The organism is Enterobacter cloacae complex sp. 6730903 (assembly GCF_048283985.1).
GTDB classification, from domain to species: Bacteria; Pseudomonadota; Gammaproteobacteria; order Enterobacterales; family Enterobacteriaceae; genus Enterobacter; species Enterobacter hormaechei_C.
The window spans coordinates 1-57671 of sequence record NZ_JBLVXX010000024.1 but is presented as its reverse complement, the minus strand read 5'-3'; the positions used below and the strand labels follow the sequence as shown (position 1 = coordinate 57671).

44 protein-coding genes and 1 pseudogene (1 of these 45 running past the window's edge) are annotated in these 57671 nt (G+C 55.0%); 35 read left to right on the top strand and 10 right to left on the bottom strand.

Translation table 11 applies throughout. From position 1 onward, the window contains the following. The 8 genes from yegQ to yegD form a co-directional block, all read right to left on the bottom strand. A protein-coding gene (gene yegQ / locus ACNQ0W_RS14170) for a tRNA 5-hydroxyuridine modification protein YegQ (RefSeq protein ID WP_022651495.1) crosses the window boundary here: on the bottom strand, nt 1–709 show its 5' portion. Its footprint begins 653 nt before the window's first position; the window shows 709 of its 1362 coding nt (coding positions 1–709); its start codon is at nt 707–709; its stop codon lies beyond the left edge, outside the window. A 211-nt stretch (nt 710–920) separates the two neighbouring features. Then, nucleotides 921–1643 (bottom strand): two-component system response regulator BaeR, encoded by a 723-nt coding sequence (gene baeR, locus ACNQ0W_RS14165; protein ID WP_015572364.1) that lies wholly within the window; start codon nt 1641–1643, stop codon nt 921–923. Further along, a complete protein-coding gene (gene baeS / locus ACNQ0W_RS14160; protein WP_062932799.1) occupies nt 1640–3043 on the bottom strand; it encodes a two-component system sensor histidine kinase BaeS in 1404 nt (467 codons plus the stop codon). The genes baeR and baeS overlap by 4 nt, the downstream gene beginning before the upstream one ends. Beyond that, entirely contained in the window at nt 3040–4455 is a 1416-nt protein-coding gene (locus ACNQ0W_RS14155; protein WP_062932800.1) for an MFS transporter, read from the bottom strand. Before ACNQ0W_RS14155 ends, baeS begins: the two co-directional genes overlap by 4 nt. Further along, nucleotides 4456–7533, bottom strand: coding sequence for a multidrug efflux RND transporter permease subunit MdtC (gene mdtC, locus ACNQ0W_RS14150; RefSeq protein ID WP_121478780.1), 3078 nt, complete (start codon nt 7531–7533; stop codon nt 4456–4458). It abuts the gene before it with no gap. Further along, complete coding sequence (locus ACNQ0W_RS14145; RefSeq protein ID WP_032619335.1) at nt 7534–10656, bottom strand: MdtB/MuxB family multidrug efflux RND transporter permease subunit; 3123 nt, start codon at nt 10654–10656, stop codon at nt 7534–7536. Next, nucleotides 10656–11855, bottom strand: coding sequence for an MdtA/MuxA family multidrug efflux RND transporter periplasmic adaptor subunit (locus tag ACNQ0W_RS14140; protein ID WP_062932802.1), 1200 nt, complete (start codon nt 11853–11855; stop codon nt 10656–10658). Before ACNQ0W_RS14140 ends, ACNQ0W_RS14145 begins: the two co-directional genes overlap by 1 nt. Nucleotides 11856–12070: 215 nt before the next feature. Continuing rightward, entirely contained in the window at nt 12071–13423 is a 1353-nt protein-coding gene (yegD, locus tag ACNQ0W_RS14135) for a molecular chaperone (RefSeq protein ID WP_062932803.1), read from the bottom strand. A 130-nt stretch (nt 13424–13553) separates the two neighbouring features. Here yegD and alkA point away from each other — a divergent pair, with 130 nt between their 5' ends. Then, nucleotides 13554–14426: a DNA-3-methyladenine glycosylase 2 gene (alkA, locus tag ACNQ0W_RS14130; protein ID WP_062932804.1), complete on the top strand. Its 873-nt coding sequence runs from the start codon at nt 13554–13556 to the stop codon at nt 14424–14426. Here alkA and ACNQ0W_RS14125 read toward each other — a convergent pair. Then, nucleotides 14391–17720 (bottom strand): diguanylate cyclase, encoded by a 3330-nt coding sequence (locus ACNQ0W_RS14125; protein WP_057056934.1) that lies wholly within the window; start codon nt 17718–17720, stop codon nt 14391–14393. The genes alkA and ACNQ0W_RS14125 overlap by 36 nt on opposite strands. Nucleotides 17721–18062: 342 nt before the next feature. Here ACNQ0W_RS14125 and udk point away from each other — a divergent pair, with 342 nt between their 5' ends. The 3 genes from udk (at nt 18063) to asmA (ending at nt 21251) form a co-directional block, all read left to right on the top strand. After that, entirely contained in the window at nt 18063–18704 is a 642-nt protein-coding gene (udk, locus tag ACNQ0W_RS14120; protein ID WP_000130320.1) for a uridine kinase, read from the top strand. A gap of 91 nt (nt 18705–18795) precedes the next feature. Then, nucleotides 18796–19377: a dCTP deaminase gene (gene dcd, locus ACNQ0W_RS14115; protein ID WP_006811250.1), complete on the top strand. Its 582-nt coding sequence runs from the start codon at nt 18796–18798 to the stop codon at nt 19375–19377. Nucleotides 19378–19400: 23 nt separating this feature from the next. Beyond that, a complete protein-coding gene (gene asmA, locus ACNQ0W_RS14110) occupies nt 19401–21251 on the top strand; it encodes an outer membrane assembly protein AsmA (RefSeq protein ID WP_062932805.1) in 1851 nt (616 codons plus the stop codon). Between the two features lie 112 nt (nt 21252–21363). Here the strand turns inward: asmA and ACNQ0W_RS14105 are convergent, their stop codons facing one another. Beyond that, nucleotides 21364–22947, bottom strand: coding sequence for a TerC family protein (locus ACNQ0W_RS14105; protein WP_062932806.1), 1584 nt, complete (start codon nt 22945–22947; stop codon nt 21364–21366). A 693-nt stretch (nt 22948–23640) separates the two neighbouring features. On the opposite strand from ACNQ0W_RS14105, the gene ACNQ0W_RS14100 reads away from it, so the two are divergent. From ACNQ0W_RS14100 to ACNQ0W_RS13950, 31 genes and pseudogenes are all read left to right on the top strand, one after another. Continuing rightward, nucleotides 23641–24777 carry a polysaccharide export protein gene (locus tag ACNQ0W_RS14100; protein WP_003862079.1) on the top strand — a complete coding sequence of 379 codons (1137 nt, stop codon included), beginning with the start codon at nt 23641–23643 and terminating at the stop codon, nt 24775–24777. Nucleotides 24778–24783: 6 nt separating this feature from the next. Beyond that, nucleotides 24784–25227, top strand: a complete 444-nt coding sequence (gene wzb, locus ACNQ0W_RS14095; RefSeq protein ID WP_003862078.1) for a low molecular weight protein-tyrosine-phosphatase Wzb — start codon at nt 24784–24786, stop codon at nt 25225–25227. A 2-nt stretch (nt 25228–25229) separates the two neighbouring features. Further along, nucleotides 25230–27392 carry a tyrosine-protein kinase Wzc gene (gene wzc, locus ACNQ0W_RS14090; protein WP_015572374.1) on the top strand — a complete coding sequence of 721 codons (2163 nt, stop codon included), beginning with the start codon at nt 25230–25232 and terminating at the stop codon, nt 27390–27392. Between the two features lie 110 nt (nt 27393–27502). After that, entirely contained in the window at nt 27503–28345 is an 843-nt protein-coding gene (gene wcaA / locus ACNQ0W_RS14085; protein WP_017693085.1) for a colanic acid biosynthesis glycosyltransferase WcaA, read from the top strand. Next, nucleotides 28345–28836 carry a colanic acid biosynthesis acetyltransferase WcaB gene (gene wcaB, locus ACNQ0W_RS14080; RefSeq protein WP_003863505.1) on the top strand — a complete coding sequence of 164 codons (492 nt, stop codon included), beginning with the start codon at nt 28345–28347 and terminating at the stop codon, nt 28834–28836. The genes wcaA and wcaB overlap by 1 nt, the downstream gene beginning before the upstream one ends. Further along, nucleotides 28833–30050: a colanic acid biosynthesis glycosyltransferase WcaC gene (wcaC, locus tag ACNQ0W_RS14075; RefSeq protein WP_045328792.1), complete on the top strand. Its 1218-nt coding sequence runs from the start codon at nt 28833–28835 to the stop codon at nt 30048–30050. Before wcaB ends, wcaC begins: the two co-directional genes overlap by 4 nt. Next, nucleotides 30025–31245 (top strand): colanic acid polymerase WcaD, encoded by a 1221-nt coding sequence (gene wcaD / locus ACNQ0W_RS14070; protein WP_015572375.1) that lies wholly within the window; start codon nt 30025–30027, stop codon nt 31243–31245. Before wcaC ends, wcaD begins: the two co-directional genes overlap by 26 nt. A 16-nt stretch (nt 31246–31261) precedes the next feature. Beyond that, complete coding sequence (gene wcaE, locus ACNQ0W_RS14065; RefSeq protein WP_003863510.1) at nt 31262–32008, top strand: colanic acid biosynthesis glycosyltransferase WcaE; 747 nt, start codon at nt 31262–31264, stop codon at nt 32006–32008. Nucleotides 32009–32024: 16 nt separating this feature from the next. Beyond that, entirely contained in the window at nt 32025–32579 is a 555-nt protein-coding gene (wcaF, locus tag ACNQ0W_RS14060) for a colanic acid biosynthesis acetyltransferase WcaF (RefSeq protein ID WP_015572376.1), read from the top strand. A gap of 21 nt (nt 32580–32600) precedes the next feature. Continuing rightward, a complete protein-coding gene (gmd, locus tag ACNQ0W_RS14055; RefSeq protein ID WP_116329876.1) occupies nt 32601–33722 on the top strand; it encodes a GDP-mannose 4,6-dehydratase in 1122 nt (373 codons plus the stop codon). 2 nt (nt 33723–33724) lie between these two features. Next, entirely contained in the window at nt 33725–34690 is a 966-nt protein-coding gene (fcl, locus tag ACNQ0W_RS14050) for a GDP-L-fucose synthase (RefSeq protein ID WP_032671736.1), read from the top strand. A gap of 2 nt (nt 34691–34692) precedes the next feature. Next, nucleotides 34693–35172 (top strand): GDP-mannose mannosyl hydrolase, encoded by a 480-nt coding sequence (locus ACNQ0W_RS14045; protein WP_003863519.1) that lies wholly within the window; start codon nt 34693–34695, stop codon nt 35170–35172. Beyond that, nucleotides 35169–36392 (top strand): colanic acid biosynthesis fucosyltransferase WcaI, encoded by a 1224-nt coding sequence (gene wcaI, locus ACNQ0W_RS14040; RefSeq protein ID WP_022651482.1) that lies wholly within the window; start codon nt 35169–35171, stop codon nt 36390–36392. Before ACNQ0W_RS14045 ends, wcaI begins: the two co-directional genes overlap by 4 nt. 3 nt (nt 36393–36395) lie before the next feature. Continuing rightward, entirely contained in the window at nt 36396–37832 is a 1437-nt protein-coding gene (gene cpsB, locus ACNQ0W_RS14035; RefSeq protein WP_017383276.1) for a mannose-1-phosphate guanyltransferase, read from the top strand. Nucleotides 37833–37941: 109 nt separating this feature from the next. After that, nucleotides 37942–39312: a colanic acid biosynthesis phosphomannomutase CpsG gene (cpsG, locus tag ACNQ0W_RS14030; RefSeq protein WP_062932807.1), complete on the top strand. Its 1371-nt coding sequence runs from the start codon at nt 37942–37944 to the stop codon at nt 39310–39312. A 128-nt stretch (nt 39313–39440) separates the two neighbouring features. After that, nucleotides 39441–40835, top strand: coding sequence for an undecaprenyl-phosphate glucose phosphotransferase (wcaJ, locus tag ACNQ0W_RS14025; RefSeq protein WP_062932808.1), 1395 nt, complete (start codon nt 39441–39443; stop codon nt 40833–40835). Between the two features lies 1 nt (nt 40836). Next, nucleotides 40837–42315 carry a colanic acid undecaprenyl disphosphate flippase WzxC gene (gene wzxC / locus ACNQ0W_RS14020; RefSeq protein WP_062932809.1) on the top strand — a complete coding sequence of 493 codons (1479 nt, stop codon included), beginning with the start codon at nt 40837–40839 and terminating at the stop codon, nt 42313–42315. A 15-nt stretch (nt 42316–42330) separates the two neighbouring features. Continuing rightward, complete coding sequence (gene wcaK / locus ACNQ0W_RS14015) at nt 42331–43611, top strand: colanic acid biosynthesis pyruvyl transferase WcaK (RefSeq protein WP_062932810.1); 1281 nt, start codon at nt 42331–42333, stop codon at nt 43609–43611. After that, on the top strand, nt 43608–44828 hold the full coding sequence (gene wcaL, locus ACNQ0W_RS14010) for a colanic acid biosynthesis glycosyltransferase WcaL (RefSeq protein WP_062932811.1): 1221 nt from the start codon (nt 43608–43610) through the stop codon (nt 44826–44828). Before wcaK ends, wcaL begins: the two co-directional genes overlap by 4 nt. Nucleotides 44829–44840: 12 nt before the next feature. Further along, nucleotides 44841–46232, top strand: coding sequence for a colanic acid biosynthesis protein WcaM (gene wcaM, locus ACNQ0W_RS14005; protein ID WP_062932812.1), 1392 nt, complete (start codon nt 44841–44843; stop codon nt 46230–46232). Between the two features lie 174 nt (nt 46233–46406). Continuing rightward, nucleotides 46407–47303 (top strand): GalU regulator GalF, encoded by an 897-nt coding sequence (gene galF / locus ACNQ0W_RS14000; RefSeq protein WP_017383282.1) that lies wholly within the window; start codon nt 46407–46409, stop codon nt 47301–47303. 375 nt (nt 47304–47678) lie between these two features. Continuing rightward, nucleotides 47679–48629, top strand: coding sequence for an NAD-dependent epimerase/dehydratase family protein (locus ACNQ0W_RS13995; protein ID WP_080454677.1), 951 nt, complete (start codon nt 47679–47681; stop codon nt 48627–48629). Continuing rightward, nucleotides 48629–49672, top strand: a complete 1044-nt coding sequence (locus tag ACNQ0W_RS13990) for an MraY family glycosyltransferase (RefSeq protein WP_062932813.1) — start codon at nt 48629–48631, stop codon at nt 49670–49672. Before ACNQ0W_RS13995 ends, ACNQ0W_RS13990 begins: the two co-directional genes overlap by 1 nt. After that, nucleotides 49665–50225 carry a sugar O-acyltransferase gene (locus ACNQ0W_RS13985; RefSeq protein ID WP_116329874.1) on the top strand — a complete coding sequence of 187 codons (561 nt, stop codon included), beginning with the start codon at nt 49665–49667 and terminating at the stop codon, nt 50223–50225. The genes ACNQ0W_RS13990 and ACNQ0W_RS13985 overlap by 8 nt, the downstream gene beginning before the upstream one ends. A gap of 38 nt (nt 50226–50263) precedes the next feature. Next, a complete protein-coding gene (locus ACNQ0W_RS13980) occupies nt 50264–52150 on the top strand; it encodes a polysaccharide biosynthesis protein (RefSeq protein ID WP_417933207.1) in 1887 nt (628 codons plus the stop codon). Between the two features lie 102 nt (nt 52151–52252). Next, nucleotides 52253–53338, top strand: coding sequence for a dTDP-glucose 4,6-dehydratase (gene rfbB / locus ACNQ0W_RS13975; RefSeq protein ID WP_062932816.1), 1086 nt, complete (start codon nt 52253–52255; stop codon nt 53336–53338). Next, nucleotides 53338–54237: a dTDP-4-dehydrorhamnose reductase gene (gene rfbD / locus ACNQ0W_RS13970; RefSeq protein ID WP_062932817.1), complete on the top strand. Its 900-nt coding sequence runs from the start codon at nt 53338–53340 to the stop codon at nt 54235–54237. Before rfbB ends, rfbD begins: the two co-directional genes overlap by 1 nt. Nucleotides 54238–54289: 52 nt before the next feature. Then, on the top strand, nt 54290–55168 hold the full coding sequence (rfbA, locus tag ACNQ0W_RS13965; protein ID WP_062932818.1) for a glucose-1-phosphate thymidylyltransferase RfbA: 879 nt from the start codon (nt 54290–54292) through the stop codon (nt 55166–55168). A gap of 3 nt (nt 55169–55171) precedes the next feature. Beyond that, a complete protein-coding gene (gene rfbC, locus ACNQ0W_RS13960) occupies nt 55172–55726 on the top strand; it encodes a dTDP-4-dehydrorhamnose 3,5-epimerase (protein ID WP_062932819.1) in 555 nt (184 codons plus the stop codon). Then, complete coding sequence (locus ACNQ0W_RS13955; RefSeq protein WP_062932820.1) at nt 55723–56979, top strand: flippase; 1257 nt, start codon at nt 55723–55725, stop codon at nt 56977–56979. Before rfbC ends, ACNQ0W_RS13955 begins: the two co-directional genes overlap by 4 nt. A gap of 1 nt (nt 56980) precedes the next feature. Then, nucleotides 56981–57671: pseudogene (locus ACNQ0W_RS13950) on the top strand (oligosaccharide repeat unit polymerase); the annotation flags it as partial.

The following is a 57671-nucleotide window of genomic DNA, read 5'->3' as shown; positions in this document are numbered from 1 at the left end:
CGGTAGGCGCGCCGATACCCAGCGTTGGCTCAACGTTGGTGACCGGGATCGGCTCGTGTTTATGCACGATGTTACCGATGTCATCCTCTTTGCCTTCCTGAACGTTATATTCCCAGCGGCAGGCGTTGGTGCAGGTGCCCTGGTTCGGGTCACGCTTGTTGATGTAGCCAGAGAGCAGGCAGCGGCCGGAGTAGGCCATGCACAGCGCGCCGTGAACGAAGATTTCGATCTCCATATCCGGCACCTGGGTACGGATCTCTTCGATCTCTTCCAGCGAAAGCTCGCGGGACAGAATGACGCGGGTCAGCCCCATCTGTTTCCAGAATTTCACCGTTGCCCAGTTGACGGCGTTAGCCTGCACCGAGAGGTGAATGTCCATCTCCGGGAAGTTCTCCCGAACCAGCATGATTAAACCCGGGTCCGACATGATCAGCGCGTCCGGCCCCATCTCCACGACCGGCTTCAGGTCGCGAATGAACGTTTTCAGCTTGGCGTTGTGCGGCGCGATGTTCACCACCACGTAGAATTTTTTGCCCAGGGCATGCGCTTCGTTGATACCGAGCTGAAGATTCTCGTGGTTGAATTCGTTGTTACGCACGCGCAGCGAGTAGCGCGGCTGGCCCGCGTAGACGGCGTCGGCACCATAGGCGAAAGCGTAACGCATATTTTGCAGCGTTCCCGCCGGGGAAAGGAGTTCCGGTTTAAACATGTTTGTTCTCGTTCTGATGACAGGTCAGATCCGCATACACCTGGTGCAGCGGTAAGGGGAGATCCCCCACTTTAAGGGCGGGCATTGTAGCGCTGCGGGGAAGAGAGGTAAAGCGTCCTTACCCCTCACCCAGCCCTCTCCCCAAAGGGGAGAGGGTATTTTAGTCCCCTCGCCCCTTTGGGGAGAGGGTTAGGGTGAGGGGAGAATTTTGTCAGGCAATCCTGCACGCATCCGCTTCCCAGCGATACCCCACGCCGTACACCGCGCGAATAAACGACTGGTCGGCGTCCAGCGCCTCCAGCTTGCGGCGCAGGTTTTTGATGTGGCTGTCGATGGTGCGGTCGGTCACTACGCGGTAATCGTCATACAGATGGTTGAGCAGCTGCTCGCGGGAAAACACTTTGCCCGGCTCGTGGGAGAGCGTTTTCAGCAGGCGGAACTCCGCTGGGGTGAGATCCAATAGTTTGCTGCGCCAGCTCGCCTGGAAGCGGCTTTCGTCGACGATCAGCGGGCTTTGCGCATCCAGCACCTGCAATTCACGCTGTGGCTTACAGCGGCGGAGGATGGTTTTCACCCGAGCGACCACCTCCCGCGGGCTGTAAGGCTTGCAGATGTAATCGTCGGCGCCGATTTCGAGCCCCAGCAGACGGTCGATCTCTTCGATTTTGGCCGTCACCATCACGATGGGCACATCGGAGAAACGACGAATTTCCCGGCACAGGGTCAGGCCGTCGGTACCCGGCAGCATCAGATCCAGCAGGATCAGATCCGGCGGCGTCTGGCGCACGTAGGGCAGCACCTGGTCGCCGTGGCTGATAAGCGTTGGCGCGTAGCTCGCAGCGCGTAAATAGTCGATCAGCAGTTGCCCAAGTTTAGGCTCGTCTTCCACGATCAAAATACGCGGTGTGTTGTCGTCAATCGGTAACTCGGTCATGCTTCCCTCGATAAATCCCGTTCCAGAGGTAACTCTACTGTAATGCTAACCCCGCCAAAAGGCGAATGGGCGGCGCGGATGGTGCCGCCGTGGGCCTCCACAATGTTAACGCAAATCGCCAGCCCGAGGCCGGAACCGCCGCTGGCGCGGTTGCGTGAACCTTCGGTGCGATAGAAGCGCTCGAACAGTTTTTCCAGCTGCGCATCCTTCACGCCAGGGGCAGAGTCCGCAAAGGTCAGGGCAAAGCGCCCGTTTTCCTGCCTGCCGGAGATATGCAGCGCGCCGCCGCCGTCGGTGTAGCGGAGGCTGTTCTCCAGCAAATTATTGAACAGCTGCATCAGGCGATCCCTGTCGCCAAATACCACCGCGCTGTCCGGCAGCGAGAGGTTGATTTTCAGGTCACGGCTGGCGAAGCGTTCGCGGAAGGCACCGGTCACGACTTCAAGGATATTTATAACGTCGATCGGGGCTTTCTGGTAGGCCAGGGCGCCTTCGTCGGACATGGAAAGCTGATGCAGATCGTCCACCAGCTTGGTCAGCGTGCCGACTTCCGCCTGTAGCGAGGCCACGGACTCGGGGGTGAACTGCCTTACGCCGTCCTGAATCGCCTCCAGCTCGCCGCGCAGCACCGCCAGCGGGGTGCGCAGCTCGTGCGAAATATCGGCCATAAAATCGCGGCGCATCTGCTGGTTTTTTTCCAGCGTGCTGGCGAGCTGGTTGAAGTCCTGCGCCAGCTTGCCCAGTTCATCCTGGCTGCGGGTGTCCACGCGGGTCGAGAAATCACCCGCCGCCAGCTTATGCGTGCCTTCCACCAGGCGCTTAACCGGCGCCAGCAGGCCGCGCGCCAGTGGGAAGGTGGCGAGCGCCGCAAGCAGGGTTGAGAGCGCGACAATCAGCCAGCTGGTCTGACGCTGCTGGCGGTCAAAGTTAATGTCGGTGTTGCGCGTCAGCCGCTCGACCGGCGAGGCGATAACCCAGCCCACCGTGGCGCCGTTCGAGGTAATGGCGCGCTTTGTACCGTCCGGCGGTACCGGAGCGCGCGGGCCTACGAGCACGCGCATCTCCTGGTCAATCACCCAGAACTGGGTGCGCCAGCCGTGCGGCGGCATGCCCGGCCCCGGACGGTCGTCGTCGTTATCGTGCTCCAGCGAGCGCAGGATTTGAAACACAAAGCGATCGTTATTGCGCAGAAAACGCCAGTTACCGTGCAGGCTATACTGTTCGCCCAGCGCGTCGCTTAAGCCCTGTAATCGCTGTTCGTTACCGTGCTTAATGTAGTCAATAAAGCCGCGCTCAAAGCTGACCCGCACCGCCCAGTGCATGGTAATCAGCAGGACGATACAGGTGGCGAAAATCGCCACAAAAAGCTTGCCGGTGATCCCCGGACGCCAGAATTTCATGGTGCACTCCTTTTGCCGCGTCGGATCACGACGTTTTTGGTCGTGTCATTCGGTACTCTGGCAAAGATAAAAGCGGGCAGGGCGATAATTACCGCCATGCTGAGGTAAGTGTATAAAAAGACCTGATGCGCGACGGGGGTGTCGGCGCTGAGATGGTGCTGACCGTACATGCCGAGCAGCAATCCGGCGACCGTGACTCCCACGCTCATGGAGAGCTGCATGATCATCGACAGCAGGCTGTTGCCGCTGCTCGCCAGCTCGTCCGGCAGATCTTTCAGCGTCAGGGTGTTCATCGACGAGAAGCGCATGGAGTTGATGATCCCCTGGCAGAACAGCACCAGCGGCAGAATGTAGTACCAGCCCAGCAGCGCCACGGCCATAAACAGCAGGCAGACCAGCGCCAGCCCGATCGTGGCGGCCACCAGCACCCGGCGATAGCCAAAGCGGTTCACCACCTGCACCACAATACGCTTCATCCCCATGCTGCCGAGCACCATCGGGATCATCATCAGCCCGGCGTGGAACGGCGAGAAGCCCATCCCAATCTGTAAAAACACCGGCGTCATAAACGGCAACATGCCGCTGCCGATGCGTCCGGCAAAGCTGCCGAAGAGACCAAGACGGTAGGTGGGATTCCTGAACAGATTCAGGCTGAACAGCGCGTTAGCGTTGCCTCTGGCATGCCACAGATACCAGAGAATCGCGGTGATCCCCAGCACCACCAGCAGGGCGAGCGACAGGGAGGAGATCCCCAGCCCTTTTTGCCCGTCGAGAGCCAGGGTGAGCGTCGCCATGCCAGCCGCCAGCAGGATAAAGCCAAAGAAATCAAAGCGCCTGGTCTGCATTTTATAGTTCGGCATCAGCGTCAGGGTGGCAATCGCGCCGATAATACCGACCGGCAGGTTGATCAGGAAGATCCAGTGCCAGGAGGCATACTCCACCAGAATACCGCCCAGCGCCGGGCCAAGCAGCGGGCCGACCTGACCGGGCAGGGTGACGAAGGTCATCGCCGCCATATACTGTGCGCGCGGAACAATTTTCATCACCGTTAACCGCCCGACGGGCACCATCATCGCGCCGCCGACGCCCTGTAGCACGCGCGCCATCACCAGCTGGTCGAGGGTATTGGCCTGGGCGCAAAACAGCGACCCGGTGGTAAACAGCACAATGGCGGTGAAGAAGATGTTTCGCACGCCGACTTTATCCGCCAGCCAGCCGCTGGCAGGCAGCATTACGGCGACCGTCAGCACGTAGGCGACAATCACCATATGCATGTGCAGCGGGCTCTCCCCCAGGCTTTTCGCCATCGAGGGGAGGGCGGTGTTCACGATGGTCGTGTCCAGCGACTGCATAAAGAAGCCGAACGCGACGATCCACAATTGCCAGCGAACGTTACTGGGTAGGTCGGTCATTTACTCGGTCACCGTGGTTCTCTTTTTACGCGAAAAACGCAGCCGCAGGCGGTCAAAGAACAGATAGACTACCGGCGTGGTGTAGAGCGTCAGCAGCTGGCTCATCACCAGGCCGCCGACAATCGTGATCCCCAGCGGCTGGCGCAGTTCAGAGCCGTCACCGCCGGATATGACCAGCGGCAGGGCACCGAACAGCGCGGCCAGGGTGGTCATCATGATCGGGCGAAAACGCAGCAGACAGGCCTGGAATATCGCCTCGTCCGGCGTCAGGTTGCCGTTACGCTGGGCGTCCAGGGCAAAGTCGACCATCATAATCGCGTTTTTCTTCACAATACCTATTAATAGCATGATCCCGATGAGCGCGATTAGGCTGAATGGGGCACCGAACAGCTCCAGCGCCAGCAGCGCCCCCACGCCCGCAGAAGGCAGCGTGGAGAGAATGGTCAACGGATGCACGTAGCTTTCGTACAGCACGCCCAGCACGATATACACCGTGGCAATAGCCGCCAGGATCAAAATGACCTGCGAGTTCATGGTGTCCTGGAACACCTGCGCCGTGCCGGCAAAGCTGCCGCGCACGGAGGAGGGCACCCCGAGCTGGGTCATGGCGCGGTTTATGGCGTCGCTGGCCTCAGACAGCGACGAGCCGGTTGGCAGGTTAAACGACACGGTCGAGGCGGCGGAAAGCCCCTGGTGGTTCACCGACAGCGGCGCGTTCGACGGCTGCCAGCTGGCGAAGTACGACAGGGGGATCGCCTTGCCGTCATTATTGATCACAAACATTTTGTCCAGCGCGCTGATGTCCTGGGTATAGCGCGGATCAACTTCCATCACCACCTTGTACTGGTTCATCGGCTGGTAGATGGTGGAGACTTCACGCTGCCCGAAGGCGTTATTAAGCAGGCTGTTGGCCGCTTCAACGTTAATGCCCAGGCGGGACATGGTTTCGCGATCGTAGGTGAGCGCCATCTCCGAGCCGTTGTTCTGGCTGTCGGAGTTCACGTCCGCCAGCTGCGGCAGCGCGGCCAGCGCTTTACGGATCTTCGGCTCCCACTCGCGCAGGGCGGCTAAGTCATCCGAGAGCAGGGTGTACTGATAGCTGGCGTTAGCCTGTCGTCCGCCGACGCGGATATCCTGAACGGCCATCAAAAAGAGATTCGCCCCCGGCTCTTTGGCGAGCTTCACCCGCAGGCGGTCAATGATCTGCTGCGCCGTTTCGTGACGTTCACCGCGCGGCTTAAGGGTAATAAACATCATCCCGCTGTTAACGCGCGAGCCGCCGGTAAAGCCGGTCACGTTATCCACGGCCGGATCTTCCCGGATGATTTTCATAAAGTCTTGCAGTTTGCCCCGCATCGCCTGGAACGAAATGCTCTGGTCCGCCTGAATACCGCCCATCAGTACGCCGGTATCCTGCTCCGGGAAGAAGGTTTTCGGGATGGTGATATACATCCAGACGTTGAGCACGATGGTGCCGATCAGCACCAGCCCGACAAGACGCGTGTGGTTCAGCACCCACTTCAGCGATTTGCCGTAGCCGGACTGCATCGCCATCAGGACGCGGCCAAAGCCTTTCCTGCGCGGCTGCGAGTGCGGTTGGCTGCGCTTTAGCATCCAGCCGCACATCATCGGCGTCAGCGTCAGCGAAATCACCAGGGAGATACCGATGGCGACGGAAAGCGTGACGGCAAATTCGCGCAGCAGTCGCCCCGGCAGGCCGCCCATCAGCAGCAGCGGCAGGAACACCGCCACCAGCGACAGGCTCATGGACAGGACCGTGAAGCCCACTTCGCGCGTCCCCTGAAGCGCCGCCTGGAGCGGCTTCATGCCCGCTTCCAGATGACGCGAAATATTTTCCAGCACCACGATGGCGTCATCCACCACAAACCCGGTGGCAATCGTCAGCGCCATCAGCGACAGGTTGTTAAGACTAAAGCCGCACAGGTACATGGCGGCAAAGGTGCCTATCAGCGATACCGGGACCGCCACCGCCGGGATCAGCGTGGCGCGCCCCGAGCGCAGGAACAGGAACACCACCAGGATCACCAGCGCGACGGAGATGATCAGCGTTTGCTCTACCTCCTCAAGCGAGGCGCGGATGGTAGGGGAGCGGTCCTGAGCAATCTGGAGGTCGATGGCCGCCGGAATGGTTTCCTGAAGCTCCGGCAGGCGCGCGCGGATGCTGTTCACCGTCTGGATGATGTTGGCTTCAGGCAGCTTGCGGATCATCAGCAAAATCGCCGGTTTGGCGTTGGTCATCCCGGCGTTACGCACGTCCTGCACCGAATCGGTGACGCTGGCGACGTCGCTCAGGCGCACTGCCGCGCCGTTGTTGTAGTGAATAATCAACGGCTGATATTCGGCGGCGGTTTTCAGCTCGTCGTTGGTCTGGATCTGCCAGCGGTGGCTGCTGTCCTCAATCGCGCCCTGCGGCTTACGCACGTTGGCGTTGCTGATGGCGGAACGCACGTCGTCCAGCGACACGCCCTGGTTAAACAGCGCCTGCGGATTCAGCCCCACGCGCACGGCGGGCAGAGAGCTGCCGCCGACGTCCACGTCGCCCACGCCGTCAATCTGGGCGATGGTTTGCGCCAGCTGGGTGGAGGCAAAATCGTACAGCTCGCCCTGGGAGTAGGTCTCTGACGTGAGCGTCAGGATCATGATCGGCGCGTCGGACGGGTTGGCCTTGCGGTAGGTTGGACGGCTCGGCATGCCGCTCGGCAGCAGGCTTTGGGCGGCGTTAATCGCGGCCTGCACGTCACGCGCCGCGCCGTTGATATCCCGGTCGAAGTTAAATTCCAGAATGATGCGCGTGCTGCCCAGCGAGCTGCTGGAGGTCATCTCGTTAACCCCGGCAATTCGCCCAAGCGAGCGCTCAAGCGGCGTCGCCACCGATGACGCCATGGTTTCCGGCGATGCACCCGGCAGCGAGGCGCTGACCATAATCACCGGGAAATCGACCTGCGGCAGCGGGGCCACCGGCAGCAGCCGGAAGCCCAGCACGCCGCACAGGGTGATAGCGATGGAGAGTAAAATCGTCGCCACCGGACGGTAAATGAAGAGGGCGAAAAACTTCACTTACGCCTCCTCTTCACGTTTCGGGAAGCGACTTTTCGTCCACAGAGCCAGACGGTCAAACAGCAGGTAGATAACCGGCGTGGTAAACAGCGTCAGCACCTGGCTTACCAGCAGGCCGCCCACCATCCCGATGCCCAGCGGACGGCGCAGTTCGGCCCCCACGCCGGTGCTCAGCATCAGCGGCAGCGCGCCCAGCAGGGCGGCGAGGGTGGTCATCAGGATCGGACGAAAACGCAGCAGACAGGCCTGGTAAATGGCCTCGCGCGGCGCCATACCCTGCTCGCGCTCGGCGGCCAGCGCAAAGTCGATCATCATGATGGCGTTTTTCTTCACGATGCCGATAAGCAGGATGATGCCGATGATCGCAATGACGTCCAGCTCGCTCCCCGCCAGCATCAGCGCCAGCAGCGCCCCCACGCCCGCCGTCGGCAGGGTGGAGAGGATGGTGATCGGGTGGATAAAGCTCTCATACAGCACGCCAAGCACGATATACATCGCCACCACCGCCGCGACAATCAGCCAGACGGTGCTGCCCAGCGCGGCCTGGAACGCCAGCGTACTGCCCTGGAACTGGGTCTGAATATCTGACGGGAAGCTGAGTTCTTTCTCCGCGCCCAGAATGGCCTCCACCGCTTCGCCAAGGGAATACCCGTCCGGCACGTTGAACGAAATGGTGGTGGACGGGAACTGATCGAGATGGTTAATCGACAGCGGGGTGTGACGCTCTTCCACGCTGGCAATGGCGCTGAGCGGCACAATCCCGCCGTCTTTGCTGGTCAGGCGCACCGTGTCCAGCGCGGCCAGCCCGGGCGTGTTCTCGGTGTTATGTTCCAGCACCACGCGATACTGGTTGGCCTGGGTGTAAATGGTGGAGATCAGTCGCTGACCAAAGGCGTTATACAGGGCGTTATCCACGTCGGACATGGTAATGCCCAGACGGCTGGCGGTGTCGCGGTTGACGTTCACGTACGCCGCCAGCCCTTTATCCTGCCAGTCGCTGCTGACGTCAGAAACCTGCGGCAGTGCTTTCAGCTTGTCCACCAGCTGCGGCACCCAGGTGCTGAGTGCCTCAAGCGAGGTGGCCTGGAGCGTAAACTGGTACTGCGTGCGGCTCACCTGCGTATCAATGGTTAAATCCTGGATCGGTTGCAGATACAGCTCAATGCCCGGCACGCGCGCCACCGCGCTTTGCAGGCGCTCAATTACCGCGTTGACGCGATCGTCGCGGTCATCGAGCGGTTTAAGGTTAATTTGCAGGCGCGCGCTGTTGAGCGACGGGTTGGTGCCGTCCACGCCCACGTAGGCAGTCAGGCTTTCCACCGCCGGATCTTTCATGATGATCTCAGACACCTGCTGCTGGCGCTGCGCCATGTTGGCGAAGGAGACCGTCTGCGGCGCCTGAAGCGTGCCCTGAATAATGCCGTTGTCCTGAATCGGGAAGAAGCCTTTCGGAATGAAAATCCACAGCATGACGCTGAGCGCCAGGGTGCCGAGCGCCACGCCGAGCGTCGCCCACGGATGGTTCAGCACTTTTGCCAGCACGCGGCCGTAGGCGGCGATAATGCGCTCGAACATCCGCTCGGAGGCGCGCGAGAAGCGGTTTTGCTTGCGCAAGGACTCGTGGCTCAGCATGCGGGCGCACATCATCGGCGTCAGCGTCAGCGACACCACGGCAGAGATCAGAATGGCGACCGCCAGCGTCACGGCAAACTCGCGGAACAGCCGCCCGACGATATCGCCCATAAACAGCAGCGGGATCAGCACCGCAATCAGCGAGAAGGTGAGCGAGATAATGGTAAAGCCAATCTCCCCCGCGCCCTTCAGCGCGGCGGCTAACGGCTTTTCACCTTTTTCGATATAGCGCGAGATGTTCTCGATTACCACGATGGCGTCGTCCACCACAAACCCGGTGGCGATGGTGAGCGCCATCAGCGTCAGGTTGTTAATCGAAAAGTCGAGAAACACCATCACCGCGAACGTTCCGACCAGCGAGAGCGGCACGGCGACGGCGGGAATGATGGTTGCCGGGACGTTGCGCAGGAACAGGTAGATGATCATCACCACCAGCGCAATCGCCAGCATCAGCTCGAACTGGGTGTCGGTCACTGACGCGCGAATATTCGTGGTGCGGTCAGAGAGCACTTTCACGCTGACCGATTTTGGCAGGCTTTCCACCAGCTGCGGCAGCATGGTGCGAATGCTGTCGGCGGTATCAATAATATTCGCGCCCGGCTGGCGCTGAACGTTCATGACTATCGCCTGCTGCTTATTGGCCCACGCCCCGAGCCAGCTGTTTTCCGCGCCTTGTTCGACGGTGGCTACGTCGCCCAGGCGGATCGGCGCGCCGTTCTGGTAGGCAATGATCAGCTGACGGTACTCATCGGCGGACTGCATCTGGTCGTTGGCGGAGAGCGTGACCGCGCGGGTCGGGCCGTCTAGCGACCCCTTCGCTGAGTTGACGTTGGCGCTGCTGATGGCGGTGCGGATGGTTTCGCTGGTTAACCCCAGCGCGGCAATGGCCTGGGCATTCAGTTTGACGCGCACGGCGGGGCGTTGACCGCCCGCCAGCGTCACCAGCCCCACGCCGGTCACCTGCGAAATCTTCTGCGCCACGCGGGTTTCAACCATGTCTTCCACCTGGGTCATCGGCATGGCGGAGGAGGTGACGGCAAGGGTCATGATCGGCGGATCCGCCGGGTTGACCTTGCTGTAAACCGGTGGATTCGGCAGGTCAGACGGCAGCAGGTTAGTGGCGGCGTTAATCGCGGCCTGCACCTCCTGCTCGGCGACGTCCAGCGACAGCGTGAGCTGGAACTGAAGCGTGACGACCGAAGCGCCGCCGGAGCTCTGGGAGGACATCTGCTTCAGGCCAGACATCTGGCCAAACTGACGCTCCAGCGGGGCGGTGATGGCGGACGTCACCACATCCGGACTGGCGCCCGGATAGAGGGTGACAACCTGAATGGTCGGGTAGTCCACTTCCGGCAGCGCCGACACGGGCAGAAAACGGTAGCCAATGATCCCAGCCAGCAGGATCGCCACCATCAACAGGGTCGTCGCAACCGGACGTAAGATAAACAGGCGTGATGGCCCACCTGTAGAGCTCGGCGGCAAGACCTGCATCAGGCTTTTGCTCCTGTATCCTGCGCTTCCACCACCTCGACCTGCGCCCCTTCGGTCAGCCGGTCAATACCGTCGGTGACGACGCGGTCGCCAGCGGACAGCCCGGCGCTGATCACCACCGTCTGGCTGTCCTGGATGCCGGTTTTCACCAGATGTTTGCTGACCTTGTTTTCGCTGTTCAGCACCCAGACAAAGTTGCCTTCACTGCCCATTTGCAGGGCCGCCGTCGGGATCACCACCGCGTTTTCTTCGGTCGCGACCAGCATTCGCGCGTTGACGAACTGATTCGGGAACAGGGCATCGTCCTGATTGTTGAAGCGTGCTTTTAGCTTGATGGTGCCGGTGGTGGTGTCGATCTGGTTATCCAGGCTCAGCAGCGAACCTTCGCTCAGCTTCTGCTTGTTGGTGCGATCCCAGGCTTCAACCACCAGCGCTTTTCCGGCCTTCTGCGCCTGTATCACCGTCGCAATGTCGCTTTCCGGCAGGGTAAAGACGAGATCGATAGGGTGCGTCTGGGTGATCACCACGATGCCCGTGGTATCGCCGCTGGAGATTTGGTTGCCGATATCAACCTGTTTCAGGCCCACGCGGCCCTCAATCGGTGCGGTGATCCGGCTCCAGTCGAGCTGGAGCTGGGCGCTGGCGACCGCGGCTTCGTCGGCCTTGATGGTGCCCTGAGATTCACTGACCAGAGACTGCTGGGTGTCCAGCTCCTGGCGCGACACGAGGTTGGTTTTTACCAGCTGCTGATAGCGGGCTAAATCGCGGCGGGCATTGGCGAGGGTGGCTTTGTCTTTCGCGAGCTGCCCCTGCGCCTGCGCCAGGGCTACCTTAAACTGGCTTGGATCGATTTCCGCCAGCAGATCGCCCGCTTTCACCTGCTGACCTTCCTGGAAGTGGATGGCCATCAGCTGACCGTCCACGCGGCTACGTACCGTCACGGTATTGGCGGCAGTGATGGTTCCCAGCCCGGAGAGATAACGAGGCACCGCTTTATTCACCGCCGTTGCCGCCTGCACCGGTGCCAGCGCACCGCCGCGCATACCGTGGCGCCCGCCGCCCGTTGAGCGTTGTGAGGGGCTATTAGCGCCAGCAGGTGCCGTGGAGTTCGCGGACTGGCTGTGCCAGTACCAGGCGGCCAGGACCACCACAATCAGACCAACGGCGATTGCCCAGCGGGATTTGTTACTGCCTTTCATCGTTATACGTTCTCATCCTGAAACTCTTTCGGGGAATGATACTAGTTTAGTCAGCTAACACAGCGGAAAAATGGAGGAAATATGGAAGACTGTCGGGAATTGTCTGAGTGTGGCGCGCTGTTTCGCCTTCGCCGGGTGGCGCTGCGCTTACCCGGCCTACGGTTGGAAGATCTTGTAGGCCGGGTAAGGCGAAGCCGCCACCCGGCACAACCCCATTAGCTAAACACCACCTGCGCCCAGCGCGCCAGCCCTGCCGTAACGGAGCCAAAGTCATCGCCGCCGGCAATCGGGATCCCCGGCAGCTGTTCTGCCAGCGCTTTCTTGATCAGCGGCGAACGGGCGCTACCGCCGGTCAGGTAAATCACGTCCGGCTTCACTTTGCCGTTCTCAAGCGCCAACTGCACCTGCTCCAGAATACGCTGAAGCGGCTGAGTCAGCGCCATTTCCAGCCCTTCCTGGGTGATTGCCGTAGCCAGATCGTCACTGATAAACGGCAGCGAAACCGCATGCTCTGGACGATCGGAAAGGGCAATTTTGCTCTCTTCGGCGGTGCGCACGACCCGGTAGCTCAGGCGCTGACGCCACACCTTATACAGCAGCGCGACCTTCTCTGCATCCTGCGCATCACGCACCAGATCGTTGAGGAAACGGCCATTCGCGGTGCTGTAAAAATCACTCTGCGCAGGCACATCGTTGATGGCAATCGCGTTCCACCACGGCAGGATCGGCAGGGCGATGCCTTTCTCGGTTTGACCGCCCATACCGAGCAGCGGCATCAGGCTCTTGAAGGCCAGGGCAATATCCAGATCGTTCCCGCCCACGCGGCAGCCGCTGTGCCCCAGCAGACTGTTTTCACGATCGCGACGGTGATGCCACTGCGGACCCATCAGCAGTAATGAACAGTCCGTCGTACCGCCACCGATGTCCACTACCAGCACCCGTTGTTCTTCCGTCAGCGTGGCCTCAAAATCCAGCCCCGCCGCAACCGGCTCATACTGGAACACCACGTCACGGAAGCCTGCCCGGTGCGCTGCACGCTCAAGGATCCCCTGCGCCTGCTGGTTGGCTTCGTCGCCGCCCAGCCCCTGAAAGTTAATCGGACGGCCAATCACCGCCTGGGTGATGGCATCCGGCACCTGGGACTGCGCCTGATTGCGGATGTGCAGCATCATTGCGCAGACCAGATCTTCAAACATCGCCACCTGCTGCGGCTTCAGGCCGCTGGCGCCGAGGAATGATTTCGGTGATTTAACGAAGTAGACCTCTTCCGGATCGTCAATGTACTGCCCGAGGGAAGAGAGGCCGAACTGCACGCTGGACGGGGTAACGTCGATATCTTCCTCGCGGTTAAAGCTGACCGCACGGCGCAGCAGCGCCTGGGTCTCTGCCGCCGTGGCCGGAACCTGATGATGGCGGAACAGCCACTCGCTCACCGCTTCACGCGTGGGCGCACAAAGCATTGACGGCAACAGCGTACTGCCGTTTTCCATTTTCAGGAGCTGCGGTTGTCCGTTTTGCATTATCGCAACCGAGCAGTTTGCGGTGCCGTAGTCGAATCCAATAAACACAATAAATCCCCATGCCGGTGAGAAGGGGCGAGACTTTAGCGAAATGTCTGCCAGGCGACAACAGGAATATGAAAGCAAGGCGCAACGCGATCTTTCGGTTTATGCTGAGGTAAATACAAAAGGAGAGACAATGTACACCCTGAACTGGCAACCGCCCTATGACTGGTCGTGGATGTTTGGCTTTCTTGCCGCGCGTGCGGTCACGGGGGTTGAGACCGTTACGGCGGATTACTACGAGCGCAGTTTTGGCTATGCCGGGCACCAGGGCGTTTTCCGGGCTACGCCCGACAGCGCAACCCATACGCTGGCGGTGTCGCTCAGTCCTGGCCTGATCCCGGTGGCGGATATCTGCCTCGACCGCATCTCCCGCCTGTTTGACCTCGATTGCGACCCGCTGCACATTGCGCAGACCCTGGGCGATCTCGGCGCGGCGCGGCCGGGCTTACGTTTGCCGGGCGCGATGGATGCCTACGAGCAGGGCGTGCGCGCCATTCTCGGACAACTGGTGAGCGTGGCGATGGCGGCAAAACTGGCGTCTCGGGTGGTGGCGCTGTGCGGTGAACCCATTGAGGATGCGCCGGGCTATCTCTGCTTTCCTCCGCCAGAGGTGCTGGCCGCGGCAGATCCGCTGGCGTTGAAAGCCCTCGGGATGCCGCTCAGGCGTGCGGAGTCGTTGATTCATCTGGCGCAGTCGGTGGTGGACGGTGAATTCCCGCTGTTCCCGCCTGAGAACGTTGAGGCCGGGATGAAGGCGCTACAGCAGCGCCCCGGCATCGGGCGCTGGACCGCGAATTACCTGGCCCTGCGCGGCTGGCAGGCGAAGGATGTTTTCCTGCCGGATGACTATCTGATTAAACAGCGCTTTGCCGGTATGACGCCCGCGCAGATCCGTCGCTACGCCGAGCGCTGGCAGCCGTGGCGCTCGTATGCGCTGTTACATATCTGGTACACCGACGGCTGGTCGCCGTCAGTTGATGGCGAAATAGCTGGTATTCAGCAGTAGATCAAGCGGCTGCGCTTCCCCGATGGTGTCGCCGTAAATGAAGTCAACGCCGATGCCCGATAGCGTATCCATCATGATCGACTGATGGCATGGCCCGGCAATGGTTTTTATGCCCAGACGCTGGGCGTGGCCCTGAATGATTGTCACCATCATCTCATCCATCAGATTGCCGTGGACGTTGGTCACCACGTCTGCATCCAGCAGCAGATAATCAGCGGTGTTGGCGCTGAGCTGGCTGAAGACGTTCATATCGCGTCCGACCCGGGTCAGCACCACGCGACAGCCAGCCTGACGAAGCTTTTGCAGACCCTGCTGCACGTTTTCATCCGTATTGCTCAGCACATCAGCGGCGATCGCCAGATGCAGCAGCCGCGCCGGCAGCGGTCCTTTGGTGATCAGGTCAAGCAGCTCATCCACCAGCGTGACGCTGGCTAAACCCGCCTCTGAGAGCGGCAGCGCGACGCCCATCCCTTTGGCCGCCACCTGTGCGGCATAGGTACGGAAAAATTCGCTGAATATCCGTCGGTCCAGGGCGTGCAGCAGCTCCGGCTCCGCCAGCCCGGCGCGGAAGGCATGCTCTTCCAGCACTTCCCCCTGGCTGGTCCACAGCCGCAAGGAAATCAGCCAGAAGCTACTGCTCTCGGGAATGCGCGGCGAGGCGACGCTGCGGGCGATCATCAGCAGATGGTTATCTTTAATCATGTGCCACTGCTCATCCAGCGACATCATGCTGCGCGTGCTGTGGATCCGCTCCTGCTGGGGTTCGTAGACGGTGACCACGCCGCGCCCGCTGTTTTTCGAGGCGTAGCAGGCGATATCAGCCTGCGACATCACTTCCGCAGCCTGGTAATTGGTGTCGTCAATCAGCGTAATCCCCGCGCTGGCGCCAATGCGGTGCAGGCGTCCTTCCCAGGAAAAATGATAGTTGTTGATGGCGTCGATCAACCGGCCCGCAATATAGCGTGCGCTTTCGACGTTGCAGTCCGGCAGCAGCAGGCCAAACTCGTCGCCGCCCAGACGCGCCAGCACGTCGCTGGAGCGCAGCATGGTCAGCATCAGTGAAGAGAGTTCGCGCAGGAGAGCGTCGCCCGCCGCGTGGCCTGCCGTATCGTTCACCGCCTTGAAACGGTCAAGATCGATAAAGACCAGCGCGTGACGCTGATGGGTCTCCTGTACCGTCTGCAACAGACGCTTCAGATGGTTTTCAAAGCTGACGCGGTTCGCCAGGTGGGTCAGGGCGTCATGGGAAGCGCTGTAGCTCAGCTGGCGCAGCATTTTGCGCGACTCGGTGACGTCCTGAATCACCAGCACCGAGCCGATGGTGTGCCCTTCCAGAGTACTGAGGGGGGTAATGCTGTAATGAATGTCGAAACTGCCGCCATTGCGGCAGTTAAGCACCACATCCTGTTCGATATCGGTACGGGACATATCGCCGCTGTGGATGTTTTCCATTAACGGACCGTTCTCGCCGAAGGTAATGTGCAGCACCTTCAGAACGGGCTGACCCAGCGCTTCGCTTTGCGACCAGCCGCTCATCTTCTCGGCGACCGGGTTCATAAAGGTGATGTTCATGTCGATGTCGGTGCACAGCACCGCTTCGCCGATGGAGTCGAGGGTGATATGCAGGCGCTCTTTTTCCTGGAACAGCGCCTCGTTCAGCTGCTTCACCTCGGTCATATCCATGTTGATGCCTAACAGCCGCTCCACTTCGCCCTGTTTGTTCAGCACCCGGTTCGCCAGCGAACGAATGTGGCGAATGCCATCCTTGACGCGAATGCGAAATTCCAGCTTGAAAGGCACCCTGGCCTGGAGTGACTCACGCAGGACCTGTTCGGCGTGCGTACGATCTTCAGGCACCATGGCCGCATGCCAGAGCTGCCAGGTGGGTTTAATGTGCGGGGGGATCTCGTACAGCTCAAACATCCGTTTATCCCAGCTGATCACGTCCGGCTCGAGATCCCACTCCCAAATCCCGATGCCACCGGCTTCGTTAGCGAGGGTGATACGCTCCATCAGACGCTTATTCACCCACTCGGTCTGTTTCAGATCGTTGATGTCTTCAATCTGGGCAATAAAGTAGAGCGGCGTGCCGTCGGCATGGCGCACAACGGAGACGGCCAGCAGCGCCCACACCACCTCGCCGCTACGGGTGTAGTAGCGTTTTTCGAGACTGTAGGTGTTGATCTCGCCGTGAATCAGCTGTTGCAACTGCTCCAGGTCGGTATTTAAATCTTCCGGCCAGGTTAACTGCTGGAACGTGAGCGACTGAAGCTCTGACTGGCTGTAACCGAGGAAATTGCACAGCGCCTTGTTAGCCTGAAGCCACTGGCCCTCAATGCCCACCAGCGCCATACCAATCGCGGAATACTCCATCGCATTGCGAAAACGTTCTTCGCTTTCCGTAATATGTTTACGCTCGGCCCGAAAGGCATACATCACCATCGTCATAATGTTGGCGGGGAGCAGCATCATCAGGAAGGGGAGCCACGGCGCATTGAAGGTGACGATCATGGTGGAGGGCGTCATGGAGAGCGGATTTCGCGCCATCATCAGGGATACCATCATGATGGTGAATAAAAATATCAGGAACGCTTCCATACGCGGCAGACGTACCGCGCTCCACATCAGCAGAACGATGATGCAGGTGAATGGCCACGGCAGCCAGGTAATTGCCGTCCAGCTAAGAACCAGCGTGACGACCAGGGTCACCAGCGTTTCCAGCAGCAGTTTCGGGTTGCGGTGGCGCAGCAGGTAATGCGGTTTAAACAGCAGACCTAACGGCACCAGCGCCAGCGCGCCAATGGCCTCTGAAAGTACCCAGACAAGGAAATTACGCAGCGGCTCCGCGCTCGGCACCAGAAAATGAACCAGTACGCCCCCCACCAGCGGCGGCACCAGGGCACTGCCGAGGGCAAGCCGGACCCAGTCGTTGAGGTTTTGCAGCGGATTATACCAGGGGAGCAGTTTACGCAGTAACAGCGCGCCAACCGTGGCCTCAATGATATTGATCGCCGTGTAGGTGATGTTGAGCGATGCCCATGAGAAGAGCATCCACGAGGCAAAGATATTGCCAAAGGAGCAGGCGAGGGCAATCCCGGGCCACATTTTTCCCGCGTGGCGGTAAAACGCCACCATCATAATTGAAGTCGGGAACCATAATGGCGCCAGCAGCGTACCGAAGCGAGTCAGCTCGAGGGAAAATAAGGTGAAGATGAACGTGACCAGACCCAGACAGACAAGCCGCAGTAAAGGATGTGGGGTAGTAACCAAAACCCGCTGGTATTGTTTATTCATTACCGCTCTATCCAGGGACGCCATGTTGTCAGGAGCCAGGTCCGGACGCGTGAAATTATTAATTTGGTTTATGCTAGTACAAACATTTTACAATTCATATGCTGAGTGGTCAGATTTTGACTTCATAGACTTATAAAATAGTTACTCTGCGAAGAAGGGTGATGAAATGGCGAAAAACCGCGCGTAAAAATTTCGCTAAAGGCGTGAAACGGCGCTTTTCAGCCCGCCTCGCATAACCTGCGCATTCGACTGGTATCACGTCCCCGAAATCCCTATAATTGCCGCGTTTGACGCTCCGGCGTCGTCCTTCCTTACATCCAGGTTAATCAGGTCGCTAAATTTATGACTGATAAGTCTCATCAGTGCGTCATCATAGGCATCGCCGGCGCATCGGCTTCAGGTAAAAGTCTTATTGCCAGTACGCTTTATCGCGAACTGCGTGAACAAGTGGGTGATGAGCATATCGGTGTTATTCCCGAAGATAGCTATTACAAAGATCAATCCCATCTCTCGATGGAAGAGCGCGTAAAAACCAACTACGACCATCCCAGTGCGATGGATCACAGCCTGCTGTTCCAGCATCTGGAAGCGCTGAAGCGCGGCGAGGCGATTGAGCTGCCCGTCTACAGCTACGTGGAACATACCCGCACTCAGGAAACGATCCGCATCGAGCCCAAGAAGGTGATTATCCTTGAAGGGATTTTGCTGCTCACCGACGCCCGTCTGCGCGAATCAATGAACTTCTCGATTTTCGTCGATACCCCGCTGGATATCTGCCTGATGCGGCGTATTAAACGCGACGTTAATGAACGCGGCCGCTCCATGGACTCCGTAATGGCGCAATATCAGAAAACCGTTCGCCCGATGTTCCTGCAATTTATTGAGCCTTCGAAACAATACGCCGATATTATCGTGCCTCGCGGCGGTAAAAACCGGATTGCCATTGATATCTTAAAAGCGAAAATCAGTCAGTTTTTTGAATAAGCCGTGTGAATTGTGTACCGTTCAGAGATAACCTGGTTTTGCCCTGACGCCGTAAGGCTTCAGGGCGCGATGCACGAAAGGAGAAAGTGCCATGCGTCTTTGTGACCGCGATATAGAAGCCTGGCTGGATGAAGGCCGCCTGTCTATCACCCCGCGTCCGCCGGTTGAGCGTATTAACGGCGTGACCGTCGATGTGCGTCTGGGGAATAAATTCCGCACCTTCAGCGGCCACACGGCACCGTTTATCGACCTCAGCGGGCCGAAAGACGAAGTCAGCGCGGCGCTGGATCGCGTCATGAGCGACGAAATCGTCATCGAAGAAGGAGAGGCGTTTTATCTCCATCCTGGCGAACTGGCGCTGGCGGTGACCTTTGAATCGGTCACGCTGCCTGCGGATCTGGTCGGCTGGCTTGATGGACGCTCTTCCCTGGCGCGTCTGGGCCTGATGGTGCACGTCACCGCGCACCGTATCGATCCGGGCTGGTCTGGCCGTATCGTGCTGGAGTTCTTTAACGCCGGTAAACTGCCGCTGGCGCTTCGTCCGGGAATGATGATCGGTGCGTTGAGCTTTGAACCGCTGACCGGCCCGGCAGACCGTCCTTATAACCGCCGTCAGGACGCAAAATATCGCGACCAGCAGGGTGCGGTTGCCAGTCGTATCGATAAAGACTGATCTGTGAGTTCACTGAGGAAGCCATGAGAAGAGTTCTGACAACGCTGATGATTTTGCTGGTGGTGCTGGTGGCTGGCCTTTCAGCGTTGGTGCTGCTGGTTAACCCGAATGACTTCCGGGCCTATATGGTGCGGCAGGTGGAAGCGCGCAGCGGGTATGAACTCAAGCTGGACGGGCCGCTGCGCTGGCACGTCTGGCCTCAGCTCAGCATTCTCTCCGGACGTATGTCTCTCACCGCGCCGGGCGCCGCGCAGCCGCTGGTCACGGCGGATAACATGCGTCTTGATGTCGCGCTCATCCCGCTTTTATCCCATCAGCTCCAGGTAGAACAGGTGATGCTGAAAGGGGCGGTGATTCAGCTTACGCCGCAAACCGAAGCCGTTCGTCAGGCGGATGCGCCGGTCGCACCGCGTGAAAACACCTTGCCTGACGTCCCCTCTGACACCGGCTGGTCGTTCGATATTGGTAATCTGAAAGTGGCTGACAGCGTGCTGGTTTTCCAGCATGAGGATGACGAACAGATCACCGTACGCAATATCAACCTCAGAATGGAGCAGGACGCCAACCATCACGCCACCATGGAGTTCTCCGGGCGGATCAACCGCAATCAGCGCGATCTCAACCTGTCGATGAACGCGAACGTGAACGCCTCTGACTATCCGCACCAGCTGACGGCGGACGTTCAGCAGCTCAACTGGCAGCTGACCGGCGCGGATTTACCCGCGAAGGGGATTGTCGGCCAGGGCACGATGCAGGCGGTGTGGCATGAAGAGCGCAAACAGCTCGAACTGAACGCGCTCAACCTCCAGGCCAACGACAGTGCCCTGAAGGGGCAGGCGAGCGTCACGCTTGATGAGAAACCTAAGTGGGTGCTGGATCTGCAATTCGACAAGCTGAACCTCGAGAACCTGCTTGCGCCCCAACCGGTGAACGCGACCGATGAGGGAGTCGCGCAGGAGGGGCAAAGCCAGGTCACACAGTCGCGTCCGGTGATCTCCTCAAATCTCGATCTGCCTGACTACAATGGCCTGCGCGGATTTACCGCCGACATTCTGCTGAAAGCGAACAGCGTGCGCTGGCGTGGAATTGATTTCACTGACGTCAGCAGCCAGATGTTCAACCACAACGGCCTGCTGGTCATCTCCGAGCTCAGCGGAAAAATGGGAGCAGGGAACCTCTCCCTGCCGGGCACGCTGGATGTACGCAACGACGTTGCCAGCGCCGCGTTCCAGCCGCGTCTGGAAAACGTTGAGATTGGCTCCATCCTGAAAGCCTTTAATTACCCGATTGCCCTCACGGGGCAGCTGTCGCTGGCAGGGGATTTCTCTGGTACGAAGATTGATGCGGACGCCTTCCGTCGTAGCTGGCAGGGGCAGGCGCACGTTGAGCTGAAAGATTCGCGCATGGAAGGGCTGAACTTCCAGCAGCTGGTGCAGCAGGCGGTAGAGCGCAGCAGCAGCGTGAAAGCGAATGAAAACTACGACAGCGCAACCCGTCTCGACAGCTTTACCAGTGAGCTTGCCCTCGACAACGGTCAGCTCTCGCTGGACGACATGCAGGGGACGTCGTCACTGCTGGCCCTGACCGGAACCGGCGCGCTGGATCTGGTGAAAGAGACGGCAGACACCCGCTTCAACGTCCGCGTGAAGGCTGGCTGGGAAGGCGAAGGACAGCTTGTTGAGTTCCTGAAAGAGACGCCGATACCGCTGCGCGTGTACGGAAAATGGCAGGAGTTGAATTACAGTTTACAGGTCGATCAGATCCTGCGTAAGCACCTTCAGGATGAAGCGAAACGTCGGCTGAATGACTGGGCGGACCGCAATAAAGAGTCTCAGTCAGGTAAGGACGTGAAAAAGCTGCTCGATAAGCTGTGATGGCTGTTGTGCCGGGTGGCATGTGCGGCCTGATGCCCTCACCCCGGCCCTCTCCCACGGGGAGAGGGCGCAAACACTAAAAACGGCAACGAGGTTGCCGTTTTGCTTTTACCTACACCTCAAAATCCATCTCATCTTCACCGCGCAGCGGTATCAGCTGCACCTTCTGCACGCGATGGCTCTCTACCTGCAAGGTTTTGATCATGTAATCCCCCACCTGAACCTCTTCGCCCGGCTGCGGGATACGTTGCAGATATTCCATCAGCAAACCGGCGATGGTGTGGTATTCGCGCTTCTCGTCCAGCGGAAGCGGAACGAACTGCACCAGATCTTCGAGCGGCATATGGCCGTTGGCGGTCCAGCTGCCGTCGGCGTTTTTCTGAATATCGTGACGCGCATCGATCTCATCCACCTCATTAGGCAGATTACCGGCGATGGTTTCCATCACGTCGCTGAGCGTCACCAGCCCTTCCACAGAACCAAACTCATCAACGACAAACGCGAAGTGGGTACGCGCGTTGCGGAACTGCTCCAGCGCGGAGAGCAGCGGCAGCGCTTCCGGGAACACCAGCGGCTGGCGCACCAGCGCCCGCAGGTTGAGCGGCTCGCCGTGAAGCTGCTGTTGCAGGAGGTCAATCACGTGTACGACGCCCAGCAGCTCTTCTTCCTCTTCACCGCCGGTCACAACCACGCGGGTGTGCTGGTTTTTATCCAGCAGGGCACGGATCTGCTCTTCCGGCGCCGTCAGGTCAATATGCTCAATGTCATGGCGGGAGGTCATGATACTGCTCACCGAGCGCTGGTTGAGGTTAAGCACGCGCTCTATCATCCGGCGTTCCTGGGGGTTGAAGATCTGCCCGTCGCTGTGGTCGGCAAGCATCGCCGCGGATTCAGCATCCAGCTCGGCATCCTCTTTTTTGCCGCTCAGCAGGCGCATCACCGTATCTGCGGTGCGCTGTCGTAATGTCTGGTTCGCGGAGAGAAAACGGCGACGGTTGAAAATGGCCAGCTGGTTGAGAAACTCAATCAGCACCGAGAAACCAATGGCGGCGTACAAATACCCTTTCGGGATATGGAAGCCAAAACCATCCGCCACCAGGCTAAAGCCAATCATCAGCAGGAAGCTCAGACAGAGGATGACGATAGTCGGGTGACTGTTCACGAAGCCCGTCAGGGCTTTACTGGCGAGCACCATCAGGGTGATGGCAATGATCACCGCGGCCATCATCACCGCCAGATGGTCCACCATCCCGACGGCCGTGATCACGGAGTCGAGAGAAAAGACGGCATCCAGCACCACTATCTGTGCGACCACCGGCCAGAATTTAGCGCCGCGTCGCTGGGTGGGGTTTTCACTGTCTTTTCCTTCCAGCCGCTCATTAAGCTCAACCGTGGCTTTGAACAGCAGGAACAATCCGCCGAAAAGCATGATCAGGTCGCGGGCGCTAAAGCTCAGACCCTGCACGCTGAATAAGGGTTTGGTCAGCGTCACCAGCCAGGAGATTGAGGCCAGTAACAGCAGACGCATCACCATGGCGAGCAGAAGACCCGTCACGCGGGCGCGGTCGCGTTGTGAAGGGGGTAATTTATCGGCAAGGATGGCGATAAACACCAGGTTATCAATGCCGAGCACTAATTCGATGACGACCAGCGTCACCAGCCCGGCCCAGATTGATGGATCGGCAATCCATTCCATAGTAAATGCAATACCTTCTGTTATATGACTAATGTCACACTTCGATCATGGATAAAGCCGACGGAAATTGCAATGCCGGGGTGAGATTTCTCTTAATGCTACACTCTGGTAAACCCCATTTTCCGGGCGGTGTAAATAAGTTAATTGCGAAGATTTAATTATACAAGTCGATATTTAGGAAATATCGCAATAAATGGTCCGGCGATCTATTTTGTCAATATAAAGAAAATCCGAAAACCTTAAAACTTTGCTCTTAATATTAATCTTAAAAACGAATATTAGGACGGTTGTCTCCTTGCCTGCTATTAGGTTAGCTGCAACAATTCTTCCAGCATCAAATGTTAAATCTCCTTGTTGCTATTTTTGTTTCGGTCTTTGGTGAAGGTTATACATTATCAATCGCCCCTGTGAGGCGTTTGATATATTTCGCAAAAGGCCTTATCCAAGAGGGTGTCTAACCATAAAGCATTGTTTAGTCAGTGGATTGGTAACTGAAAGCCAAGGGCGGTAGCGTGCCTGAAAGCGTGTGAATCAGCCTCAATTATTCTGTCAATAGCCAATCGATGAATAAGCTTTTTTTAGGACTGATGCCAGTTATATTGCTAAATGATTAACTGCATTCTGATTGTCACCACGACCCGCGCTTATTTTAATTGCACAGGATAATTACTCTGCCAAAGTGATAAATAATCAATGATGAAATCCAAAATGAAATTGATGCCATTATTGGTGTCTGTGACCTTGATGAGTGGTTGCACGGTCTTTCCCGGCAGCAATATGTCGACAATGGGCAAGGATGTGATTAAACAGCAGGATGCTGATTTTGATCTCGACAAAATGGTGAATGTGTATCCATTAACCCCACGTCTGGTAGAACAATTACGCCCACGTCCAAATGTTGCTCAGCCAAATATGTCTCTGGACCAGGAAATTGCCTCTTACCAGTATCGCGTGGGTCCGGGTGACGTCATTAACGTGACCGTCTGGGATCATCCTGAACTGACCACGCCTGCGGGCCAGTACCGCAGCTCAAGCGACACCGGTAACTGGGTACAGTCCGACGGCACCATGTTCTATCCCTACATTGGCAAAGTGCACGTCGCGGGCAAAACGCTTGCTGAGATCCGTAGTGATATTACCGGCCGCCTGGCGCAGTACATTGCTGACCCGCAGGTGGACGTTAATATCGCCGCGTTCCGATCCCAGAAAGCCTATATCTCTGGCCAGGTCAATAAATCCGGCCAGCAGGCGATCACTAACGTCCCGCTCACCGTTCTCGATGCGATCAATGCCGCAGGCGGCTTAACCGATGGCGCTGACTGGCGCAACGTGGTGCTGACCCACAACGGCAAAGAGCAGCGCATTTCGCTTCAGGCGCTGATGCAAAACGGTGACCTGACCCAGAACCGCCTCCTTTATCCGGGCGACATTCTGTACGTGCCGCGCAACGACGATCTGAAAGTGTTCGTGATGGGTGAAGTGAAGAAACAGAGCACCCTCAAGATGGACTTCAGCGGTATGACCCTGACCGAAGCGCTGGGCAATGCGGAAGGCATCGATCTGACCGCCTCCAACGCCAGCGGTATCTTCGTGATCCGTCCTATCAAAGGCGAGAACGCGAAGGGCAAGATTGCCAACATCTACCAGCTGGATATGTCCGACGCGACGTCCCTGGTCATGGCAACGTCGTTCCGTCTCCAGCCGTACGATGTGGTCTATGTCACCACCGCGCCGGTTGCCCGCTGGAACCGTCTGATCAACCAGTTGCTGCCTACCATCAGTGGCGTTCGCTACATGACGGATACGGCGAGCGACGTTCATAACTGGTAAGCCGCGATGTTTAACAAAATTCTGGTGGTGTGCGTGGGGAACATTTGCCGTTCCCCCACGGCTGAAAGGCTGTTGAAAAATTACCAGCCTGCGTTAACGGTCGACTCCGCAGGGCTGGGCGCGCTGGTCGGAAAAGGTGCCGACGAACGTGCCGCAAGCGTTGCCCTTGAGCATAACCTCTCACTCGACGGGCACGTTGCCCGTCAGGTCTCTGGCCGGATGTGCCGGGAATACGACCTGATCCTCGCGATGGAAAAACGCCACATTCACGCGCTGTGCGATATCGCACCGGAGATGCGCGGCAAGGTGATGCTGTTTGGTCACTGGGATGGTGAGCGCGAAATTCCCGATCCGTATCGCAAGAGCCGCGAGGCCTTTGAGGCGGTATACACCTTACTAGACCAGTCTGCCCGTCAGTGGGCGCAGGCACTGAAAGCTCAGCAGGGATAACAATGACAGAAAAAACAAGACCTTCTGCCGCCCCGACGTCGGGCAGTGATGAAATCGATATCGGTCGCCTGGTCGGGACCGTTATTGAAGCGAAATGGTGGGTGCTGGGTATTACCGCCATCTTTGCCGTGGCGGCGATCGTTTATACGCTGTTCGCGACGCCAATTTACAGCGCCGACGCGCTGGTGCAGATCGAACAAAATACCGGAAACTCGCTGGTTCAGGATATCGGCTCGGCGCTGGCCAACAAGCCGCCGGCATCGGAAGCCGAAATTCAGCTGATCCAGTCGCGCCTGGTACTGGGCAAAACGGTTCACGATCTGGGGCTGGATATCGCGGTCACCAAAAACACCTTCCCGGTGTTTGGCGCTGGCTGGGATCGCCTGATGGGGCGCAGTAACGATACGGTAAAAGTGACCGACTTCGTGATCCCAAAAGGGGCAGGGGACCAAACCTTTACCCTGACCGTGCTGGGACCAAAACAGTATCAGCTGACCAGCGACGCGGGCTTCAGCGCGCGCGGCGAGGTGGGGCAGATGCTGACCAAAGAGGGCGTCAGCATCAAGGTCAGCGCAATTCAGGCGCATGAGGGCGGGGAGTTTACGGTCACCAAATTCTCGACGCTCGGGATGATCAACAACCTGCAAAACAACCTGACCGTCACCGAAAACGGCAAGGACACCGGCGTCCTGAGCATGACCTTCACCGGTGAAGACAAGGATCAAATTCGCGACATCCTCAATAGCATCACCCGCAACTATCTGGAGCAGAACGTTGAGCGTAAGTCAGCGGAAGCCGCAAAAAGTCTGGCGTTTCTCAGTAAACAGCTGCCGGAGGTGCGCGCCCGTCTGGATGACGCGGAGAACAAGCTGAACGCCTACCGTCAGGACAAGGATTCCGTCGATCTGCCGCTGGAGGCGAAATCGGTTCTCGACTCCATGGTGAATATTGATGCGCAGCTGAACGAGCTGACCTTCAAAGAGGCGGAGATTTCCAAGCTCTATACCAAACGTCACCCGGCGTACCGCACGCTGCTGGAGAAACGTCGTACCCTGGAAGAAGAGAAGGCGAAGCTGAATGACCGCGTGACCGCGATGCCGAAGACGCAGCAGGAAATTGTACGCCTGACGCGTGATGTGGAATCCGGCCAGCAGGTTTACATGCAGCTGCTGAACAAACAGCAGGAGCTGAAAATCACCGAAGCCAGCACCGTCGGCGACGTGCGTATCGTTGACCCGGCGATTACCCAGCCGGGCGTGCTGAAGCCGAAGAAAGCGCTGATTATCCTCGGCAGTATTATTCTCGGCCTGATGCTTTCCATCGTCGGCGTGCTGCTGCGCTCGCTGTTCAACCGCGGTATCGAAAGCCCGCAGGTGCTGGAAGAGAACGGGATCAGCGTGTATGCCAGCATCCCGCTTTCAGAGTGGCAGAAGTCCCGTGACAGCGTCAAAACCGTTAAGGGCGTCAAGCGTTACAAACAGAGCCAGCTGCTGGCCGTGGGTAACCCGACCGACCTGGCGATTGAAGCGGTGCGCAGCCTGCGTACCAGCCTCCACTTCGCCATGATGCAGGCCAAAAACAACGTCCTGATGATGACCGGTGTCAGCCCGTCAATCGGTAAAACCTTCGTCTGCGCCAACCTGGCGGCGGTGGTGAGCCAGACCAACAAGCGCGTGCTGTTGATCGACTGCGATATGCGTAAGGGCTACACCCACGAGCTGCTGGGCACCAACAACGTTAACGGTCTGTCGGAAATCCTGCTCGGTAAAGGGGAAATCAGTGAGAGCGCCAAGCCGACCTCGATTCCGAAATTTGACCTGATCCCGCGTGGTCAGGTGCCGCCGAACCCGTCTGAACTGCTGATGAGCGAGCGCTTCACGCAGCTGATTGAGTGGGCGAGCAAAAATTATGACCTGGTGCTGATCGATACCCCACCAATTCTGGCGGTTACCGACGCTGCCGTGGTAGGGCGTCATGCGGGCACCACGCTGATGGTCGCACGCTATGCGGTGAACACCCTGAAGGAAGTGGAAACCAGCCTGAGCCGCTTTGAGCAGAACGGTATTGAGGTGAAGGGGGTCATTCTGAACTCCATCTTCCGCCGCGCGACCGGGTATCAGGATTACGGCTACTACGAGTACGAATACAAGTCTGACAGTAAATAATAATCCCCCTCATCCTAACCCTCTCCCCAGGGGGGAGAGAGGACTGCATGGTGCAGCTTTTCTCCCTCTCCCTCCGGGAGAGGGTCGGGGTGAGGGATAAGGGGAAGACCATGACCACACAACGCCCTTTGATTTCTATCTATATGCCGACATGGAATCGTCAGCAGCTGGCGATCCGCGCGATTAAATCGGTCCTGCGTCAGGATTACGATAACTGGGAACTGATTATCGTGGATGACTGTTCCTCCTCTTACGAACAGCTGCAAAAGTTTGTTGAAGACCTGAACGACCCGCGCGTGATGTACACGCACAACGCCATCAACTCCGGGGCGTGTGCGGTGCGCAACCAGGCGATTATGCAGGCGAAAGGGCAGTATCTGACCGGTATCGACGACGATGACGAATGGACGCCAAACCGTCTGTCGATCTTCCTGTCGCACAAAGCGCAGCTGGTGACCCACGCGTTTCTGTATGCCAACGACTATGTCTGCCAGGGCGAGGTCTATTCGCAGCCGGCCAGCCTGCCGCTGTATCCGAAATCACCGTATTCCCGCCGCCTGTTCTACAAGCGCAACATTATTGGCAACCAGGTGTTTACCTGGGCATGGCGCTTTAAGGAGTGCCTGTTCGACACCGAGCTGAAGGCCGCGCAGGATTACGACATCTTCCTGCGGATGGTGGTGGAGTACGGCGAGCCGTGGAAGGTGGAAGAGGCCACGCAGATCCTGCACATCAATCACGGGGAGATGCAAATCACCTCGTCGCCGAAGAAATTCTCGGGCTACTTCCATTTTTACCGCAAGCACAAGGACAAGTTTGACCGTGCCAGCCGGAAGTATCAGCTCTTCACCCTGTATCAGATCCGTAACAAGCGCATGAACTGGCGCACGCTGCTGACGCTACTGTCGGTACGTAACGGCAAGCGTCTGGCTGACGGGCTTCGGGGGAAATAATGTTTCTGGAAGATTGCCGCGCTAACAGCTGGAGCCTGCGCCCGTGCTGCATGGTTCTGGCCTACCGTATTGCGCACTTTTGCTCGGTGTGGCGCAAAAAAAATGTGCTGAACAATATCTGGGCCGCGCCGGTGCTGGTGCTGTACCGCATCATCACCGAATGCTTTTTTGGCTATGAAATTCAGGCCGCTGCCACCATTGGCCGCCGCTTTACCATTCATCACGGCTATGCGGTGGTCATCAACAAGTTCGTCGTCGCGGGTGATGATTTCACCATTCGCCACGGGGTGACAATCGGTAACCGCGGGCCAGACAGCCTGGCTTGCCCGGTGATTGGCAATAACGTCGAGTTGGGCGCCAACGTGGTGATGATCGGGGACATTACCGTGGGTAATAACGTGACGATTGGCGCAGGCAGCGTGGTGCTGGACAGCATTCCGGACAACGCGCTGGTGGTGGGCGAGAAAGCCCGCGTGAAGGTGATTAAATGAACATTCTGCAATTTAACGTACGCCTCGCAGAGGGCGGGGCGGCAGGCGTAGCGCTGGATCTGCACCAGCGCGCGCTGCAAAAAGGACTCCAGTCGCGCTTTGTTTACGGTTACGGTAAAGGCGGCAAGAAAAGCGTCAGCCATGATAACTATCCGCAGGTGCTGAAGCAGACGCCACGTCTGACCTCCATCGCCAATATTGCGCTGTTCCGCCTGTTTAACCGCGACCTGTTCGGCAACCTGAATAATCTCTACCGCACCGTCACCCGCACTCGCGGCCCGGTTGTGCTGCACTTCCACGTGCTGCACAGCTACTGGCTGAATCTGGAAGAGGTGGTGGCGTTTTGTGGCAAGGTGAAGGCGCACAAGCCGGATACCCGATTTGTCTGGACGCTGCACGACCATTGGAGCGTGACCGGACGTTGCGCCTTTACCGACGGCTGCGAAGGCTGGAAAGATAACTGCCAGAAATGCCCTACGCTCAGCAACTACCCGCCTGTGAAGGTCGATCGCGCGCATCAGCTGGTTGAGGGTAAGCGTCAGCTGTTCCGCGATATGCTCTCGCTCGGCTGCACCTTTATCTCCCCAAGCCAGCACGTGGCGGACGCTTTTAATAGCCTGTACGGAGCAGGGCGCTGCCAGATCATCAACAACGGTATTGATGTGGCAACGGAAGCGATCCTGGCCGAACTGACGCCCGTAGCCGTTACCCCCGGTAAGCCGAAAATTGCGGTCGTCGCCCATGACCTGCGCTACGACGGCAAAACCAACCAGCAGCTGGTGCGCGACATGATGGCGCTCGGCGACAAAATTGAGCTGCATACCTTTGGCAAATTCTCGCCGTTCGAAGGCGCTAACGTGGTGAACCACGGGTTTGAAACCGACAAACGCAAACTGATGAGCGCGCTCAACGGTATGGACGCGCTGGTGTTCAGCTCCCGCGTGGACAACTACCCGCTGATCCTGTGCGAAGCGCTTTCCATCGGCGTACCGGTGATTGCCACCCACAGCGACGCCGCGCGGGAAGTGCTGGAGAAATCCGGCGGTAAAACCTTCAGTGAAAACGAGGTGCTGCCGCTGGTGCAGTTGTCGAAGGCCGATATCGCGCAGGCTGTTTTTGGCACTGACCTGGAATCGTTCCGCAACCGTAGCCGCAAAGCGTACAGTGGACAACAGATGCTGGAGGAGTATGTCTCGTTCTATCAGAATCTGTAGTTATCTGCTGCTGCCGCTGATCTACCTGCTGGTCAACGTTAAGATTGCCCAGCTCGGTGAAAGCTTCCCGATCACTATCGTCACCTTCCTGCCGGTTCTGCTGTTGCTTTACGTTGACAAGCTTAACCTCAAAAAGCTGATGATTTCACTGGGCATCGGGTTTGGTCTGACGGCGTTTAACTACATCTTTGGTCAGTCGCTGGACGCCAGCAAATATGTCACCTCCACCATGCTGTTTGTTTATATCGTTATCATTATTGGCATGGTGTGGAGTATTCGCTTTAAAACTATTTCTCCGCACAATTATAGGAAAATCCTCAGGTTCTTTTATATTGTCGTCGGGCTGATTGTTGTGCTTGCGGCAATGGAGATGGCGCAAATTATTCTCACAGGCGGCAGTAGCCTGATGGAAATAATTTCGAAATATCTTATATACAGTAACAGCTATGTACTGAACTTCATTAAGTTTGGTGGCAAGCGTACAACCGCGCTCTATTTTGAACCGGCGTTTTTTGCTCTGGCATTAATCTCAATTTGGCTCAGCATCAAACAGTTCGGTATCAAAACCCCCAAGACCGATGCTATGATTCTTGCAGGAATCGTTCTGTCAGGGTCGTTCTCCGGGGTAATGACGTTTATTCTGTTTTACCTGCTGGAGTGGGCGTTCCAGTACCTGAACAAAGAGGCGATTAAGAAAAAACTGCCGCTGGCGATAATTTCTCTGACGGTATTTTTAGTGGGCGTAATATTTGCGTTTCCGTACATTTCTGAACGTCTGGGTGATTTGGGAACGGAAGGTTCGTCGTCCTATTATCGCATCATTGGTCCACTGGTGATGGTGGGTTATTCCTTAACCCATATTGATGGCGTAGTAAGATTCGGCTCACTTTACGAATATGTTGCATCATTCGGAATCTTTAACGGTGCGGATGTCGGTAAAACCATAGACAATGGTCTGTATCTGTTAATTATCTATTTTTCCTGGTTCGCCGTACTGTTGACACTGTGGTATCTGTTTAAAGTTTTCAAAATGATGATTAACGCGTTTGGTGATAACCAGAACTTTCGCGTGCAACTTTATCTGTTCACACCGGTGTCGTTGTTTTTTACCGGGTCAATATTTAGCCCGGAATATGCATTCTTAATTGTATGTCCGTTTATTTTGCGCAAAGCGCTGAATATTACGAGCGTATGACGAAATGAGGTGATTTATGTTTCTTAGCGTCATTACTGTCGCCTTTCGTAACTACGAAGGGGTGGTAAAAACCTGGCGCTCGCTGCGCAACCTGGCGCGCGATCCGAGCCTCACATTTGAGTGGATCGTGGTCGATGGCGGCTCGAACGACGGCACGGCGGAGTTCCTGGAAAAACTCAACGGTGAGTTCAACTTACGTTACATCAGCGAGAAAGATAAAGGTATTTACGATGCCATGAATAAAGGCATCAACATGGCGCAGGGGCGTTACGCGATCTTCCTCAATTCCGGCGATGTGTTCCATGAAGATGTGGCGCTGTTTGCCCGTCAGCTGGCGCGCCAGAAAGAAGATGCCATGTTTATCGGTGATGCGCTGCTTGATTTCGGCGAGGGGAAAAAAGTGCTGCGCGGCGCGAAACCAGGCTGGTATATCTACCACAGCCTGCCGGCCAGTCATCAGGCTATTTTCTTCCCAATGAGCGGCCTGAAAAAACAGCCTTACGATTTGCGCTATAAAGTGTCATCAGATTATGCCCTGGCCGCCAGCCTGTACAAATCTGGCTACCCGTTCCGTCGAATTAAAGGACTGGTATCTGAATTTTCAATGGGTGGCGTGTCAACCTCGAATAATCTGGAACTGTGCCAGGATGCCAAAAACGTGCAGCGTAAAATATTACGCGTGCCGGGGTTCTGGGCGGAATTATCTTATTTCTTACGTCTGAAAACGACGGGTAAAGCGAAAGCCTTATATAACAAAGCCTGAGATATAAGGAAACGTAATGCAGGAATTAAATGGATTCTCCGTGCCGAAAGGTTTTCGGGGCGGGAGCGGTATTAAAGTTCAACTGTGGTGGGCTGTACAGGCAACGTTATTTGCCTGGTCGCCGCAAATACTGTACCGCTGGCGCGCATTTTTACTGCGTCTGTTTGGCGCAAAAATAGGAAAAAACGTAGTCATTCGACCTTCGGTGAAAATTACTTATCCCTGGAAATTAACGCTTGGGGATTACGCCTGGGTTGGGGATGACGCGGTGTTATATACCCTTGGCGAGATTACGATTGGCGCAAATTCGGTGGTTTCACAGAAGTGTTATTTGTGCACCGGCAGCCACGATTTTATGAGCCCGCATTTTGATATTACCGCTTCGCCTGTTGTGATCGGTGAAAAATGCTGGCTGGCAACAGACGTCTTTGTTGCACCCGGTGTTTCTGTTGGCGATGGCACGGTAGTCGGTGCCCGCAGCAGCGTTTTTAAATCGCTTCCGGCAAATAAAATTTGCCGTGGCAACCCCGCAGTGGTGATACGCGAACGCGTTGAAACTGAAAAACTTTGATAAGTACAGAGGAATATAAACATGTCTAAAGTCGCTCTCATCACCGGCGTTACCGGACAAGATGGTTCTTACCTGGCAGAATTGCTGCTGGAAAAAGGGTATGAAGTTCACGGTATTAAGCGTCGTGCCTCTTCATTCAACACCGAGCGTGTCGATCACATTTACCAGGATCCGCATGCGGCAAACCCGAAATTCCATCTGCACTACGGCGACCTGACCGATACCTCCAACCTGACCCGCATCCTGCAAGAAGTACAGCCGGATGAAGTGTACAACCTGGGGGCGATGAGCCACGTTGCGGTTTCCTTCGAGTCCCCGGAGTACACCGCTGACGTGGATGCGATGGGTACGCTGCGTCTGCTGGAAGCGATTCGCTTCCTTGGTCTTGAGAAGAAAACCCGCTTCTACCAGGCATCTACCTCTGAGCTGTACGGTCTGGTGCAGGAAATTCCGCAGAAAGAGACCACCCCGTTCTACCCGCGTTCTCCGTACGCTGTGGCGAAACTGTACGCTTACTGGATCACCGTGAACTACCGTGAATCCTACGGCATGTACGCCTGTAACGGCATTCTGTTCAACCACGAATCTCCGCGTCGCGGCGAAACCTTCGTGACCCGCAAAATCACCCGCGCGATCGCCAACATCGCTCAGGGCCTGGAGTCTTGCCTGCACCTCGGCAACATGGATTCCCTGCGTGACTGGGGCCATGCGAAAGACTACGTGAAAATGCAATGGATGATGTTGCAGCAGGAACAGCCAGAAGACTTCGTGATCGCGACCGGCGTACAGTACTCCGTGCGTCAGTTCGTTGAGATGGCTGCGGCACAGCTGGGCATCAAGCTGCGCTTCGAAGGCACCGGCGTGGAAGAGAGGGGTATCGTTGTTTCCGTGACCGGCCACGACGCACCGGGCGTGAAGCCAGGCGACGTGATTGTCCAGGTTGATCCGCGTTACTTCCGTCCTGCTGAAGTGGAAACCCTGCTGGGCGACCCAACCAAAGCGCATGAGAAGCTGGGCTGGAAACCAGAAACCACCCTGCAAGAAATGGTATCCGAGATGGTGGCCAAAGATCTTGAAGCAGCGAAAAAACACTCCCTGCTCAAGTCTCATGGCTACGAGGTTGCCATCGCGCTGGAGTCCTGAGAATGACAAAACAACGTATTTTTGTCGCCGGTCATCGCGGAATGGTGGGTTCCGCGATTGTTCGCCAGCTGGAACAGCGCGGCGACGTTGAGGTGATTGTTCGCACCCGCGACGAGCTGAACCTGCTTGATAGCCTTGCGGTGCAGGACTTCTTCGCCAGCGAACGTATCGACCAGGTGTACCTGGCGGCGGCGAAGGTGGGCGGCATTGTCGCTAACAACACCTATCCGGCGGATTTCATCTACGAGAACATGATGATTGAGAGCAACATCATTCACGCGGCGCATCTGCACAACGTGAATAAGCTGCTGTTCCTCGGCTCATCCTGTATCTACCCGAAAATGGCGAAGCAGCCGATCGCCGAGAGCGAACTGTTGCAGGGCACGCTTGAGGCCACCAACGAGCCGTATGCGATTGCCAAAATTGCCGGGATCAAACTGTGTGAATCCTACAACCGTCAGTATAACCGCGACTATCGCTCGGTGATGCCGACCAACCTGTACGGACCGCACGACAACTTCCACCCGAGCAATTCGCACGTGATCCCGGCGCTGCTGCGTCGTTTCCACGAGGCGACTGCCGAAAACGCCCCGGACGTGGTGGTGTGGGGCAGCGGTACGCCAATGCGCGAGTTCCTGCATGTGGACGACATGGCTGCGGCCAGCATTCACGTCATGGAGCTGGATCGCGAGGTGTGGCAGGAAAACACCGAGCCGATGCTGTCGCACATTAACGTCGGGACCGGCGTGGACTGCACCATTCGCGAGCTGGCGCAGACCATCGCGCAGGTGGTGGGCTACAAAGGACGCGTGGTGTTTGACGCCACCAAACCGGACGGCACGCCGCGCAAGCTGCTGGACGTGACCCGTCTGCATCAGCTGGGCTGGTATCACGAGGTCTCACTGGAGCAGGGGCTGGCCAGCACCTACCAGTGGTTCCTGGAAAACCAGCACCGCTTCCGGGGGTAATGATGTTTTTAAGTCAGGAAGATTTTGCCACGGTAGTGCGTTCCACTCCGCTGATCTCAATTGATTTGATCGTGGAGAACGAACGCGGCGAGTTCTTGCTGGGGAAACGAACCAATCGTCCTGCACAGGGCTTCTGGTTCGTGCCCGGCGGGCGCGTGCAGAAGGATGAGACGCTTACCGATGCGTTTGAGCGTCTCACTCTGGCGGAACTGGGCCTGCAACTGCCGATGGCAGCGGGCCAGTTTTACGGGGTCTGGCAGCACTTCTATGACGATAACTTTTCAGGCACCGGGTTCACCACGCACTACGTCGTGCTGGGGTTCCGCCTGAAGGTGAGTGAGGCAGACCTGCGTCTGCCTGATTCTCAGCATGACGATTACCGCTGGTTAACGCCAGAGGCGCTGCTGGCAAGCGACAACGTCCATGACAACAGTCGGGCGTACTTCCTTGCGGAACGTCAGGCCGAGGTGCCAGGTCTATGAAAATCCTCGTCTACGGAATTAACTACTCGCCGGAGCTTACCGGTATCGGGAAATACACCGGCGAGATGGTCGAGTGGATGGCGAGCCAGGGACATGACGTGCGGGTGATTACTGCCCCGCCGTATTACCCGGAGTGGAAGGTAGGCGAACGCTATTCCAGCTGGCGCTACCGCCGCGAAGAGGGCGCCGCGACCGTCTGGCGCTGCCCGCTCTACGTGCCGAAACAGCCCTCGACGCTGAAACGTTTAATTCATCTGGGCAGCTTTGCCCTGAGCAGTTTCTTCCCGCTGATGGCGCAGCGTCGCTGGAAGCCGGATCGCATCATCGGCGTGGTGCCGACGCTGTTCTGCACTCCAGGCATGCGCCTGCTGGGAAAACTCTCCGGCGCGCGCACCCTGCTGCACATTCAGGATTATGAAGTGGACGCCATGCTCGGGCTGGGGATGGCGGGGAAAGGCAAGGGCGGCAAGGTGGCGAAGCTCGCCAGCGCCTTTGAGCGCAGCGGCCTGCACAACGTGGATTACGTCTCGACCATCTCGCGCTCGATGATGAACAAGGCGCAGGAGAAGGGCGTCCCGGCGGAAAAAGTGATCTTCTTTCCGAACTGGTCCGAAGTGGCGCGCTTCCGCGATGTGACAGACCAGGATGCGCAGGCGTTACGCGCGCAGCTCGGGTTGCCTGCTGAGCAAAAAATCATTCTTTACTCAGGCAACATCGGCGAAAAACAGGGGCTGGAGAGCGTGATTGACGCCGCGCTTCAGCTGAGCGAACACCCGTGGATGTTCGTGATAGTCGGGCAGGGCGGCGGTAAAGCGCGGCTGGAAAAAATGGCCAGCGAGCGCGGACTGACCAACATCCGCTTCTTCCCGCTTCAGTCTTATGACGCGCTGCCCGCGCTGCTGAAAATGGCGGATTGCCATCTGGTGGTGCAAAAACGCGGCGCGGCGGATGCGGTGCTGCCATCCAAGCTGACCAACATTCTGGCAGTGGGCGGAAACGCGGTGATTACGGCAGAAGCCGCAACAGAATTAGGCCAGCTGTGCAACAGCTACCCGGGCATTGCCGTTTGCGTGGAGCCGGAATCGGTTCCTGCGCTGGTGACCGGAATTGAGCAGGCACTCGCCATGCCAAAAGAGAACACGGTGGCACGTGAATATGCCGAACGCACGCTCGAGAAAGAGAACGTGCTGAGCCAATTTATTGCAGATATACGGGGATAAATCATGAGTCAAACCACTTTGTATCCGGTCGTAATGGCGGGTGGATCCGGGAGCCGGTTGTGGCCACTGTCCCGCGTGCTTTATCCAAAACAATTCCTGTGCCTGAAAGGCGACCTCACCATGCTGCAAACGACGGTTAATCGTCTGCACGGCGTGGAGTGTGAAAGCCCGGTGGTGATCTGTAACGAACAGCACCGCTTTATCGTTGCCGAGCAGCTGCGCCAGCTGAACAAACTGACCGAAAATATCATTCTGGAGCCTGCCGGACGTAACACGGCGCCTGCCATTGCCCTCGCGGCGCTGGCGGCAAAACGCAGCAGCCCGGACTGCGACCCGCTGATGCTGGTGCTGGCGGCTGACCACGTCATCCAGCAGGAAGAGGCCTTCCGCGATGCGGTACGCGCCGCGATTCCTTACGCTGAGAACGGCAAGCTGGTGACCTTCGGCATCGTGCCGGATCTGCCAGAAACCGGCTATGGCTATATTCGCCGCGGCAGCGTTACGCCGGGTGAAGGCGACAGCGTGGCCTTTGACGTGGCGCAGTTTGTCGAAAAACCGAATCTGGAAACCGCGCAGGCGTACGTCGCCAGCGGTGAATACTACTGGAACAGCGGTATGTTCCTGTTCCGCGCCGGTCGCTACCTGGAAGAGCTGGAAAAATATCGCCCGGATATCTTACGCGCCTGCGAAAAAGCGATGGCGGTGGTGGATCCGGATCTCGATTTTATCCGCGTGGACGAAGAAGCTTTCCTCGCCTGTCCGGAAGAGTCCATTGACTATGCGGTGATGGAACGTACGGCAGATGCGGTAGTGGTACCGATGGATGCGGGCTGGAGCGACGTCGGCTCCTGGTCGTCACTGTGGGAGATTAGCGCGCATACCCCGGAGGGTAACGTCCATCACGGGGATGTGATCAGCCACAAAACGGAAAACAGCTACGTCTACGCCGAATCTGGCCTCGTCACTACGGTAGGGGTGAAGGATCTGGTGGTCGTGCAGACCAAAGACGCGGTGCTGATTGCCGACCGTAATGCCGTGCAGGACGTTAAAAAAGTGGTGGAGAAGATCAAGGCCGATGGCCGCCACGAACACCATATTCACCGTGAAGTCTACCGCCCGTGGGGCAAATATGACTCCATCGACGCCGGCGAGCGTTACCAGGTGAAACGCATCACCGTGAAGCCGGGAGAAGGGCTGTCGGTGCAGATGCACCATCACCGCGCCGAACACTGGGTGGTGGTGGCGGGGACCGCCAAAGTGACCATCGACGGTGAAGTGAAGCTGCTCGGTGAAAACGAGTCCATTTATATTCCGCTGGGCGCCACGCACTGTCTGGAAAACCCGGGGAAAATTCCGCTCGACTTAATTGAGGTGCGTTCCGGCTCCTATCTGGAAGAGGACGACATCATCCGCTTCCAGGATCGCTACGGGCGCGTGTAGCACTCCGCATCATGCCCGGTGGCGCTGCGCTTACCGGGCCTACGAATGACAAAAATAAATTTGGCCATTACATGGTCAGGGCCAACTGTTGCCTGAAAAAGGGGTCATCATGGAAAAATTAACCTGTTTTAAAGCCTACGATATTCGCGGCAAGCTGGGCGAAGAGCTGAACGAAGACATTGCGTGGCGCATCGGTCGCGCGTACGGCGAATACCTGAAACCAAAAACTATCGTGCTGGGCGGCGACGTGCGTCTGACAAGCGAATCCCTGAAGCTGGCGCTGGCGAAAGGGCTACAGGACGCGGGCGTCGACGTGCTGGACATTGGTCTTTCCGGTACCGAAGAGATTTATTTTGCCACCTTCCACCTGGGCGTGGACGGCGGTATCGAAGTGACGGCCAGCCATAACCCGATGGACTACAACGGCATGAAGCTGGTGCGCAAGGGCGCGCGTCCTATCAGCGGCGACACCGGCCTGCGCGACGTGCAGCGTCTGGCCGAGGCCAACGACTTCCCGCCGGTGAATGAAGCCAGACGCGGCAGCTATAAGCAGATTAACCTGCAAAAAGAGTACATCGACCACCTGCTGGGCTACATCAACGTGGCAAACCTCAAACCGCTGAAGCTGGTGATTAACTCCGGCAACGGCGCGGCAGGCCCGGTTGTCGATGCACTTGAAGCCCGCTTTAAGGCGCTGAACGTGCCGGTGACCTTCGTCAAAGTGCACAACACGCCAGACGGCAACTTCCCGAACGGTATTCCTAACCCGCTGCTGCCGGAGTGCCGCGACGACACCCGCAACGCGGTGATTGAGCACGGCGCCGATATGGGTATCGCCTTTGACGGCGACTTCGACCGCTGCTTCCTGTTCGATGAGAAAGGGCAGTTTATCGAAGGCTACTACATCGTTGGCCTGCTGGCGGAAGCGTTCCTCGAGAAAAACCCGGGGGCGAAAATCATTCACGATCCGCGTCTTTCCTGGAACACCGTCGACGTGGTGAAGGCCGCGGGCGGCGAGCCGGTGATGTCCAAAACCGGCCACGCGTTTATCAAAGAGCGTATGCGTGAGGAAGACGCCATCTACGGCGGGGAGATGAGCGCCCACCACTATTTCCGTGATTTTGCCTACTGCGACAGCGGGATGATCCCGTGGCTGCTGGTGACTGAGCTGCTGTGCCTGAAAGGGCAGAGCCTGGGCGAACTGGTGCGCGACCGCATGGCGGCGTTCCCGGCGAGTGGCGAGATCAACAGCAAACTGGCGCAGCCCGCTGAGGCTATTGCCCGCGTCGAACAGCACTTTGCCATTCATGCGCTGGAGATTGACCGTACCGACGGTATCAGCATGGCGTTCCCGCAGTGGCGCTTCAACCTGCGCTCCTCCAACACCGAGCCGGTGGTGCGCCTGAACGTGGAGGCCCGCGCCGATACCGCGCTGATGGAAGCCCGAACGAAGGACATTCTGGCGCTGTTGAATCAGTAAAAAGAAAACCTTACCCCTCACCCTAACCCTCTCCCCAAAGGGGAGAGGGAACTTGAACACCCTCTCCCCTTTGGGGAGAGGGCCGGGGTGAGGGGCGAGGGGTAAGGTTTAGAACTAAAGGAACAACGATGACAAATCTAAAAAAGCGCGAACGAGCGAGAACGAATGCATCGTTAATCTCTATGGTGCAGCGTTTTTCTGATATCACCATCATGGTCGGCGGACTGTGGGCGGTGTGTTGGGTCAGCGGGCAGTCGTTCTTATACATGCACTTGCTGATGGCGTTGATTGCGCTGGTGGTGTTTCAGATGATCGGCGGCATGACCGATTTCTATCGTTCATGGCGCGGCGTCAAAATGACCACCGAACTGATGCTGCTGCTCCAGAACTGGACCTTAAGCCTGGTTTTCAGCGCAGGGCTGGTGGCGTTCAGCCATGATTTTGATAACCGTCTTGTGACCTATCTCTGCTGGTATCTGTTAACCAGCATTGGCATGGTGGTCTGCCGCTCGCTGATCCGCTTTGGCGCGGGCTGGCTGCGCAACCGCGGGTATAACCGTCGCTTCGTTGCCGTGGCGGGTGACCTGCCGGTGGGGCAGGTGTTGCTCGACAGCTTCCGCAAAGAGCCGTGGTTAGGTTTTGAAGTGGTCGGGATTTATCACGATGCGAAGCCCGGCGGCGTGCCGTCCGACTGGGCAGGTAACTACGAACAGCTTATTGACGATGCGAAAGCCGGCAAAATTCATAACGTCTACATCGCCATGCAGATGAAAGATGAATCCCGCATCAAGAAACTGATGCGCGAGCTGGCGGATACCACCTGCTCGGTGATCCTCATCCCGGATGTCTTCACCTTCAATATTCTCCACTCCCGTGTTGAAGAGGTGAACGGGGTACCGGTTGTTCCACTGTACGACACGCCGCTGTCGGGGATTAACCGCGTGCTGAAGCGCGTGGAAGATATCGTCCTTTCGTCCCTGATCCTGCTGCTCATCTCCCCGGTGCTGTGCTGCATTGCGCTGGCGGTGAAGCTCAGCTCGCCGGGGCCGATCATCTTCCGTCAGACCCGCTACGGCATGGACGGTAAGCCGATCATGGTGTGGAAATTCCGCTCCATGAAGGTGATGGAGAACGACAAGGTGGTGACCCAGGCGACGCAGAACGATCCGCGCGTCACCCGCGTGGGCAACTTCCTGCGTCGTACCTCGCTTGATGAGCTGCCGCAGTTCATCAACGTGTTCACCGGCGGGATGTCCATCGTCGGGCCTCGTCCTCACGCCGTGGCCCATAACGAGCAGTACCGTACCCTGATTGAAGGCTACATGCTGCGCCATAAGGTGAAGCCAGGCATCACCGGCTGGGCGCAGATCAACGGCTGGCGCGGCGAGACCGACACGCTGGAAAAAATGGAAAAACGTATCGAGTTCGATCTGGAGTACATCCGCGAGTGGAGCCTCTGGTTCGATATCAAGATTGTTTTTCTGACCATTTTCAAAGGTTTCGTGAACAAAGCGGCGTACTAAGATGAGCTTACGAGAAAAAACCATCAGCGGCGCGAAATGGTCAGCCATGGCCACCATCGTCATCATTGGCCTCGGCCTGGTGCAGATGACGGTGCTGGCGCGCATTATCGATAATCACCAGTTTGGTCTGCTGACCGTCTCGCTGGTGATTATCGCCCTGGCCGATACGCTGTCGGACTTTGGTATCGCCAACTCCATTATCCAGCGCAAGGAGATCAGCCATCTGGAGCTGACCACGCTCTACTGGCTGAACGTCGGGCTGGGTATCTTCGTTTTTGTGCTGGTGTTCCTGCTGAGCGATGTGATTGCCAGCGTGCTGCATAACCCGGACCTGGCGCCGCTGATGCGCACCCTGTCGTTCGCTTTCGTGGTGATCCCGCACGGGCAGCAGTTCCGCGCGCTGATGCAGAAGGAGCTGGAGTTCAACAAAATCGGCATGATTGAAACCAGCGCCGTGCTGGCGGGCTTTACCTTCACCGTGGTCAGCGCCCATTTCTGGCCGCTGGCAATGACCGCCATCCTCGGCTACCTCGTTAACTCTGCCGTGCGCACGCTGCTGTTCGGCTTCTTTGGCCGTAAGATTTATCGCCCGGGGCTGCATTTTTCGCTGGCGTCTGTTTCATCCAACCTGCGCTTCGGCGCGTGGCTGACGGCAGACAGCATTATCAACTACGTGAATACTAACCTCTCCACGCTGGTGCTGGCGCGCATTCTGGGCGCGAGCGTCGCGGGTGGCTACAACCTGGCGTATAACGTCGCGGTTGTCCCGCCGATGAAGCTCAACCCTATCATCACCCGCGTGCTGTTCCCGGCGTTCGCCAAAATTCAGGACGATACCGAAAAGCTGCGCGTGAACTTTTACAAGCTGCTCTCCGTGGTGGGGATCATCAATTTCCCGGTCCTGCTGGGACTGATGGTGGTCGCCAGCAATTTCGTGCCGCTGGTGTTTGGCGAGAAGTGGAACAGCATCATCCCGATCCTGCAACTGCTGTGCGTCGTGGGGCTGCTGCGCTCGGTGGGGAACCCGATTGGTTCTCTGCTGATGGCGAAGGCGCGCGTGGATATCAGCTTCAAGTTCAACGTGTTTAAAACCTTCCTGTTTATTCCGGCAATTATTGTGGGCGGCCACATGGCGGGCGCCATTGGCGTGACGCTCGGCTTCCTGCTGGTACAAATCGTCAATACCGTGCTGAGCTACTTCGTGATGATCAAACCGGTGCTGGGCTCCAGCTACCGGCAGTACATCCTCAGCCTGTGGCTGCCGTTTTATCTCTCCTTACCGACGCTTGCGGTGAGCTACGGCCTGGGCGTGGTGCTCAACGGGCATCTGCCGCTGGCGGCGCTGCTTGCGGTGCAGGTCGCGGCAGGCGCGCTGGCGTTCGGCGTGATGATTGTGCTGTCACGCAATGCGCTGGTGGTCGAGATGAAGCGCCAGTTTTGCCGTAACGAAAAAATGAAAACGCTGCTTCGCGCAGGCTAATTTTACGAGGCCATTATGAAATTACTTATTCTTGGCAACCATACCTGCGGCAACCGTGGCGACAGCGCCATCCTGCGCGGTTTACTGGATGCAATTAACACCCTTAAGCCTGAGACTGAAGTGGATGTGATGAGCCGTTATCCGGTCAGCTCATCCTGGTTACTGAACCGCCCGGTGATGGGCGATCCGCTCTACAGTCAGATGAAACAGCACAACAACGCTGCGGGCGTGATGGGGCGCGTGAAGAAAGTGCTGCGTCGCCGCTACCAGCATCAGGTGCTGCTTTCCCGCGTGACCGATACCGGCAAGCTGCGCAACATTGCCATCGCGCAGGGTTTTACCGATTTTGTGCGTCTGCTGTCCGGCTATGACGCGATTATTCAGGTGGGCGGTTCGTTCTTCGTCGATCTCTACGGCGTGCCGCAGTTTGAGCATGCACTCTGCACCTTCATGGCGAAAAAACCGCTGTTTATGATCGGCCACAGCGTCGGGCCATTCCAGGATCCGCAGTTTAACCAGCTGGCGAACTATGTCTTCGGCCACTGCGACGCGCTGATCCTGCGTGAATCGGTCAGCCTCGACATGATGAAGCGCAGCGAAATCGACACCACCAAAGTGGAGCACGGTGTAGACACCGCCTGGCTGGTGGATCATCAGGATGACAGTTTCCAGGCCAGCTACGCGGTACAGCACTGGCTGGACGTGGCGGCAAAACAGAAAACCGTCGCCATTACCCTGCGTGAACTTGCGCCGTTCGATAAACGCCTCGGCACGACCCAGGCGGCATACGAGAAAGCCTTTGCCGACGTGGTGAACCGCGTGCTGGACAGCGGTTACCAGGTGCTGGCGCTTTCCACCTGTACCGGTATCGACAGCTACAACAAAGATGATCGTATGGTGGCGCTCAACCTGCGCAACCTGGTGAACGATCCGTCCCGCTATCACGTGGTGATGGACGAGCTGAACGATCTGGAGATGGGCAAGCTGCTCTCCGCCTGCGACCTGACCGTGGGCACGCGTTTGCACTCGGCCATTATCTCAATGAACTTCGGCACGCCAGCCATCGCCATCAACTACGAACACAAGTCCGCGGGCATTATGCAGCAGCTCGGTATGCCGGAAATGGCCGTTGATATTCGTCATCTGCTGGACGGATCGCTGGGGGCGATGGTGGGCGACTCGCTCGGCCAGCTGCCTGCGATCAACGAACGTCTGGCGGTGGCGGTAAAAGCCGAACGCGAAAAAGGTATTGGCATGGTGAAATCCGTACTCGACCGCGTCCGGGAGGGGAAATGAAGGTTGGTTTCTTCTTACTGAAATTTCCGCTGTCGTCTGAAACTTTTGTGCTGAACCAAATCACCGCGTTTATCGATATGGGGTATGACGTGGAGATTATCGCCCTGCAAAAGGGCGATACGCAAAACACCCATGCGGCGTATACCCGGTATGGGCTGGAGGCGAAAACCCGCTGGTTGCAGGACGAACCCGCCGGACGAATGAACAAACTGCGTTATCGCGCCGGGCAGACGCTGCGCGGCCTGCATCGCGCCTCGACGTGGCGGGCGCTGAATATGTCGCGCTATGGGGCAGAGGCCCGCAACCTGATCCTTTCCGCCATTTGCGGGCAAACGGCCCAGCCGTACCGGGCCGATGTCTTTATCGCCCACTTTGGCCCGGCGGGCGTAACGGCGGCAAAACTGCGTGAGCTGGGGGTGATTGACGGCAAAATCGCAACCATTTTCCACGGTATCGACATCTCCAGTCGGGAAGTGCTGAATCACTACACGCCGGAATATCAGCAGCTGTTTCGCCGTGGCGACATGATGCTGCCGATAAGCAACCTGTGGGCCGGACGCCTGAAAACCATGGGTTGCCCGAGCGAGAAAATCACCGTTTCACGCATGGGCGTGGACATGGAACGCTTCACCCAGCGACCGGTCAAGGTGCCGGGCAAGCCGCTGCAAATTATCTCTGTTGCCCGCCTGACTGAAAAGAAAGGGCTGCACGTAGCCATCGAAGCCTGTCGCCAGCTGAAGGCGCGCGGCGTGGACTTCCACTACCGCATCCTGGGTATCGGGCCGTGGGAGCGTCGCCTGCGCACGCTGATTGAACAGTATCAGCTGGAAGACGTGGTCGAGATGCCGGGCTTCAAGCCGAGCCATGAAGTGAAAGCCATGCTTGATGACGCGGATGTGTTCCTGCTGCCTTCCGTAACCGGCGCCGACGGCGATATGGAAGGCATTCCCGTGGCGCTGATGGAGGCGATGGCGGTCGGCATTCCGGTGGTCTCGACCCTGCACAGCGGTATCCCGGAGCTGATCACCTCTGAGCATTCCGGCTGGCTGGTCCCTGAAAACAATGCGCTGGCGCTGGCGGATCGTCTGGCCGCGTTCAGCGATATCGATCAGCAGACGCTGATCCCTGTGCTGCAAAATGCGCGGCAAAAAGTTGAAGCAGAATTCAATCAGCAGGTGATTAATCGCCAGTTAGCGAGCCTGCTGCAAACGCTGTAACGCTGAGGTTGTATGCTGAAAAAGATTACCCGACGCCGATTTGTCTCTTCATTATCCGTCCTGGCTGCCATGCCACTGCTGTCGCCCCGCGCTGTGCGGGCGGCAACCGGGAAGACGGTTTCTGTCGATCGCTACAACAATCACGACTGGATCGCCGCCTTTAAGCAGGCATTTGCCGAGGGCGATACCGTTGTTGTTCCCGCCGGGTTAACCTGTGAAAACATCAATACCGGCATTTTCATTCCTGATGGCAAAACCCTGCTGATCCGCGGTGCGCTGAAGGGCAACGGCCGCGGGCGGTTTGTGCTCCAGGAAGGCTGCAAGGTCATTGGGGAAGGAGAGGGGCGCACGCATAACATTACGCTGGACGTGCGTGGCTCCGACTGTGTCATTAAAGGGCTGGCGATGAGCGGCTTCGGCCCCGTCACCCAGATCTACATAGGCGGTAAAAAGCCGAGAGTGATGCGTAACCTGCTTATCGATCGCATTGCCGTGAGCCAGGCCAACTACGCCATTCTGCGCCAGGGTTTCCATAATCAGGTGGACGGTGCGCGCATTACCAACAGTAAATTCAGCCACTTGCAGGGTGACGCGATTGAGTGGAACGTGGCGATTAACGACCGCAATATCCTGATCTCAGACCACGTGATCGATAACATCAACTGTACAAACGGCAAGATCAACTGGGGCATAGGCATTGGGCTGGCTGGCAGCACGTACGACAATGACTATCCGGAACAGCAGACCGTTAAAAACTTCGTGGTGGCAAATATCACCGGCAGCAACTGTCGGCAGTTGGTCCATGTTGAAAACGGTAAACACTTTGTGATCCGTAATATCAAGGCCAGCAATATTACCCCCGACTTCAGTAAAAAGGCCGGCATTGATAACGCGACGGTAGCTATTTATGGCTGTGATAATTTCGTTATTGATAATGTCGATATGGTCAACAGCGCCGGAATGCTAATCGGCTATGGCGTGATTAAAGGCGATTATCTGTCGATACCGCAAAACTTCAAACTTAACGATATTCGCCTGGATAACCGACAGCTTGCCTATAAGCTGCGCGGGATACAGATTTCTTCGGGCAATGCCACGTCGTTTGTCGCCATCACCAATGTCAACATGCAGCGGGCAACGCTTGAGCTGCACAACAAGCCACAGCACCTTTTCTTGCGTAATATCAACGTGATGCAGGAGTCAGCGACGGGACCAGCGCTTAAGATGAACTTCGACTTGCGCAAAGACGTGCGCGGGAAGTTTATGGCCAAAAACGAGACGCTGTTGTCGCTGGCAAACATTCATGCGGTAAATGAAAAAGGGCAGAGTTCGGTGGATATTGATCGGGTCGATCAACACGTGGTGAATACGGAACGGTTGAATTTTGCGCTGCCGCACAGGTAATCCTACAGCCTATTTTGCGACTATTCCTGGTACGGAATCGCGATCTATTCAGATTACAACTACTGTAATTTGTGGTGGGGTGACTTAGGATTACTTCATATTTACGGCAAAACATGCTGGCGAAAACAGGTTTAAAAGCTATAATTCGTCAACCATTTTAAGGTGGAAGAAATAATGATTAATTTGAAAGCAGTCATACCGGTAGCGGGTTTGGGCATGCACATGTTGCCCGCCACAAAGGCCATTCCTAAAGAGATGCTGCCGATCGTTGACAAGCCGATGATTCAGTACATCGTCGACGAGATTGTTGCTGCGGGGATCAAAGAAATCGTTCTGGTGACGCACTCTTCGAAGAATGCCGTTGAGAACCACTTCGACACCTCTTATGAACTCGAAGCGCTGCTTGAGCAGCGCGTTAAGCGTCAGCTTCTGGCAGAAGTTCAGTCTATCTGTCCTCCTGGCGTGACCATCATGAACGTGCGTCAGGCGCAGCCGCTGGGTCTGGGCCACTCAATCCTCTGCGCGCGCCCGGTGGTGGGTGATAACCCGTTCATCGTGGTTCTGCCGGACATCATTATTGATACCGCTTCCGCCGATCCGCTGCGTTACAACCTGGCGGCGATGGTGGCACGTTTCAATGAAACGGGTCGTAGTCAGGTGCTGGCGAAACGTATGAAGGGCGATCTCTCCGAGTATTCTGTTATCCAGACTAAAGAGCCACTGGAGACGGAAGGGCAGGTGAGCCGGATCGTTGAGTTTATCGAAAAACCCGATCAGCCGCAGACCCTGGACTCTGACCTGATGGCAGTCGGCCGTTATGTGCTGAATGCGGATATCTGGGCTGAGCTGGAAAAAACCGAGCCGGGCGCCTGGGATCGTATCCAGCTGACCGATGCGATTGCTGAGCTGGCGAAGAAGCAGTCTGTTGATGCGATGCTGATGACCGGCGACAGCTATGACTGCGGTAAGAAAATGGGGTATATGCAGGCGTTTGTGAACTATGGCCTGCGTAACCTGAAGGAAGGGGCGAAGTTCAGAAGCCGGATTGAGAAGTTGCTGGCTAACGACTGATAGTCCTGCCAAGGCCTGAACAACGGCAGTTACCATTTTGGGATGTTGAGACATTACCAAAGTGATAACTGCCGTTTTTTGTTATTAATTTTAATGATTACATACGGTTATCTGATTCAAATCTCAGCAGCTTTGTAGCGATTTGTGCTTGTTTCTCTGGTCGTTTAGGACGACAATTAACGCCTGTTTTTGTCTGTAACCAGACAAGCAAAATCATTAATCAAACATCGCTCAGTGCACTGGTAGCTGTTAAGCCAGGGGCGGTAGCGTGCCTGGCATTTACAATTGAATTTTAAACGAACAGTTGTGAACGAGACAGTTTCACGCAAATCTGCACTACGTGCGGGCGTAAATATCAGATTGAGCGGATAGGGGATGTCAATGAAAGTAATGGTGACGGGCGGGACCGGGTTTCTTGGAACTGCTTTAGTCCAGGCGTTGAAGTCATCAGGACACGAGGTGATATTAACAACGCGCAAGCAGGAGAACCCTGAACAGGGCATTTACAACCTGGGTGATATCTCAGCCAATACCAACTGGTTAAATCTCCTGCAAGGATGCGACACTGTCATTCATACCGCAGGAAGGGCGCATATCCTTAATGATGATGCACAGGACGCTTTAGCGGAATTTCGCCGTGTCAATCACGACGCAACGATGAAATTAGCGAGCGATGCTGCGACCAGCGGAGTTAAACATTTTATCTTTGTAAGCTCAATCGGCGTTAACGGTAATGCCACCTCAGGGATCCCATTTACTGAAGCCTCGGAGCCACAACCCACCTCTGATTACGCCATTTCCAAGCGAGAAGCCGAGCAGAGTCTGCTTAATCAATTTGCAGAAAGCGATATGGCGATCACTATTGTTCGCCCGGCATTGATTTGTGGTGAAAATGCACCGGGTAATATACAGCGCCTTTTAAAACTGGTTTCTAAAAACCTACCGTTGCCATTTAAAAATGTCAGGAACAAGCGAGCGCTGGTGTCTCTGGATAATGTCGTCAGTTTCATCAACGAATGCGTGGTAAATGAGAAATCCAAAAATCAACTCTATTTACTCGCAGATGTGGAACGACCTTCTACAGCAGATATGATTAATGCCTTTGCTTCAGGAATGGGCATTAAAGCGAAACTGGTCTCTTTCCCAACGGGTATCTTCAGGTTATTGCTTTCTTCTGTTGGTAAACGAGGTATTTACGATCAGCTGTTTGGCGATCTGGAAGTCGATGCCTCTAAATCCCGGGAGCATTTAAACTGGACGCCCCCGATAACGCTTTATGAAACGATGAAAAAAACGGCGAAATATTATATCGAAGGTAATAAATAATGACGAATTATGGGATTGTGATATTCGCTTTTTTAGCCTCCTGCGCACTGACTTGGGGATTGCGGGGGTATGCAATAAAGCATAATGTTATTGACCGCCCAAACCAGCGAAGTTCTCATTCTGTGCCGACCCCGCGAGGTGGTGGAGTAGCGATCGTCCTGACGCTCCTGGTCGCTTTGGTAGGATTTTATTTTAACCATACGCTTACGTTCGACAGTTTCCTGGGTTTATTTATTCCAGGTGTAATTGTCGCTATCATTGGCTTCCTTGATGATCATGGTCATATTGCGGCACGCTGGCGTCTATTGATGCATTTCATGGCAGCAGCAATTGGCATCTATTTCCTGGGTTCCTTCCCTGTAATTACGCTGTTTGGTTACGATCTTTCTTTATCCTGGATTGGTATGATTCTCGGCTGTGTATATCTGGTCTGGATGCTGAACTTATATAATTTTATGGATGGGATTAATGGCTTAGCCAGCGCTGAAGCAATAACATTTGCCGCATGTAGTGCTATATTAATTGTTGTAAACCAGTACACGGACGCGCCTGGAAGTATTTATCCGCTGACGCTTGCTCTTATCGGTGCCGCGGCCGGTTTTATTGTCTGGAATTTCCCGAGAGCAAAAATCTTCATGGGCGATGCCGGGAGTGGTTTCCTGGGGATAACTATCGGACTGATGATTCTCCATATTGCGAAAGCAGATACACATTTCTTTATTGCAGAATTATGTTTGCTGGGCGTATTTATCGTCGATGCCACGACAACTTTATTGAGGAGGCTCGTAGCAGGTAAAAAGGTCTATGAAGCACATGCCAGCCATGGCTACCAAATCCTCGCAAGAAAATATGGCAGCCACGTTCCGGTGACATCATTGGCAATTGCAGTCAATCTGCTGTGGCTTTTCCCCTTCGCCTTTTTTATTGCCTCAGGCAAAATTGATGGTGTTGTGGGGCTGCTCATCGCCTGGTTCCCGCTTCTCGTTGTTGCACTGAAATGTGGTGCAGGAGTTAAAGACAAAGAGAGCAACGTCAATGCATGACTTATTGATTTTGGGCGCGGGTGGTCATGGCCGTACGCTGTACGAGACAGCGAGACTGCTGGGATATAAGGATATCGTTTTCCTCGACGATAATACCTCTGCCTGCCAGGAAATTAATCAGCTGATTATTGGAAAAATTTCCGAACTACAGTTACATATTGGTAAGGTCAGTCATGTCGCTATTGGCATCGGAAACAATAAAGTCAGAGAGCAGCTCTATCAGCAACTGCTCGGCTTAGGTATTAATCCTGTAACGCTTATACATCCCTTTGCATTTGTCAGTCCATCGGCGACCCTTGCTGAGGGAACTGTTGTGTTAGCGGGAGCTGTAGTGGGTGCCAACGCAAAATTAGGTTTGGCGACGATTGTGAATAGCCACTCGACAATAGATCACGATGCCATTGTTGGTGATTTCGCTCATTTAGGTGTTGGTGTCCATCTTGCGGGCAGCGCTGTGATTGGGAAAGCAGCGTTTCTCCAGGCGGGGACAGTGGGCGGCTATAATACTAAAGTAGACGATTACTCAGTGTGTCCTGCTGGTACTATTTTATAAACTGAATGCAAGCTTTAGTGAGGCGACCAGTTTTTAGTATGCTAAATTATTTAATATCTTTACCACGACCAATAAAACGTATTATCACACTCTCTATAGATGTTGTGCTTCTGTTGTGCGCATTTTGGTTTGCATTTTGGGTGCGTATTGATTCAATGACTCCATTATATAGTACGGAGCATTGGCTTTTTATTTTCTCAATTATTTTAGTTACTCTGGCAATATTTGTTAAATTAGGACTGTATCGGGCAGTAATTCGTTATATTACTGCCAAGATATTATTGGTCGTAACGATGGGGATGGTCATATCGTCCATTTTACTTATTATCGCAGCGTTCTATACCAACCTCTATTTGCCGAGAACGATTCCTTTTATCTATTTCTCATTCGGTCTACTGCTTATTGCCGGATCACGGCTTGGGATGAGAATGTTGGTGAATCGTGGGTTGAATCTGGGCACTCGGGTAGTTATTTATGGTGCAGGTGCATCCGGTCGTCAATTACTGCCTGCGCTGAGCCAGATGGACGAATATTACCCCGTTGCTTTTGTCGATGATAACCGTGCCCTGCAAGGTCAGGTGATTCACGGGGTAAGCGTTTTTGCGCCAGAAAAACTGCCCTGGCTGGTTGAGAAATACGAAGCGAAGAAAATTCTGCTGGCCATGCCAAGCGCAAGCCGGGCAAGAAAGAACGAAGTCATTAAAACACTGGAAGGTCTGCCGTGCGAAGTGCTCTCCATCCCGGGAATGGTCGATTTGGTGGAGGGGAAGGCAAGTATTGATTCCTTACGTAAAGTCGTTATTACAGACCTGCTGGGCCGCGATCCTGTCTCACCCATTCCGGAACTGATATCCCGTAATATTAACGGGAAAACAGTGATGGTTACCGGGGCAGGGGGGTCAATAGGGTCTGAACTATGCCGACAGATACTTAAAAATAAGCCAAACCAGCTTATTCTGTTCGAATTGTCAGAGTTCTCACTCTATTCCATTGATTCCGAACTGCGTAACCTAAATCTTGGTCAGGATTTTAAAGTAAAAATCTATCCAATCCTCGGTAACGTTCAGGATAAAGAGCATCTCGAAAGGTTAATCAGAGCATTTAAAGTCGACACAATTTATCATGCTGCGGCGTACAAGCATGTACCGCTTGTCGAGTTCAACGTTATTGACGGTGTGCGCAATAATATCTTTGGTACATTGAGCTGCGCACAGGCCGCGGCAAGCTGTGGTGTTGAAAACTTTGTCTTGATTTCGACCGATAAAGCCGTACGGCCCACCAACACAATGGGGGCGACCAAACGCATGGCAGAGCTGGTACTGCAAGCATTGGCGAAGGAATCCAGCAAAACCTGCTTTAGTATGGTCCGATTCGGCAACGTGTTAGGCTCATCAGGCTCAGTTGTGCCGTTATTTGAAAAACAGATTGCTGCAGGTGGCCCGGTGACGTTGACTCACGAAGACATCACGCGTTACTTTATGACCATTCCTGAAGCGGCTCAATTGGTGATCCAGGCGGGAGCCATGGGCACGGGCGGCGATGTTTTTGTTCTGGATATGGGGGAACCCGTCAGGATTATCGATCTTGCACACCGCATGATTACGCTGCAAGGGCTAACCGTTCGTGATGATAAAAACCCCTATGGTGATATTACGATAAAAACGACGGGTCTGCGTCCAGGTGAGAAACTGTATGAAGAGTTGCTTATCGGCGACAATGTCTCTGCAACACAGCACCCGCGTATCAGGACTGCTAACGAAGTGATGTTGCCTTGGAGTGAGATGAGTATGATTCTCAACGATCTCGACAAAGCCTGCTGCGAATTCGACTATGAACGTGTGCGTGAGATACTCTTGCAAGCACCTGCTGCGTTCAATCCTACGGATGGTATCTGCGATTTACTTTGGAATGAAAAGGCAAGTTAAAATAGCAGATTGTCATTTTCTCCGCCCCGGATACTATTCGATAGTTATCGGGGCGACGGAATATAATTCATTGTTCCTGAAAACATTAAGAGCGAAATAAACGTGAAAATTCTGGTCACTGGTGGAGCAGGCTTTATTGGGTCTGCAGTGGTACGACACATTATTAATGATACGCAAGACTCTGTTATTAACGTTGATAAACTGACTTATGCAGGAAATCTTGAATCGCTGGCTGGTGTCTCACTCAGCAATCGCTATCATTTTGAACATGCTGATATCTGCGACAGCGACGCCATGGCGCGTATTTTTGCAGAGCACCAGCCGGATGCTGTGATGCATCTGGCCGCCGAGAGCCACGTTGATCGCTCAATTACCGGCCCGGCAGCTTTTATCGAGACTAACATTGTTGGCACTTATGTTCTGCTGGAAGCCAGCCGTAAATACTGGGCTGAGTTAACTGCTGATAAAAAAGCGTCATTTCGCTTTCACCATATCTCAACAGATGAAGTTTATGGCGACCTTCCGCATCCGGATGAAGTTACAGAGGATTCTGAACTCCCTCTGTTTACTGAACAAACCGCCTATGCGCCAAGCAGTCCATATTCTGCTTCAAAAGCCTCCAGCGACCATTTGGTCCGTGCCTGGCTGCGTACCTACGGCTTCCCGACTATTGTGACTAACTGTTCTAATAATTACGGTCCTTACCACTTCCCTGAAAAACTTATCCCGTTGGTCATTCTCAATGCGTTGGATGGTAAAGCTCTGCCAGTTTACGGTAAAGGAGACCAAATTCGTGACTGGCTGTACGTGGAAGATCACGCCCGCGCATTATATACCGTAGTGACACAGGGCAAGATAGGTGAAACCTATAACATCGGCGGCCACAATGAAAAGCAGAATCTTGATGTGGTAAATACCATCTGCTCACTGCTGGATGAAATTGTGCCGAAGGAAGGTTCCTATCGTGACCAGATAACGTATGTTGCTGACCGTCCGGGTCACGATCGTCGCTACGCGATTGATGCAGAAAAAATTAGTAAGGAACTTGGCTGGAAGCCTCAGGAAACGTTCGAAAGTGGCATTCGCAAAACCGTAGAATGGTACTTGGCGAACACACAATGGGTAGAGAACGTAAAAAGCGGTAGCTACAAGTCCTGGATTGAAGAAAACTATGGAGACCGTGCTTGATGAATATTCTTCTATTCGGTAAAACCGGTCAGGTGGGTTGGGAGCTACAACGTGCCCTTGCGCCGCTGGGTAATTTGATTGCTATTGACGTCCATTCGCAGGAGTATTGCGGTGATTTCAGCAACCCTGAAGGCATTGCAGAAACGGTGCGCCGCATTAAGCCTGATGTCATCGTCAACGCGGCCGCGCATACCGCCGTCGATAAGGCCGAGTCAGAACCCGAATTTGCTCAGTTGCTGAATGCCACGAGTGTGGAGGCGATTGCCAAAGAGGCCCAAAAATTGGGGGCCTGGGTTGTTCACTACTCTACTGATTACGTATTCCCTGGTAATGGTGATACGCCGTGGCTTGAAACGGACGCCACAGCGCCGCTTAATGTGTATGGTGAGACCAAACTTGCTGGTGAAAAAGCGTTAAGTGAAAATTGTTCACGCCATTTGATCTTCCGGACTAGCTGGGTTTATGCCGGTAAAGGGAATAATTTTGCGCGTACTATGCTGCGACTGGCAAAAGAGCGTTCTGAGCTGTCTGTTATTAACGACCAATTTGGGGCCCCTACGGGTGCTGAGTTATTAGCAGACTGTACGGCTCATGCTATTCGGGTTGCCCTGAATAAACCTGAAGTGGCAGGGACTTATCATCTGGTTGCCAGTGGTACAACAACCTGGTACGACTATGCCTCTCTGGTATTTGATGAAGCGCGCAAAGCAGGAATTGAACTGGCATTAAAGCTGCTTCATGGAGTGCCGACCAGTGCGTACCCTACGCCTGCAAAACGTCCGGCAAACTCCCGCCTCAATACGTTAAAGTTCCAGCAGAATTTCAACCTCGTACTGCCTCAGTGGGACGAGGGGGTTAAGCGTATGCTGACTGAGTGGTTTACAGCAACAGCAATTTAATAATGATCGGGATGCCTGGGAATGGGCATCCTATGACTATAGAGATGATGAAATGAAAACGCGTAAAGGTATTATTCTGGCGGGTGGCTCTGGCACTCGTTTGTATCCAGTGACCATGGCTGTTAGTAAACAATTATTGCCTATTTATGATAAGCCGATGATTTACTATCCTCTTTCAACGCTGATGCTGGCTGGTATTCGAGATATTTTAATTATTAGTACTCCGCAGGATACACCGCGTTTTGAACAACTTCTGGGTGATGGAAGCCAGTGGGGTCTGAATCTGCAATACAAAGTCCAGCCAAGCCCGGATGGTCTGGCACAGGCTTTTGTTATTGGCGAAGAATTCATTGGTAACGATGATTGCGCCCTGGTGTTGGGGGATAACATTTTCTATGGTCACGACCTTCCTAAATTGATGGATGCCGCGGTTAATAAAGAAAATGGTGCAACGGTCTTTGCCTATCACGTGAACGATCCTGAGCGTTACGGTGTTGTCGAGTTTGATAAAAGTGGTACCGCCATCAGCCTCGAAGAAAAACCGCTGGAACCGAAGAGTAATTATGCGGTGACGGGACTCTATTTCTACGATAACAGTGTCGTTGAGATGGCGAAGAATTTAAAACCGTCAGCACGTGGTGAACTGGAAATCACGGATATTAACCGTATTTATATGGAGCAAGGAAAGCTTTCCGTGGCTATGATGGGCCGTGGCTTTGCCTGGCTTGACACAGGGACTCATCAGAGCCTGATTGAAGCGAGTAACTTCATTGCAACCATCGAAGAGCGTCAAGGTCTAAAAGTTGCTTGTCCTGAAGAAATTGCCTACCGTAAAGGGTTTATTGATGCTGATCGGGTTAAAAAACTTGCAGCACCTTTATCAAAAAACCAATATGGACAATATTTGCTGAAAATCATTAAAGGTTATTAACTGATGAATATTATTAAAACAGAGATTCCAGATGTATTAATCTTTGAACCAAAAATATTTGGGGATGAACGTGGTTTTTTCATGGAAAGTTTCAATCAAAAGAAATTTGAAGATGCAGTCGGACAACAAATAGATTTTGTTCAAGATAACCACTCAAAATCATCTAAAGGAGTGCTTCGAGGATTGCATTATCAGAAAGAACCCTATGCTCAAGGGAAGCTGGTTCGCTGTGTCGCAGGTGCAGTATTTGACGTAGCTGTTGATATTCGTAAGCAATCTCCGACTCTTGGTAAATGGGTCGGTATTATTCTTTCTGCCGAAAATAAACGCCAATTGTGGATTCCTGAGGGATTCGCCCATGGTTTTCTTACATTAGAAGATAATACTGAATTCTTATACAAAACAACAGATTACTATCATCCAGAAGCTGAAGGTTCGATTCTCTGGAATGATGAAGACATTGGTATAGATTGGCCTAAAGAAGACAATATTATTTTATCTAGTAAGGATAAAGATGCTCCACTGATGAGTTTTTTGATTAAAAGTAAAATTATATGAGTTTAATTAAGAACAGCAGTTGGAATATATTTGGACTTGCGCTTCCATTATTAATGGCTATCCCCGTAATGGGGGTTTTAGCAAGATCACTCGGAGTGGAACGCTTTGGTCTTTTTACAATCGCATATGCCCTAATGGGCTATGCGAGCGTTTTCGATGGTGGAATATCGAGGGCTGTTATACGATTTGTTTCTACACATAGAAACGATGATAATCGAGTTAATGCTATTCTTGGAACATCGCTTTATGCTGTTACAGGGCTTAGCATTATTATCGTTCTGCTTGGATATTTTTTTGCCCCTTCGTTAGCAAGATTTTTGAATGTTTCTCCTGAGCTCCTCAATGAATTGACGCTAGCGCTTCGTTTGTTAGTATTATGCGTGCCGGCTTTGTTGCTTACACAAGTATGGAGAGCCTATCTTGAGGGCGTTGAGAAATTCTTAAGTCTCAATATTCAACAAGTCACAACAAGTCCATTTATCATTTTACTCCCTCTTTTTGCAGTACTATATTCTCCGACCTTGACCTCTGCTGTATGTGGGTTAGTTGCTGGAAGATGGATAGTTGCACTAATAAGTTGGAAAGTTTGTGAAAGCCACCTTAAAGAATTTCGACGGATTTTCAGAAAGGATGTTTTTTCAGAACTAATGAGCTTCGGTGGATGGGTTACCCTAAGTAATATAATCGGGCCACTCATGGGATTTGTCGATCGATTTGCAGTTTCTCATTTTTCTGGTGCAAGCGTTGTGGCTCACTATTCTGGGCCTTCTGATATGGTCGCAAGATTATCTTTATTCCCAGGTGCTGTTGCAAGAGCATTATTTCCAAAATTAAGCTATTCGAAATCGAAAGATGCTCATTCAGTCTATCATCGTACTTTGTGGTCGGTATTTTTGTTTTCCATACTACTTGCTACTCCTTTTTTTATGTTTTCAAGCGAGATTTTAGGCTTGTGGTTAGGTAAAGAATATATGGGGGATGCGGCACAAATATTTAAGATTTTATTATTAGGTTTTGTCTTTAATTCAGTTGCGCAGATCTGCTTTGCAAAAATACAGTCCGCAGGACATGCAAAATGGACGGGAATTGTTCATATTATCGAATTTTTCCCGTACCTCGCGATTCTATATTATCTGACTACAACCTATTCCATCTTTGGTGCCGCCGTTGCATTTTTATTAAGAACATTTGCCGATTTTTTAATTTTATTTTATGTTGAAAAATTTGGAATTCGTATGAAAACAGGTGGCTAAAATGGATGTTTTAATCGCGTTGATAATAGTTTATACATGCGGTTTATTGCTTTGTTTTTATCTCAAGCTTGAGTGGATTCATCCAGCTGTAGTTCATGCATTACTATGGTTACTTTCTTCCGTCCTGGCATTAGCCTTTTCTGAGGATGAATTTTTACCAAAGTTTTACTTTATACTGTATGCTAATTTGGCTTTCTTTCTTGCTGCGATTATTGGTGGGGAAACCACTTCTCCTAAAATTATGGGAAGAATTGATTGTGGACGGCAACATGTTTGGCCAAATATTATTCCATTTATATTCATAGTTTCATTTTATTCTGTTATCCTAGTAAAGTTCAGCGTTAGCACACTATGGAATATTTCTGCTTTTCGAGATTATCTAGTTGCAGATGATGGTGCAAATTTTGGCCTTTTAGGGCGTTTGGCCTTGCTCTCGCTTTTTTCGTCATGTTTTTTACTTATAGCTCATCGAAAGCTATTTTTGTTGACCTTTGTTCTTTCTGTACCAATGTTATTGTTGCTCGGTGCAAAAGTTTTGGTATTGCTATATCTATCGACAATTCTTATTTTGACCCCTAAAAGACTTAAGCTTTCTAAAGTTACAATTTTTGGAGGTGGATTTATATTATGTTTTCTTGGGGGGATGAGAATACGTTATCCTGAAGCTTCTATAGAATTAATATTCTATTATC

What these genes read in the sequence shown, in the direction of transcription:
- baeR (WP_015572364.1), bottom strand. Translation starts at nt 1,643, where the DNA reads ATGACCGAGTTACCGATTGACGACAACACACCGCGTATTTTGATCGTG.
- baeS (WP_062932799.1), bottom strand. Translation starts at nt 3,043, where the DNA reads ATGAAATTCTGGCGTCCGGGGATCACCGGCAAGCTTTTTGTGGCGATT.
- ACNQ0W_RS14155 (WP_062932800.1), bottom strand. Translation starts at nt 4,455, where the DNA reads ATGACCGACCTACCCAGTAACGTTCGCTGGCAATTGTGGATCGTCGCG.
- ACNQ0W_RS14145 (WP_032619335.1), bottom strand. Translation starts at nt 10,656, where the DNA reads ATGCAGGTCTTGCCGCCGAGCTCTACAGGTGGGCCATCACGCCTGTTT.
- ACNQ0W_RS14140 (WP_062932802.1), bottom strand. Translation starts at nt 11,855, where the DNA reads ATGAAAGGCAGTAACAAATCCCGCTGGGCAATCGCCGTTGGTCTGATT.
- alkA (WP_062932804.1), top strand. Translation starts at nt 13,554, where the DNA reads ATGTACACCCTGAACTGGCAACCGCCCTATGACTGGTCGTGGATGTTT.
- ACNQ0W_RS14125 (WP_057056934.1), bottom strand. Translation starts at nt 17,720, where the DNA reads ATGAATAAACAATACCAGCGGGTTTTGGTTACTACCCCACATCCTTTA.
- udk (WP_000130320.1), top strand. Translation starts at nt 18,063, where the DNA reads ATGACTGATAAGTCTCATCAGTGCGTCATCATAGGCATCGCCGGCGCA.
- dcd (WP_006811250.1), top strand. Translation starts at nt 18,796, where the DNA reads ATGCGTCTTTGTGACCGCGATATAGAAGCCTGGCTGGATGAAGGCCGC.
- asmA (WP_062932805.1), top strand. Translation starts at nt 19,401, where the DNA reads ATGAGAAGAGTTCTGACAACGCTGATGATTTTGCTGGTGGTGCTGGTG.
- ACNQ0W_RS14105 (WP_062932806.1), bottom strand. Translation starts at nt 22,947, where the DNA reads ATGGAATGGATTGCCGATCCATCAATCTGGGCCGGGCTGGTGACGCTG.
- ACNQ0W_RS14100 (WP_003862079.1), top strand. Translation starts at nt 23,641, where the DNA reads ATGATGAAATCCAAAATGAAATTGATGCCATTATTGGTGTCTGTGACC.
- wzb (WP_003862078.1), top strand. Translation starts at nt 24,784, where the DNA reads ATGTTTAACAAAATTCTGGTGGTGTGCGTGGGGAACATTTGCCGTTCC.
- wzc (WP_015572374.1), top strand. Translation starts at nt 25,230, where the DNA reads ATGACAGAAAAAACAAGACCTTCTGCCGCCCCGACGTCGGGCAGTGAT.
- wcaA (WP_017693085.1), top strand. Translation starts at nt 27,503, where the DNA reads ATGACCACACAACGCCCTTTGATTTCTATCTATATGCCGACATGGAAT.
- wcaB (WP_003863505.1), top strand. Translation starts at nt 28,345, where the DNA reads ATGTTTCTGGAAGATTGCCGCGCTAACAGCTGGAGCCTGCGCCCGTGC.
- wcaC (WP_045328792.1), top strand. Translation starts at nt 28,833, where the DNA reads ATGAACATTCTGCAATTTAACGTACGCCTCGCAGAGGGCGGGGCGGCA.
- wcaD (WP_015572375.1), top strand. Translation starts at nt 30,025, where the DNA reads ATGTCTCGTTCTATCAGAATCTGTAGTTATCTGCTGCTGCCGCTGATC.
- wcaE (WP_003863510.1), top strand. Translation starts at nt 31,262, where the DNA reads ATGTTTCTTAGCGTCATTACTGTCGCCTTTCGTAACTACGAAGGGGTG.
- wcaF (WP_015572376.1), top strand. Translation starts at nt 32,025, where the DNA reads ATGCAGGAATTAAATGGATTCTCCGTGCCGAAAGGTTTTCGGGGCGGG.
- gmd (WP_116329876.1), top strand. Translation starts at nt 32,601, where the DNA reads ATGTCTAAAGTCGCTCTCATCACCGGCGTTACCGGACAAGATGGTTCT.
- fcl (WP_032671736.1), top strand. Translation starts at nt 33,725, where the DNA reads ATGACAAAACAACGTATTTTTGTCGCCGGTCATCGCGGAATGGTGGGT.
- ACNQ0W_RS14045 (WP_003863519.1), top strand. Translation starts at nt 34,693, where the DNA reads ATGTTTTTAAGTCAGGAAGATTTTGCCACGGTAGTGCGTTCCACTCCG.
- wcaI (WP_022651482.1), top strand. Translation starts at nt 35,169, where the DNA reads ATGAAAATCCTCGTCTACGGAATTAACTACTCGCCGGAGCTTACCGGT.
- cpsB (WP_017383276.1), top strand. Translation starts at nt 36,396, where the DNA reads ATGAGTCAAACCACTTTGTATCCGGTCGTAATGGCGGGTGGATCCGGG.
- cpsG (WP_062932807.1), top strand. Translation starts at nt 37,942, where the DNA reads ATGGAAAAATTAACCTGTTTTAAAGCCTACGATATTCGCGGCAAGCTG.
- wcaJ (WP_062932808.1), top strand. Translation starts at nt 39,441, where the DNA reads ATGACAAATCTAAAAAAGCGCGAACGAGCGAGAACGAATGCATCGTTA.
- wzxC (WP_062932809.1), top strand. Translation starts at nt 40,837, where the DNA reads ATGAGCTTACGAGAAAAAACCATCAGCGGCGCGAAATGGTCAGCCATG.
- wcaK (WP_062932810.1), top strand. Translation starts at nt 42,331, where the DNA reads ATGAAATTACTTATTCTTGGCAACCATACCTGCGGCAACCGTGGCGAC.
- wcaL (WP_062932811.1), top strand. Translation starts at nt 43,608, where the DNA reads ATGAAGGTTGGTTTCTTCTTACTGAAATTTCCGCTGTCGTCTGAAACT.
- wcaM (WP_062932812.1), top strand. Translation starts at nt 44,841, where the DNA reads ATGCTGAAAAAGATTACCCGACGCCGATTTGTCTCTTCATTATCCGTC.
- galF (WP_017383282.1), top strand. Translation starts at nt 46,407, where the DNA reads ATGATTAATTTGAAAGCAGTCATACCGGTAGCGGGTTTGGGCATGCAC.
- ACNQ0W_RS13995 (WP_080454677.1), top strand. Translation starts at nt 47,679, where the DNA reads ATGTCAATGAAAGTAATGGTGACGGGCGGGACCGGGTTTCTTGGAACT.
- ACNQ0W_RS13990 (WP_062932813.1), top strand. Translation starts at nt 48,629, where the DNA reads ATGACGAATTATGGGATTGTGATATTCGCTTTTTTAGCCTCCTGCGCA.
- ACNQ0W_RS13985 (WP_116329874.1), top strand. Translation starts at nt 49,665, where the DNA reads ATGCATGACTTATTGATTTTGGGCGCGGGTGGTCATGGCCGTACGCTG.
- ACNQ0W_RS13980 (WP_417933207.1), top strand. Translation starts at nt 50,264, where the DNA reads ATGCTAAATTATTTAATATCTTTACCACGACCAATAAAACGTATTATC.
- rfbD (WP_062932817.1), top strand. Translation starts at nt 53,338, where the DNA reads ATGAATATTCTTCTATTCGGTAAAACCGGTCAGGTGGGTTGGGAGCTA.
- rfbA (WP_062932818.1), top strand. Translation starts at nt 54,290, where the DNA reads ATGAAAACGCGTAAAGGTATTATTCTGGCGGGTGGCTCTGGCACTCGT.
- rfbC (WP_062932819.1), top strand. Translation starts at nt 55,172, where the DNA reads ATGAATATTATTAAAACAGAGATTCCAGATGTATTAATCTTTGAACCA.
- ACNQ0W_RS13955 (WP_062932820.1), top strand. Translation starts at nt 55,723, where the DNA reads ATGAGTTTAATTAAGAACAGCAGTTGGAATATATTTGGACTTGCGCTT.